This is a genomic window from Pseudomonas entomophila, from assembly GCF_023277925.1.
GTDB lineage: Bacteria > Pseudomonadota > Gammaproteobacteria > Pseudomonadales > Pseudomonadaceae > Aquipseudomonas > Aquipseudomonas entomophila_D.
Map to the genome: position 1 here is coordinate 2,021,903 of NZ_CP063832.1, position 57,671 is coordinate 2,079,573.

Below are 57,671 nucleotides of genomic sequence, written 5' to 3' on the forward strand. Positions count from 1 at the left end.
CAAGGCCTGGGTCATCGCCTACACCCCGGCTCGGAAAGCGCAAAGCAACGCCAATGGCGCCCGCTTCCTTTACTGGAACGGCAGTGACTGGCGCTACGGGGATGGCTCGCGCTTCGAGCATCGCGTGACGCACTGGCAGCCACACCTCACCCCACCCACCGAGTAAGCCACCACCTGGAGGCGACCATGGGCGCACTTCGAGCAGCACAGTTTGAGTACGACAACCGGATGCCGCCGGCGGTGATCGACGATGACGCCGACCAGGTGGAGTGGATTGAGAAGCACGCGGCTCATCTGGTCCTGGGCTATCGGGTCAGCTGGGGCTACCGCGGCGAACGCGGGGAGATCACCCAGGCCGACCTGGCCCGGGCGGTCCAGGATCATGCGAACCAGCGCCAGATCGATGGCCTGGACAAGCAGGACGCCTTCGGCAAGTTGGTAATGGCCGGCCTTGGCACAGGTAGCGCGGGCTTCATAAAAGAGCTTTCAACCTACCTCTTGGGCGGCCCTGGCGCGCTCAAGGAAATCGCCGCCGACCTGCTGCGTCCGGTTGCGGCAAAGGCCGTTGCTGCTGAACGCGACAAGGAGCGAGACATCCAGGAGTGCGGATTTTGAGAACTGCAGAGCAGATGCATGCCCTGGCGATCGGCGAGGTCATGTCTCAGCTGGACCAGCTCGCCAAGTCCCCCACCCCGGTACCGGACCAAACCTTCGTGTTCGGGATGCTCGAGGGCTTCGAGAAGATCGGCCTGTTCGACCTGCCGACGCTCAATCGCATACGCGAGAAGGTCGTCGTCAACACCACTCAGCGAGTTGAGCAACTGAGGGAATCAGCATGACCACGCCAATCGTTCAAACGCTCATCGACGAGCAGGTTGCTGAACTGCAAGAGGCCCAGGCCATGCCGGCCGATCGCGTCCTGATGCTTTTCAAGGGGCCGACGTTCGCCGCCGCGGTGCACGAGGCCGCCCTTGCCAGTATCGAGAACCCGCAGGCTTGGAAGTGCCGGGCCTGTATCTGCGGAGAATGGACGGTCGGCTACGAGGTTCGGGCGTGACCTCCTACCAGCGGGCCCGCCGTATCGCAGCTTGGCGCGGCTCCTTCTCCATGCTCTTCGCCTGCACCTTCTTCATGCTCGCCAGCGCACTGGCCGGCAGCATCACTTCCCGAATACACACCCGAGCACGGCGGGCCGCCTCGCGGATAGCCGTACCCTGAGTGGAGCGTAAGCCGGCAAGAGCGCGCAACCATCACCGGCAGCCAGGGCGTCCAGTAGACACCCACGGGCGTGACCTGGCATTTCCCTTTTTCAACTGACGGCGCCGGCCTGGCGCAAGGTGTTCACCAATGTCCACTACCAACATGCGCATCTGGGAGCAGGTGCAGACGACCGATACCCGCTTCACCAAGAACGCCGAGGTCGGCGGTCAAAAGATCACCAGCTTGAACGGCACCGCCATGGTCATGAAGGCGACCGAAATGTTCGGCCCGGTTGGCATTGGCTGGGGCTGGAAAGTGCTAGAGGAACGCTTCGACGACGGCCATGAGGTGTTCGCCGGTGAAGGTGACAAGCGCATCTGCTTGGGCCGCGAGATCGGCCACACCGTGAAGATCCAGCTGTGGTTCATGCAGGACGACCGGCGCGGCGAGGTCGAGCAGTACGGATGCACCCGGTACCAGTACAAGACCAAGTACGGCATGACTACCGATGGCGAAGCGCCGAAGAAGTCCCTGACCGACGCCATCAAGAAGGCCCTCTCCATGCTTGGCTTCAGCGCCGACGTGTTCCTGGGCATGTTCGATGACGTGAATTACGTCCAACAGCTCCAGGCCGAGCAGGCGATCGAGCAGGCCGAAGACCGGGAGGCGGAGATCGAGAAGCAGAAGCAGGAGCGTCTGGATTTCCTCAAGAACACGATCGACACCATGCAGGGCGCGCAGAGCCTGCAGGAGCTCAAGAAGATCCACGATCACGCCGTTCGCCGCCTCACGGCGCGTCGGGACGACCCAGGCATAAAGCGGATCGCCAAGGAGCTGGCCGCCCTTTCCCCTAACTTCACCCAGGGAGATGCAGCATGACCCAGCTCTATGCACTCACCGGCCAGATGGCCGAACTGGCCGCCATGTGCGACACCGACGACGAAGGCCTCAAGCAGGCTATTCAGGACACCATGGCTGGCATCCAAGGCGAGTTCGAGGTGAAGGCCGAAAACATCGTGATGCTGCGCCGTAACATCGAGGGCGATATCGTGGCCATCGATGCCGAAATCGACCGTCTGAGCGAACTCAAGCGCATCAAGGCCAACAGCGTGACAGCAATCACCGAATACCTTCGCAAGAACATGGACGCGGCCAACATCAAGTCGATCAAGCGCCCGCTGTTCACCATCAGCCTGGTGATCGGCAAGGAAAAGGTGATCGTCGACAACGAGCAGGCACTGCCGGACGAGCTCACCACAGTTGTGGCCAAGGTTACGCCAGACAAGAACGCCATCGCCGTGAAACTCAAGGCCGATCGCGAGCACAACGAGGCTGTACGCAAGCGCATGGCGGCCGGCGAAGACTGCGAACACGAACTCATCCCTGAGCCTGGCTGGGCGCACCTCGAGCGCGGTGAAAGCTCTATCCGAATCAAGTAAGGAGGCCTCATGGCCCGCGGAGTAAACAAAGTCATCCTGGTCGGCACCTGCGGACAGGACCCCGAGGTCCGCTATCTGCCAAACGGCAACGCGGTCACCAGTTTGAGCCTGGCCACCAGCGAGGCCTGGACCGACAAGCAGACCGGCCAGAAGGTCGAGAAGACCGAATGGCACCGGGTAGTGCTGTTCGGCAAGGTCGCCGAGATCGCTGGCGAGTACCTGCGCAAGGGCTCCCAGGTTTACATCGAAGGCAAACTGAAAACCCGCGAGTGGGAGAAGGACGGGATCAAGCGCTACGTCACCGAGGTGCACGTCGACATCAACGGCACCATGCAGCTGCTTGGTGGCCGCCCGCAGAACCAGCAGCAGAGCGGCGACCCGTACAACCAGAGTGGCGGCAACTACAACCAGAGCGGCCAGCAGCAGTACAACCAGGCGCCGCGCCAGCAGGCACAACGCCCACAGCAGGCCCCTCAGCGTCCAGCACCGCAGCAGCCGGCCGCAGACTTCGACAGCTTCGACGACGACATCCCGTTCTAGAGCTCCATGAGCCGACGTATTCGACGATCGCTGCAGCTGCATAGGCGGCGCGATCAGTTCAACTTGCCGCCCAGCGGATTGAAGGAGGTGCCGTATGGCGATGTCTCAGCAGGCGCGCGACGAGAAGCGCAGAGCCAAAGCCGCCAGGCTGCAGGAAGAAGACCTGCGCTTGAAGGTTCGACCAGGGACTAAGCAGGCCCTGCTTGAACTGATGGAATGGGCCGGGATCGAGGAACAGGGCGAGGCGATTACGTTGATGATTCATCACATCGAAGCGCTTGGGCATCACGCACTGTTCAGGATCGCGCGCCACGAAATCGAAGGTCACCGATCTGTGGCGCGTACCGAGCCGATGCGATTATCAGCCAGGCAACGAACGGGCCAGCACCTGCGGGCGATATGCGGATGGGCAGATGCCACATAAAGCCAGATGATCGAGGCACTGATCCACGGCATCCACGCTCTGGGCGGCCTGCACGCGGCGAAGTTTCTCACCCCGCCGCGGCACGAGATCAGCATCTCGCCGCGCCTGGCACTGGCCTTCGACCGGAAGAGCATGCTGATGATTCAGCAGGATCCAGGTGATGAGGTTCTTGATCCAAGGTCGATTAGTTCACTGGCTTGAAGTCTTGCGAGATGATTTTCCTGGCGTGCGACTTGGCGTTAGCAATGACCTCAGCCGAATCTTCTCCGCCGGTATCGAATTCATGCTCGTAGTGAATCACGCCATCAGGACAAAGAATGACTAGCAACAGCTTCTGGTCGCCCTCGGAAAAGTTACGGTAACGGTAGGTCACAGTGGTGGCGGTGTCCGCATCGTGTTCCATTTTAAACACATCACCTTCTTGTTCCCCCCAGATGGCCGATTTAGAAAGCCCATTCGACATTTTTTTCTCCTAGCAACCGCCTCATTGCGGTCGACCATCAAACAACAACTGAAACCTAATTGCCACCATGCCGCCAGCCGGCCACGGAGAATCACCCATGCCCATTCGCCACGCAGTGATGCACTTCATCGACAAGAAGCCGGACGGCAGCCCGGCGATTCTGCACCTGGCCAGCTCGGACCTGCCGGGCAGCGGCGCCATCGAGAACCTGCTGCACGATGTGAACGACACCTACAACGCCAAGACCGGCAAGGGTTGGGGCTTCTTCCACCCAGAGTCCGGCGCCTACCCGTTCAGCGGCTGGCTGGCCAAGGCCATGGCCGACGAGATGGCGTTCATCGACTTCACCCGCACCGCGGCTGAGCACCTGACCAAGCTGATGGAAGAGTCGAACCTGTCCGTGGGCGGGCACGTCCTGTTCGCCCTCTACACCCAGGGCATGACCGACTACCTGACGATCGCCATCCTGCAGCAGGTCGAGACGGTTGCCGTTGCCCATGACCTCACTGTCGCGCCATCTCGCCAGCTCGACGCACGCACGCTGCACTTCGCTGCCCGCATCAACCTCAGCGAGTGGAAGAACAACCCGGCCTCGCGGCAGTACGTGTCGTTCATCAAGCCTAAGGGCGGCCGCAAGGCCACCGCCTACTTCCGCGACTTCATCGGCGCTCAAGAGGGCATCGACGCCCCGGGCGAGACCCGCACCCTGCTCAAGGCCTTCGCCGATTTCTTGAAGGATCAGGACCTGGCCGACGATACCGCCAGCGAGAAAAGCGGCGACCTGGTTGCATATGCCCAGGCGCAGGACAAGATCGGCGCACCGGTCAGCCTGACCGAACTATCCGCCCTGCTGGACGAAGAGAAGCCGACGACCTTCGCCGACTTCATCAAGGCCGGCGACTACGGGATCGCTGAGAGCTTCGCCCCCGACAAGCGCACCATCGCCCAGTACCGCCGCTTCACCGGGCGCGCCGAGGGCATGTCGATCAGTTTCGAAGCGCACCTGCTGGGTAAGCGCGTCGAGTTCGACCAGGACAGCGCGAGCCTGACCATCAAGAACCTGCCGACGCAGCTGATCAACCAGCTCAAGCGCGACGCGGCATAAGCCGGCACAAACAAAAAAGGCACCTGCTAAGCAGATGCCTTATGCCGGATTACGAGGGGAGAGTGCCCCTCTCCGGCTCGGTGATTTAACCAAACTTGAAATCATATTGCCACCATTCCGCATCCGGCCACGGAGGGTGACGCTTGAGGAACGACAGAAAGTAGATGCATGCCCTGTTGATCACTCGTGAGAACAGATCATCGTAAGGAATTGGTTCTCTACACTAAGACTGTGAGTTTCTGTCTGATCCCACAAAATCAGCTCGCCATTGTAAAAGGCGAAGTAAGCAATCTCTTGTGCGCTATGCCGTTGAGCTTTGCCGCATACGGCCAGGTCTTTTCCGCTCGAGTCAACAGCCGTTCCGTATAGCGGGTAAAACTCCCACCCTTCGCCTTCGAAGCCAGTTAGCGCCTTAGCCCTTGCTGCGTTTTTATCTGCCTCGGAAAGCTGAACCTTTACACGCATCGGAATTTTCAAATGAGGCTTGGCCTGGACGGGTGCAGCAGAGAGCTGCGAATTTTCGCTGGTACATCCGGATAGTAATAGACATACCAGGCACGCCGCTATTAGAGCTTTCATTGTTTGACTGCCTGCAACGAGTATGCGTAGACCATAGCAGGTGGCGGTACAGATCTATTGATGTTCAGCAACAAACTGTAAGACCAAAATCCCCAACGAAGTCTTTGCCGCATCCGGCCACGGAGGGCGGCGCATGCACGGAGCATTCACAATGCAGATTCAACGCGAAGGTAATCTCTCGTTCGGCGACGCCCGCCTGGCCATCTGGGAAGAAGGCATCTCCGCTGCTCGCGAAGCCGGCGGCGTCCGCGGCGCCGACGCTTGGGAGAAACAATTCAAGCGCGAGGTATTCAAGCGCATCATCCAGACCCTCAATCGCCTGGGGTGGACTGTTGGCCCCGACCTCGATGCCGAGAAGGAATACAAATGCATCGCCCACGGCATGCGGTGGTGCAGCAAAGGCGACTTGAAGGCAGACCTTCAGGTTAGCGGCCGGTCGATCACCTTCGAGATGTTCCAGAACGTGAACGCTCCAGATCGCCCGGACCATGGCGGACGGCATCAGTCGAACAAAGAGTTCCACATGCCATACGTCATGCGCCTGGAGATGGAGCGTACCCGCCGCAAGATTCGCGACTACCTGTGCGCCGTTTTCACCGACTACAAGTTCACCCCTGCCGAGCCGCGCGGTATGGGTCCTGGCATCTGCACCGCCATGGAAATGGTTGAGCGACACCATGCAAAGCACCGGAACAAAGGTCGACTTGTCGACTTTGTCACCCCGCAACACAGCTACAAGTCGAAAGACGGTGATCTTCTGCAGCACGGCCAGAAGGTCTGGATCTGCGATCACAAAGGCCGTGTGCTGCCTGGCACCGCCTACTACAACAGCGGCCAGATGTGGTGGGTGGTCACATCCCGCTACGACTACACCAACGCTGCCAATTGCGAGATCTGGACCGCGAACCCTGGCGACCTGCGCCGCAAACGCAATGAATGGGTGCGCCGAAAACGGCTGGAAGCACTGATGTCGGCAGCAGCTGCACGGATGGACTTCAAGCGCGCCGAGACCTTGAAGAACATCCTGTTCCCACCGCAAGAGTCGCTCTACATGATCTGGACGGATCGTCACGGCGGGGCCTACTTCGGCCCGAACTACAGCGGCTACACCAGCGACACGACCCAGGCTGGCAAGTACACCCGCGCCGAGCTGAAGCCTTACCTGGGCGATGCCGACGAGAAAGACCACCTTCGCGCCGTGCCGGTGCGACAGGCCGCCTGACCCTCCGGCGCTGCCCGCCAGCATCACCCAATCCAGCATCCTGCCAAGCGCTTCGCCTCAACGATGAAAGGCCAAAGCCACTGGCACAGCTCGATCAGGTTTAGCACCAGCTCAAGCAAGGTGTTGAACTTCTCCAGTTTGTTCATTTCGGTGGATCTCCAAGAGGTTGCGTCCCTGTTTGTCGCTTCATCCTGAGCGACCCGGAACGCCGTTTCCTCTTGGGGTTTTTCCAAGCGCTGCCCGCCAGCGCCTTCCCCTATTCAACGATAACGATCACGCCACACCGGCGAGGACGGCTCCTGGAAACAAAGAGCACGACATGACCTGACGACAGCACGGCAAAAAACAAGCTCGAAAGGATCACCCACAATATCAAGCGCTGCTTGGCACTATCAAAAGCTCGAATTAAATTGAAAGAATCTAGGCCCACCCGCCAATTACAAACGTCTTCGCTCGGAGCACACCCCAGATCAAGGCTCGACTCATAGTTTCGTTTGGTCTGGCACCGTAAGACTCCTCCACAATTCGATCACCGCTCTTGCCGTACACCCCAATAAAGAGCTGCGTTTCGCCTGTTCGCGAGAGGCGGGATTGGACGTCGATACTTCGCCCATCATCAAGAGCTTCATCGTGATGACGAAGGTGAAGCGCTGGATCTATCCAGGCCAAGAATTTCTCGCCGCGACGTCTCATATTTATCTCCTCTAATTACTACAGTAGGCGCGCTAACGAGAGAGATAGATATCCATTTCGCTTAAATTGCGACCGGTGGAAAATGATCGACCGTACTCCTTGCTGACAGAGATCAACGAGACAGCGCTAGTAGAGAACCGAGCCCAATCATTGAGCTCGCCCAGCAGACGGAGGTTGAAGTAGCAAGAAGCCCTGCGCGGAGCTGGGCTTCTGGTCAGTAGTGCTCGCCTAGACTCAATAAGCCTTTAGACCTGGCAGTTATTCCAGTGGGAGCTTGTGATGGCTATAGCGCTCGGCGTTGGATGCCCGCGATGGGTCCGGCGGGCCCTGTCTCTGCCCGCCTCGAAAGGGCCGGTTCTCGATGTAATCGTCGCGATCCTCTGGGCGGGCCCTCTTGGAATCATGATCTGGACCGGTTGGCCAACCACCATCACGATCTGACTTTCCACCTTGGCCGTTATCCCTGTCTCTGGTCATACGCACCTCTCAATGCTCAGAAGTCCTGAGCTAAATTGAGTGTGCGCCTTCAGGGACTAGAGGAGATTTATATCAGACCGATGGGTACAAACGAAAAAATCAATAACCGGCTCCCGTCACCTCATTTCAGAGACAACAGATCGCAGATATTCAGCACGTAACCTCTACCGCGTGGTTGCGAGCAGCTCCTCAACGGAAGAACCTTTGGTGGCGACGCTGCGTGCTGCATCAATCCCCCAAGCCAACGCTGTACTCATCGACTCACCCGGACGTGCGTAGTAAGCACCCTCAAACAGAGCATCGCCCGAGGGGGAATACACACCGATGAACAACTGCGTCAAGCCAGTGCAAGACAGCCTGACTTGTACGTCGATTATGGTTCCGTCGCTGCAGACCTCCTCATGACACCTGGAGTGCAGCATCGGGTCTGCCCACGCCCAGTATTTACTGCCTCTTGTTCTCATTTTTCTTACCCTCTTCGGTTCCCTCTAGTAACGCACACAAACCTTTAGCGCACGGTACCGCTGGGCAGTTGGTCTGAACTGTTTTGCTATCGGTTCATGCGCATTCCCCTCTATTAACTGCCGCGATATGGCGGCCAAGGAATCGTCATGCTCGAAAGGACGCCGATAAAGACGGAGGCCGAGCTGTGCGCGGCTTTCATCCAGTCGATGAACAAGCAGGCCGATTGGACTTGCTACCCCGAAGCCGCTGGCTTCGACATTCTGGTCGTGCACGTCAGCGGCCGGCAGATCGGCGTCGAGGCGAAGATGAGCCTGAATGCCAAGGTGGCCGACCAGATCCTGCCGAAGGACTACGAGAACTTTTATGGCAGGCCTGGGCCTGACCATCGCCTGGTGATCGTCAGCAAGGTGAGCGATGCAAGTCACGGAATCTGCCGAATGCTAGAGCTGCTTGGCGTTCCGGTACTGCTTCCACGGTGGATGCATCGCGGCGGCGACAAGTCGGGATGGGAGTTCGAGTTGCGATGCGAACAAAGTCGCAGCGGCTGGGCGTTCTTTGCCAATGAAGAGTACCTGCATCTGTTCGACTGGAACCCACCCGAACGGTGCCGGGTTCCAATGGTGGTTGGTGCGCACCAGGCCGGCATCCCATCCCCGGTGAGCCTCACCCCTTGGAAGGAGGCGGCACTGCGGGTGATCGCCTTGATGCGTGCGCAGGGCTACATCGCGGCAAAGCAGATCCAGGAACTCGGCATCAGCCCGACAGCCTGGACGCGGCCAAAGGGTACCGACCCTGGATGGCTCGATCGCGGCTCAGTGCGTGGCACCTGGATCGAGACCGACAACATGCCGCCATTCGACAAGCAGCACCCCGAGGCCTACGCCATCGTCGTCGCCGAACAGGCCGCCAAGGCCGACCCACAACTGGAGCTCACCGCATGACCCGTCTCGCCCTCCTCCTCGCGCTGCTGGCCACCGGCGCCAGCGCAACAGAGAACGTCATCGACGTGCAGCACGACAGCCAGCGCGGCGTGACCTGCTACCTGCTGAATGGGGTCGGCATCAGCTGCATCCCCGACAGCCAGCTGCAGGCCGGCAACGAGCGCCAGCTCTCCCCGCACGAAACACAACCCGAACCTACACCTGCTGCCGCGCCGGCGGCCTGGAATGATGAGAGGTATCAGCTGTGACAAAAATTGTGCATCTGGTCTCGCACGCTGGCTGCTTCGACGATCACGACTGCCAGATCGCTTGCGGACAAGCTGGCGAAGACATGAACGGATCGAGCCGGCCGGCGGAAGTGACTTGCAAGAAGTGCCTCAGGGTCCACGCCGCCCGCGAGCGTAAGGCCGATGAGTACATCGCCCAGCGCCGGGAAGTGAAGCAGGTGGCGCCATGACCGACCTGATCGAAGTGAAGACGGCCGACCTGGCAGGCCATGCGCTGGACTGGGCTGTCGCGCAAGCCGAGGGGCTTGAGGCGTTTCTGGTAGGCCCGCAGTACAACGTGCCGTGGCGCGTGTTCTGGAAGAAGCGCGGCCAGGCGCTGGTGTGGGATGTGCTCTACAACCCGCATGAGGACTGGTCTTTGGCAGGGCCATTGATCGACAAGCACAAGGTGTCGCTGTCGCCTCCGACAAGTTCCGTGCACCGCAACTTCGGCTACATGGACAAGCGCAACGGCTTCTACGAGGCCGGCGTCTGGAGCAGCACGATCTTCGGAAAGGAGCGCAAGCACCGCCGCACCGCATTCCACCATCCCGACAACCCTCTGACCGTGGCCATGCAGGCGATCGTCCAGCTTGAGCTCGGCGATACCGTCCAGGTGCCGAAGGAGCTGATGCCGTGACCGAACAAGGCACCAAGGAATTCTACTCTGTCGATCAAGCCTCTCAGCATGCTGCTGAATGGTGCAAGCGCAATCCCGCATGGCGCAGGATCTGCGATATCCCGGATATCTCCGTGTTCGAAAAAACCTACGATGAGATCCCAAAACGCGAACGCGCTTACTGGGACGAGAACGGCGGCGAAGAATGCTGGAGAGAATTCGGAATCGCAGGAAGCAAGGTGCCTACTGGATTCATCTCTGGAAAGGGCGAGTTTTTCGATGACGTCCTCAAAGTGCCACTCCATCACAACATGATGATGGTGTTCCGCGTGGGCAAGAGGTGGAAGCCATGATCGCCCTCACCTTCGTCGCCTTCCACCTGTACCGGTGGCCGCGATGATCCCGCATGCAGGCTGGCTACGGCGCCAGCTCGAGTCGGCGCTGATCCTGCTGGCCGCCTGGATCCTTGGCGGCCGCAACGTCACCAGGTCCGGGGTCGTCTCGCGTCGTGACAACAACGAGATGTTCGAGATGGACGGCGACCTCCGCGCCATAGCCCGCCGCATCCGCAATCAATACAGCGAGTAACCCCTGCCCCAACAACTTAACTCAAGCCCGCCGACATGCGCGGGCATGGAGAGCTATTGCCATGACGAAAGAAGAACTGGTCGGCCTGCCGGAAAAAGTGCGGGTCGCTATCGAGGCGGGGAAGTCAGCTGCAGCCGCATGCGACAACGACGGAGGCAGCGCCAACCTAGACCGCGTCGTCATTCCCGTTCCGGGCATGCGCGCCAGACAGCTGCCCTCCCTACCTGGCTACGTGCAAAAGAAAAGCGGCTACCACCAGCAGGGCATCCATCTCGATACGCCTTGGCCAGGCATCGGCAACCGGCACAGTGCCGGCGTGCAAGCCATGCACAAGTCGCTGAAGGACCAGGGCGTCAACTGCTACGTCTACTACCAGGTCGACTGACCACCAACCTGCCGCCACTGGTGGGTCGATGTCGAATACAACAGCTGGGGCAGCGTCACCACCACCCAACTCATGTTCCGCACCGAGGAAGCCGCCCGGGCGGCGCAGGTCGGGCACCACTTCTTGGCCTGAACGGCACGGAGACCATCCATGAAAGACGAAGAAAGTCAGCCGTTAACTTGGGCATCCGACAAAGTGTCCGAGAAGAAGATGGCAGAACTACTCGAGATCACCCAGCGCGCTCTGGAGGGGAAGCGAGCTCGCAACGTCATCCCAGAGGGCGTCTGGAAAAAGATCGACGGCAGGATCTACTACAGCATCAGGAGATACGAAGCGTGGCTGGAAGGAAGCTGGGGCTACCCACTGGAGTCGAGTTCATCGGCAAGTCAATCCGGATCCGTTTTACTTGGAACGGTGAGCGTCGAAACGAAACTCTCGCATATCCACAAACCGCCAAGGGGGTCAAGGCGGCAGCCGATCTTCGCGCTCAAGTAATCAGCCTTGCTAAGCACGGCGTGCTCGACGAGAAGCGCTATTCCGAACTGTTCCCGTCCTCAAGCTATGCAGCGCCCGTCAACGAGCTGATGTTCGGCGAGTACGCCCAGAGCTGGCTGGACAGCCTGGAGGTCGTGCATGACACCCGGGTCAACTACAAAGGTTTGATGAACAACTACTGGATGCCCCATCTGGCGACGCTGCCTATGAAGGCGGTAACGCCGATGGTGCTTAGGGAGGTGGTCGCGAAGACCGAGTGGAAGAGCTCGACAGTCAAGCGCGCTGCCGTCGCCCGGGTGAAGGCGATGTTCCGCGCAGCGGTGTATGACGAGGTAGTGGACAGGAACCCAGCGGCGTCGATTCAGTTGCCGCAGAAGAACAAGAAGCAGGTCGACCCTTTCACAGTGGAAGAGGCGGATGATCTGATTAAGTGGATGTACAAGAACTTCTCTCGCTGCAACCAGGTGTTCGCGGCGTTCTATGAATTCGCCTTCTACACCGGCATGCGCACCGGTGAGATCATGGCGCTACGCTGGGACGAAATCGATTTCGAGAAGAAGACGGCCCACGTGTGTAGGATTGTCGTAGAGAACCAGGTTGCAGAGCGGACAAAGACCAAGTACACCCGGACGATCATGCTCAACAGCCGAGCGCTGGGCGCACTTGGGCGGGCCAGGGAGATCGCAGACGCGCGAAAGCGCAATGGAAGAAGGGTGTCTGCTGAGTCGCCTTTCATCTTTCAGCCTGCCGGGAAGTCTCCCCACATGAAGGGCCCTAGCACGCCTGGAGGGCATTTCAACGAGGCGATCGAGGCAACCTCGATTCGAGCCAGGCCGCAATACAACTGCAGGCACACCTATGCCACGATGTGCCTCATGTCGGGGATGAATCCGGCGTTCATCGCTGGCCAGTTGGGGCACTCTGTTCAGGTGTTGCTCACCACCTACGCGAAATGGCTGAATTCGGCGAACGATTGGTCCGAGCTTGCCAAGCTTGAAATGACGGTAATTGGTACAGAATTGGTACAGGATTAAATTTCGTTCACGTTGCGCCCTTTAGATATAAGGCATTCGACAGCCGTTCGGCCATACTCCAAAATGCAGCGGTTTCTGGGGGAAACCCTTGCACAGCCAACGACATACCAACATTTAGTGAGCCTCAACGTGAAAACTTCCCTGTCCATCCTCAGCCTGCTGCTGTTGCTCACAGGAACCGCGACCCTCCCGTCGACCGCTGCTGCACAACCCCCGGCCCAGATGCAACGAGATCCAAGCAAGCTGCACCTGGCCTCTGGCAGCGCCCTGTTGATCGACCTCAACACCAACCAGGAGCTGTATTCCAGCCACGCCGATCGCGTGCGCCCCATCGCCTCGGTCACCAAGCTGATGACCGCGATGGTCGTGCTCGACGCCAAGCTGCCCATGGACGAGATGCTCAGCATGACCACCGCCAACAACCCCGAGATGAAAGGCGTGTATTCGCGGGTGCGGGTAGGCAGTGAGCTGAACCGCCGCGAGACCCTGCTGATCACCCTGATGTCGTCGGAGAACCGCGCGGCGAACTCGCTGGCCAACCACTACCCCGGTGGCTATGGCGCATTCATCAAGGCGATGAACACAAAGGCGCGCAGCCTTGGCATGAGCCACACCCGCTATGTCGAACCCACCGGCCTGTCCACGCTCAACGTCTCCACCGCCCAGGACCTGGCCAAGCTGCTGATGGCCTCGCGCAAGTACCCGATGCTGAGCGAGCTGTCGACCACCCGCGAGAAGACCGTGGCGTTCCGCAAGCCCAACTACACGCTGGGCTTCCGTAACACCGACCACCTGGTGAACAAGAGCAACTGGGACATCAAGCTGACCAAGACCGGCTTCACCAACGAGGCCGGCCACTGCCTGGTGCTGCTGACCAGGATGGACAACCGCCCGGTGGCCATGGTCATCCTCGACGCCTATGGCAAGTACACCCACTTCGCCGACGCCAGCCGCATGCGCCAGTGGCTGGAGACCGGCAGCACCAAGCCGGCACCGGCGGTGGCCATGCAGTACAAGAGCGAGCGCCAGGGCCGCGCGCGCGTGGCCCAGGACTGAAAACGACGACGCCCCGCACGAAGCGGGGCGTCTTGTTTGCCTGGGCGATCCCTGTAGGAGCGGCTTCAGCCGCGATCACCCGCGAAGCGGGGGCCAGGCACAGCGTTGCCTGCATCGCGGCTGAAGCCGCTCCTACAGAGAATTCCAGCCCTGTCAGGCCTGGGTGCTGACCATCCCGCCGGCACTGCTGCCACCGGACTCGGTCAAGGCCTTGAGCAGTTGCGCGGTGGCCGCCTGGATCTGCCCACTGATCGTGGCGATGCTGGCCTGCTTGGCCATGACCATCGACAGCTTGGTGGTCTCGTCCATTTTTTGCGCCATGAGCATGGCCAGCTGTTTCTGCTCTTCGGCCATTTGCTTTTGCAACTGCTTGATCATCTCGCGCAATTGCGAGATATGCCCAGGCTCGCTCGGCTCTTGTCCCGCGGCCTCGGCCTGGCCAGGCGCGCCCTCGGCTTTCACGCCATCGCCCGCCTTGCCGCTTTCCTCGGTCTTGTCAGTGTTGTCTGCTTCAGCCGCGCGGACCTGCTCGGCCACTTGCAGGCCCGTGGTCAGCGGCGTCGCGCTGTTGATGCTCATACCGGTGATACCTACCATGTCCCTGATCCTCTTCGGTGGGTCCTTTCGATGACCACGCTATCGGCCGCAGCGCGCCAAACTTGATGATCGCCCCCGCGATAAATTTGCCTCACCGCCATTCGTCCACCTGATACCCGAGCCCTGCCCCGGCGCGCACGCCCGCCGGCAGGCCGATCCGATCAGCCCTGCAACGAGATGGCAATGACCAAGACCCGTTCCCGCAAAGCCCTGTACATCGGCCTGCCCCTGGCCCTGGCGGTCGCCCTGGGCAGCGCCGCCGGCTATTTCTACTGGCAACGCCAGAACGCCGGCTACCCGCTGAAGATCGTCGAGCAGGCCAAGGACATGCACGAGCACATGCTCTCGTTCGATGGCCATATCACCGTGCCGCTGACCTTCGGCGCCCACGGCCAGGAAGTGGACAAGGACGGCCCGCACCAGTTCGACCTGGCCAAGGCCGGCAAGGGGCGCCTGTCGGGCGCGGCACTGACGATTCTGGCCTGGCCGGAGATGTGGAACGGCCCCAACGCCCCGCACAAGCCCACCCCAGGCTTCGTCGACGAGGCTCGCCACCAGCAGGAAACACGCTACCAGATCATCGCCAACATGGTGCGCGATTTCCCCAACCAGGTGGGTATCGCCTACACCCCCGACGACTTCCGTCGCCTCAACGGCGAAGGCAAGTTCGCCGTGTTCATCAGCCTGCTCAACGCCTACCCGCTGGGCGACGACCTGTCGCAGCTCGACCTGTGGGCCAAGCGCGGCATGCGCATGTTCGGCTTCAGCTACATCGGCAACAACGACTGGGCCGACTCCTCGCGGCCGATGCCGTTCTTCAACGACACCGCCGACGCCCTCGGCGGGCTCTCGCCGACCGGTGAGAAAGCCGTGGCCCGGCTCAACGACCTGGGGGTGATCATCGACGTCTCGCAGATGTCGACCCTGGCCCTGGAAGACGTGGCACGCCTGAGCCGCGCGCCAATCGTCGCCTCGCACTCGGCGCCGCGTGGACTGGTGGATATCCGCCGCAACCTCGGCGACAAGGAGATGAAGCTGATCAAGGACAGCGGCGGCCTGATCCAGGTGGTCGGCTTCAGCGGCTACCTCAAGCCCCTGGGCAAGCCGACCCTGGACAAGCTCGACGCCCTGCGCGCGCGCTTCGACCTGGGGCCGCTGCAAGACCTGAACTACGCCCTGATGCCAGGCGACCCGGCGATCACCATCTGGCCCGAGAAACGTTTCGGCGAATACGCCAGCGGCCTGTACGGGATCCTCGACGAAGAACCCAAGGCAACGCTGAAGGCCTACGTCGACGCCATCGACTACACGGTGAAGAAGGTCGGCATCGACCATGTCGGCATCAGCTCCGACTTCAACGAAGGCGGTGGCCTGGACGGCTGGAAGGATGTCAGCGAGATCCGCAACGTCACCGCCGAACTGCTCACCCACGGCTACAGCGAGACGGACATCGCCAAGCTCTGGGCCGGCAACTTCCTGCGCATCTGGGACCAGGTGCAGAAAGCCGGCCACCCCGTCGCCACCGCTCGCTGAACAAGGCCTGCCCCGCATGAACAACCGTCGCACCTTCCTCAAGCAGGCCGGCCTGGTCGCCGCCGCCCTGCCCCTGCTGCCCGATGCCCTGGCGGCCGCGCCCGCCACCGCGGCACTGAGTGGCCCGGAAAAATGGCGCAACCTGCGCGCCCTGTTCCCGCTCGACCCGGAGGTGGCGCACTTCGCCAACTTCCTGGTCACCGCCCACCCGCGCCCGGTGCAGGACGCCATCGACCGCCACCGCGCCGACCTCGACCGCAACCCCGCCGCGCTGATGGACTGGGAAAGCCAGTACGAATGGCAGCGCGAAGGCGAGGTGCGGGACTGGGCGGCGCGCTACCTGGAAGTCGGCCCCCGGCAGATCGCCCTGACCGGCAGCACCACCGAGGGGCTGGCGCTGATCTATGGCGGCCTGCAAGTCAGGCCCGACCAGGAGATCCTCACCACCGTCCACGAGCACTACTCCGCCCACAAGACCCTCGAATTCCGCAACCGTCGCCAGGGCACCCAGGTGCGCAAGATCCGCCTGTTCGACAAACCCTGGGAAATCTCCGCCGACCAGATCCTCAGCACCATCGACCAGAACATCCGCCCCGAAACCCGCGTGCTGGGCATGACCTGGGTGCACTCGAGCAGCGGCGCCAAGCTACCGGTGGGCGAGATCGGCGAACTGGTGCGCAAGCACAACCACGAGCGCAGCGAAGCCGACCGCATTATCTACGTGGTCGACGGCGTGCACGGCTTCGGCGTGGAGAACGCACGCTTCGCCGACTTCAATTGCGACTACTTCATCGCCGGCGGCCACAAGTGGATGTTCGGGCCACGCGGCACCGGCATCATCTGCGCGGCGTCCACCACCATGGACAACCTCACCCCCAGCATCGCCACCTTCTCCCAGGAAGAGGACTTCGCCACCATCATGACCCCGGGTGGCTACCACGCCTTCGAGTACCGCTGGTCGCTGGGCGAGGCCTTCAAGCTGCACCTGCAACTGGGCAAGGCCGACGTCCAGGGGCGCATTCACCAGCTCAACAGCCTGCTCAAGGAGCGCCTGGCCGAACATCGCCAGATCGAAGTGGTGACGCCCCGCAGCCCCGAGTTCTCGGCGGGCTTCACCTTCTTCCGGATTCCCGGCAAGAACCCGGATGAGGTCGCGGCCCACCTGGTGCAGAACAAGGTGATGAGCGACGCCGTGTACCGCGACGTCGGCCCGGTGATCCGCCTGGCCCCCAGCCTGCTCAACGATGAACAGCAAATCGATCGGGTCATGCGCCTGGTCACCCAGAAACTCTGAACAAGGCAACCCCATGATCCCTTCCCTGCACCGCCTGACCCTGGCCGCGCTGCTGGCCGCCTGCAGCCTGCCGAGCCTCGCCGCGAGCACCGGCGACAAGCCCGGCAGCGTGTTCCGCGATTGCGACAAAGCCTGCCCGGAAATGGTCGTGCTGCCAGCCGGCAGCTTCATGATGGGCACCCCCGAGGACGAACAGGGCCGCCAGGACGACGAAGGCCCGCTACACCAGGTGACCTTCGCCAAGCCGTTCGCCATCAGCCGCTTCCAGGTCACCGCCGAGGAGTGGGATGCCTACCTGAAGGCCTCCGGCGCGAAAATCGCCGACGGCGACGACCGCCCCGGACGCCGCTGCACCGCCAGCAAGCCCAGCTACAAGCAGGGCCCGCGCCAGCCTGCGGTATGCATGACCTACTTCGATGTGCAGGACTATGTGGCCTGGTTGTCGAAGAAAACCGGCAAAACCTACCGCATGGTCAGCGAGGCCGAGCGCGAGTACGCCGCGCGCGGCGGCAGCACCGGCATGTTCCCCTTCCCCCAGGACCCGGACGCCGCGCTGGAGATCAGCCGCCACGCCAACGTCTACGGCCCCAAGGACGGCTACAGCTACAGTGCCCCGGTGGGCAGCTACCCGCCGAACGCCTTCGGTGTCTACGACATGCACGGCAATGTCTACGAGTGGGTGGCCGACTGCCTGCACGAGAACTACGTCGGCGCCCCCGCCGACGGCAGCGCCTGGGGCCAGGCCAGCCGCGCCGCGGACAGCTGCAAGGTGGTGCAGATCCGTGGCAACGACTGGGGCGAGGCGCCGATCTTCTCGCGCTCCGGCAACCGCAACGCGATGGTCCCCGGCCGCCCCGGCGACTGGCTCGGCGTGCGCATCGTGCGCGAACTCTGAAGGCCCCGCGCCACGCTAAATTGTCCCACCCGCTCCTCGTCCTATCGATGTACTCCCGCAGCTCGGGGTGGCCGCCGTCGGCGCCCCCCGCCACTTCAAGGAACCGATAGCATGAGCCAGCCCCATACCTCCCAGCAGGTCCACGACCTCATCGGCGTGGGCTTCGGCCCTTCCAACCTGGCCCTGGCCATCGCCCTGGAAGAACTCGCCGAAACCCACGGCCACGCCCTCGACGCGCTGTTCATCGACAAGCAGAACGACTACCGCTGGCACGGCAACACCCTGGCCACCCAGAGCGAGCTGCAGATCTCCTTCCTCAAGGACCTGGTCTCGCTGCGCAACCCCACCAGCCCGTACAGCTTCGTCAACTACCTGCACCAGAAGCAACGCCTGGCCGACTTCATCAACCTGGGCACCTTCTACCCCTGCCGCCTGGAGTACAACGACTACCTGCGCTGGGCCGCCGAGCACTTCGCCACCCAGGCCCGCTACGGTGAAGAAGTGACCCGCATCGAGCCGGTGCTGGACAACGGCCAGGTGCGCCACCTGCGCGTGATCTCGCGCAACGCCCAAGGCCACGAGCACGCGCGCCTGAGCCGCGCGGTGGTGGTCGGCAGCGGTGGCACGCCCAAGGTGCCGGCCAGCTTCGCCGCGTTCAAGGATGATCCGCGGGTGTTCCACCACTCCCGCTACCTGAGCAGCCTGGCCACCCTGCCCTGCACCGAAGGCAAGCCCATGCGCATCGCCATCGTCGGCTCCGGGCAGAGCGCCGCCGAGGCATTCATCGACCTCAACGACAGCTACCCGTCGGTCAAGGTCGACATGATCGTGCGCGCCAGCGCCCTCAAGCCGGCCGACGACAGCCCGTTCGTCAACGAAATCTTCGCCCCCGACTACACCGACCTGGTGTTCAACCAGGAACAGAACGAGCGGCAGAAACTGATCGCCGAGTACCACAACACCAACTACTCGGTGGTCGACATCGACCTGCTGGAGCGTATCTACGGCATCCTCTACCGCCAGAAAGTCGCCCATCAGTACCGCCACGCCGTGCTCTGCCGCCGCCAGGTGCAGGCCGCCGTCGCCACCGCCGACGGCATCGAGCTGACCCTGCAGGACCTGGCCACCCACCAGTCGCAGACCCACCGCTACGACGCGGTGATCCTCGCCACCGGCTACGAGCGCCGCTCCCACCGTGACCTGCTGGCGCCGCTGCAGGGCTACCTCCAGGACTTCAACGTCGCCCGCGACTATCGTGCCCTGGCCAGCCCGGACCTGCAGGCGGCGGTGTACCTGCAAGGTTTCTGCGAGAACAGCCACGGCCTGAGCGACACCCTGCTGTCGGTGCTGCCCAACCGCGCGGCGGAAATCGGCGAGTCGCTGTACCAGGCGCTGGGCCACCACGCGCAGGCGATGTCCCAGCAAGCCGACGCGCTCGTCTTCACTCGCGCCTGACCGGGAGCCGTCATGAGTCATCAACCCCCCGGGGCGTTCCGCCAGCTGTTCAGCCTGCTGCGCCCCTACTGGCCGACGGTGACCGTCGCCACCCTGCTGGGCATGCTCGGTGGTATCAGCATCACCGCGCTGCTGGCGACCATCAACACCGGCCTGCACAGCGAAGGCGGCCTGCAGCAGGGCGTGGTGCTGGCGTTCGTCGGGCTGTGCGTGGTGGCCTTGCTCAGCAGCATCTGCTCGGACATCGGCACCAACTATGTCGGCCAGCATGTGATCGCCGGGTTGCGCAAGCGCCTGGGCGAGCAAGTGCTGGGCGCGCCCATCGAGCAGATCGAGCAGTACCGCACCCATCGCCTGATTCCGGTGCTGACCCACGATGTCGACACCGTCAGCGACTTCGCCTATGCGTTCGCACCGCTGGCGATTTCCCTGACGGTCACCTTGGGCTGCCTCGGCTACCTGGCCTACCTGTCGCTGCCGATGTTCGCCCTGGTGCTGCTGGCCATCGGCCTGGGCACGGTGATCCAGTACGCGGCGCGGGCCCGTGGCATCCGCGGTTTCATGGCCGCCCGCGACGCCGAGGACCAGCTGCAGAAGCACTACCAGGCGATCGCCGAAGGTGCCAAGGAACTGCGTATCCATCGTGCCCGCCGCCAGCGCATGCTCAACCGGGGCATTCGCGACACCGCCGATGGCATCCGCGACACCCAGGTGCGCTCGATCAACACCTTCGTGGTGGCCAAGAGCCTGGGCTCGATGCTGTTCTTCATGGTCATCGGCCTGGCCCTCACCCTGCAGTCGCTGTGGCCGCAAGGCGACAAGACCGCCATCAGCGGCTTCGTCCTGGTGCTGCTGTACATGAAGGGGCCGCTGGAGCACCTGATCGTCACCCTGCCGATCATCAGCAAGGCACAGATCGCGTTGCGCCGGATCGCCGAGCTGTCGGAACGCTTCTCCTCGCCCGAACCGCACCTGCTGCTGGAACATGCCCCGCCGACCACCGAGCAGGCACTGCATAGCCTGGAACTGGTCGACGTCAGCTACACCTACCCACCAAGCCCGGGGGTCGAGCCGTTCAGCGTCGGCCCGGTCAGCTTCAAGGTCACGCCGGGGCAGATCCTGTTCATCGTCGGTGGCAACGGCTGCGGCAAGACCACCCTGATCAAGCTGCTGCTGGGCCTCTACGAACCCCATCGCGGGCATATCGCGGTCAATGGCGAGCCGATCGTGGCCAGCACCCGCGACGACTACCGCCAGCTGTTCACCACGGTGTTCGCCGACTACTACCTGTTCGACGAGGTGATCAGCGGCGAGCGCAGCGCACCGCAGGATGCCGAGCGCTACCTGGCGCGCCTGGAGCTCGACCACAAGGTGCAGCTGCGCGACGGTGCCTTCAGCACCACCGACCTGTCCACCGGCCAACGCAAGCGCCTGGCCCTGCTCAACGCCTGGCTGGAGGGGCGCCCGGTGCTGGTCTTCGACGAATGGGCCGCCGACCAGGACCCAACCTTCCGCGGCATTTTCTATACCGAGCTGCTGCCCGACCTCAAGCGCCTGGGCAAGACCATCATCGTCATCTCCCACGACGACCGTTACTTCCCGTATGCCGACCAGTTGCTGCGCCTGGAGCGCGGTCGCGTGGTCGGCGAACCCCAACCCGCCTGAGGGCCGCAGGGCCTTCAGCGGCCCTGCAGAAAAAATCCGAGAAAGTTCGTCCGGTTTTTCGCGGCTCATCCGTTTCATTGAAAGCTAATAAAAACTATTCCCACTTAACACCTCGGAGCAACCCCACGTGCAGTCCCGTCCCTCCCTTCAACCGCTCGCACGCGCCCTGGTCCTGAAACGTTCGCTGTCCCTTGGCCTGCCCGCCGCCTTCATGGTGTCGGCACTGGCCACCTCGCTGACGGCCCACGCCCAGAGCCAGACCTTCGACTTCAACATCGCGGCGCAACCACTGGCCGGCGCCATCAACCGCCTGGCCGAGCAGACCAACCTGCAGGTGCTGTACAGCCCCGACACCCTCGACAACCTGCGCAGCGCGGGTGTCCAGGGCCGCATGACGGTGCAGGAAGCGGTACAGAAACTGTTCGGTGGCACGCCGCTGCGCTACACCCTCGACGGCAACACCCTGACCGTGCTCGGCCAGGACGTGGGCAGCGCCATGACCCTGGACCCGAGCGTGGTGTCCTCCACCCTCAGCGATTCGCCCTGGGGCGAAACCCAGGGCTACGTGGCCCGCCGCACCGCCACCGGCACCAAGACCGACACCGCGATGCTGGAGAACCCGCAAGCGATTTCGGTGGTGACCCGCGAGCGCATGGACGACATGGGCGTGCAGCGCCTGGACCAGGCCCTGCGCTACACCTCGGGCGTGCGCTCCGACTCCGGCGGTGCCAACAATGCCGCCGACAACATCTTCCTGCGCGGCTACGCGATCTCCTTCACCTACCGCGATGGCCTGCGCCTGCGCCCGCTGGGCTTCTTCGGCATGTTCAGCGAAGAGCCCTATGGCATGGAGCGCGTCGAAGTGCTCAAGGGCCCGACCTCGATCCTCTACGGCCAGGCCGACCCGGGTGGCATGGTCAACTCCATCTCCAAGCGCCCGACCGACTATGACCGCGGCGAGTTCGGCATCTCGGCCGGCACCGGCCATCGCCGCCAGGCCAAGTTCGACGTCAGCGGCGCGCTCAACGACGAGAAGACCTTCATGTACCGCCTGGTCGGCCTGGGTCGCGAAGCGGACGGCCTGTACGACCATACCGACGACGACCGCGCCTACATCGCACCCAGTTTCACCTGGCGCCCCAACGAGCAAACCAGCCTGACCGTGCTGGCCTCGTACCAGAAGAACAAGGCCCTGGCCCCCACCACCATCCCGTGGGCCGCGGTCAACGGCTCCAGCCCCTATGGCAAGGTGCCAATGGACCGCTTCGTCGGCGAGCCGAACTTCGACTTCGAGGAAGTGGAAAGCACCTCGCTCGGCTACGAGTTCAGCCATGAGTTCAACGACACCTGGACCGTGCGCCAGAACGTGCGCTGGAGCGACTACGACAACCAGGAGAACTACCTGGCGCGCTCCTTCGGTGCCAGCTCCACCGGCCTGATCACCGGCCCCGACGGCGTGCCTAACGCCTCGATCAACCGTGACTGGCAGATCCGCCATGCCTACGGCAGCCACCTGGCGCTGGACAACCAGCTGCAGGCGCGCTTCGACACCGGCCCGATCTCCCACACCGCACTGTTCGGTGTCGACTACAGCTGGAGCAAGTCGATCCGCAACGAGCGCTGGGGCCGCGCCACGCCGATCAACGTGTTCGACCCGACCTACGGCGCCCCGGTGGACACCTCGGTGAGCACCAGTTGGGTCAACACCCAACAGCGCGTGAACCAGCTCGGTTACTACTTCCAGGACCAGCTCAAGTACGACCGCTGGGTGCTCACCGTCGGCGGCCGCGAGGACCGCGCGCGGACCCGCACCGAAGACCGCTTCACCGACGTCGAGACCACCGACCAGGACTGGCGCCACTTCACCGGCCGCGCCGGCCTGGTGTACCTGTTCGACAACGGCTTCGCGCCCTATGTCAGCTACAGCGAGTCGTTCAACCCGGTGGTCGGCACCACTTCGCCACAAAGCGGCAGCAAGCCATTCGAGCCGGAAACCGCCAAGCAGTACGAAGTGGGCGTGCGCTACCAGCCGCCGGGCACCGACACCCAGGTCACCCTGTCGCTGTACGACCTGTACAAGCAGAACGCGGTCACCACCGACCCGGTGAACAACCGCTACAGCGTGCAGACCGGCGAAATCCGTTCCAAGGGCGTGGAGCTGGAAGCCATCACCACGGTGATGAACGACCTCAAGCTGACCGGCTCGCTGTCCTACAGCGACGTCGAAGTGACCAAGAGCAACAGCGGCAACGAAGGCAAGCGCCCGTTCAAGGTGCCGGCCAAGCTGGCATCGGTGTGGGCCGACTACAGCTTTCCCTTCGACCCGCTGCAGGGCCTGAGCGTGGGCCTGGGCGTACGCTACACCGGCTCCACCTACGGCGACGCCCTGAACACCTTCGAGGTACCGTCGTACACCCTGTACGACGCCGCCATCCGCTACGACCTGGGCAAGCTCGACCACAGCCTGCAGGGGGCCCAGGCCAGCCTCAACGTCAACAACCTGACCGACAAGTACTACGTCGCGTCCTGCTTCTTCTACCAGGCGTGCAACCTGGGCGAAGGCCGCAGCGTGATCGCCGAGCTCAGCTACAAGTGGTAAGCCGCTGAGTTCACAGGTCCCCTGCCCCAGGCAGGGGACCTGCCCCTTCAGGCCACCCTGGCCAACGCCCAGTCGCGCAGACCGGCATAGATTTCCCCCACCTCGCCGACCATCCCGGACATCCGCAGGAAGTCATGGGTCAGGCCCTGCGCCACGACCTGCGTCACCGCCACACCCTGCGCCTGCAAGGCCTGCCCGTAGGCCAGCCCTTCGTCATGCAACGGATCGTACTCGGCCACCGCCAGGTAGGCCGGTGCCAGGCCGCCCAGGTCCGTCTGGCGCAGCGGCGATACCCGCCAGTCGTCCGCGGTACCGTGCTCACCCAGGTACAGGCGGTAGAACCAGCGCAGCGTCTCGGTTTCCAGCAGGTAGCCTTGCCCATGGCGCTGGTGCGAATCGCGTTCGCGGCTGATGTCGGTCACCGGGTACAGCAGCATCTGCGCCCGGGGTTGCAGCTTCAGGCGCTGCGGCTCCCGCGCCGCGATGATCGCCAGCACCGTGGCCAGGCTCCCGCCTACGCTGTCACCGATGAAAATCGCCCGGTCGGTATCCAGCCCCAGCGAGGCGCCCTGTTCGGCCAGCCAGTTGGCGGCCGCCAGCACATCCTCCAGCGGGCCGGGGAACGGATGCTCCGGCGCCCGCCGATAGGCCGGCGCGAACACCGCGAACTCACCGCTGGCAGCCAGCCGGCGGCAGATCGAATCATGGGAATCGAGGCTGCCGACCACATAGCCGCCACCGTGCAGGTAGAGCATCACCGGCAGGTTCGCCGGCGCGTTCGCGGCGCGGTACAGGCGGGCCGCGAGCGCCTCGCCGTCGGCCATGGGCAGCTGCAGGCTCATTATCTGCAGGTCCCCTGGCGGGGTCGGGTCGAGCACGCCGGAGGCCTGCTCGAAAATCGCCCGCGCCTGCGCCACGGGCAGCTCATGCAGGGCTTGGGTGGCACCACTCAGGCGGCCCAGTTCGGCCAGTTCGAGAAAGGCGTCCAGATCGGGATGCACAGGCATCATTCATTCCTTCAACGATGAAAAAGAACCGGGCCCTGTCACCAGGGCCCGGGGTTGGATCAGCCTGCGAGGGTCTCGAGGCTGCCGAGATGCTCATGCACGGCCCGCAACAGGGCCGGATGGCGTGGGATTTCGAAGTGCGTGGTGTTCAGCCAGTGGCGTTGCACCACTTCAGCGAAGCCGGCTTCGAAGCGGGTGACCGTCGCCTGGCCGTTGGCCTCGCCGGCCCACCAGCAATGCGCCGCCACATCGATCCGCGGCAGGCCGGCCAGGCCCTCGCTCAGTGCTTTCAGGCGCATGGCCACGACAAAGCCCTGGGCCAGGTCCTGGGCATCGAAGCCGATACCGCCCGGCACGCTCGCCTGCAGCTCGCCGATGCGTTCGGCCAGCGCCGCGACCTGCAACGGCTGCGGGCATTCAAGCAACGGCAGCTGCGCCACATCACGCTGCAGGGTTACCGCGAGGAAACCGCGCAGCTCTTCGGCATCGCTGACCTGGCTGATGCCCTGGCCGGGGATGAAGCTGTCGACCAGGCCCAGGAAGTCCACCACCTGCCCCTGGCGCCGCAGTTCCTCGGCGACCAGCACCGCCAACGTGCCACCCAGCGACCAGCCCAGCAGCAGGTACGGCCCCTGGGGCTGTTTCTGGCGAATGTACTGGGCATAGTCGATGGCCATGCCTTGCAGCGAGTCGTCCTGCCAGTCGCGGTCCAGCAGCATGCGGCACTGCAACCCGTACACCCGGCGACGCCCCTCCAACTGGCGGGCCAGCGGCTCGTAGTCGAACACCGTGCCGAAGCCGGCGTGCAGGCAGAACAGCGCCGGCCGCTCGGGGCATGGCCCGTTGAGCGCGAGCAACGGATCGAGCAGCGCCTCGGCGCGTTCGTCATGGCCGCTGAGCTGGGCGATGGTCGGACGCGTCATCAGGTCGCGCAGTTTCAGTTCCAGCCCCAGCTCCGGTCGACCGCGCAGCTTGCCCAGCACCTTGAGGATGCGCAGGGAATCGCCGCCCAACTCGAAGAAGTTGTCGGTCACCCCGACCTGCTCGACCTCGAGCACTTCCTGCCAGATCGCCGCCAGGGCCTGTTCCACCGGCGTGCGCGGCGCCACATGGCGTCGCTCGCTGGCCCCAGGCTCGGGCAGCGCCTTGCGGTCGACCTTGCCGTTGGGGTTCAGCGGCAGCGCATCGAGGCGCACGATGCGGCTCGGCACCATGTAGTCGGGCAACTGCGCCGCCAAGGCTTCACGCAGCTCGCGCTCACCGGCCACTTCGGACACCACGTAGCCCAGCAACTGGTCGCCACGCTCATCGCGCCGCGCCACCACCACCGCGTCACGCACACCCGGCTGTTCACGCAGGCGCGCTTCGATCTCGCCCAGCTCGATGCGGAAGCCGCGCACCTTGACCTGATGGTCGAGACGGCCGAGGTAGTCGAACACGCCATCGGCGCGCTGCCGGACCAGGTCGCCGGTGCGGTACAGGCGTCCGCCTTCGCTGAACGGGTCGGCGACGAAGCGTTCGGCGGTCAGCCCCGGCCGCGCATGGTAACCACGGGCCACGCCCGCGCCACCGATGTACAGCTCGCCGGCCACGCCGACGGGCAGCGGGTTGAGGTGGGCATCCAGCACATACAGCGTGCGCTGCCCTACCCGGGTGCCGATCGGCGCATAGGCGGCCTCGCAACGGCCCTGGGCGTCGACCTTCCACAGCAGGGGCGTGACCACCGTCTCGGTTGGCCCGTAGCCGTTGGTCAGGTAGCGTGGCCGCAGGTTGCGCCGCACCTTGTCGAAGTTGGCCTGGGCCACCGCGTCGCCGCCGAAGCAGTAGATGTCCACCGCCGGCGGCACGCGCCCCTCGGCGTACTCGGCCAGCTGCTGCAGGTAGGCCGGCGGGAAGCAGGCGATGCTGATCGCTTGCTCGTGCAGGACCTGCCAGGTCTGCTCGGCAGTCCACAGTTGGTTGTCGCGCAGCACCAGGCAACCGCCGCGGAGCAGGGTCGACAACCAACGCTCCTGGGCACCGTCGAAGGCGAACGACATGAACAGCAGCTCACGGGTGTGCGGCCCCATTTCGTAGCGCTCGGCGATGGCCTGGCAGTGCATGGCGATGCCGCCCTGGGACACCGCCACGCCCTTGGGCTTGCCGGTGGAGCCGGAGGTGTAGATCAGGTAGGCCAGGTTGCCGGCCAAGGCCGGGGATGGGGGCACCTGCGCCGGTGGCGCCGACGGCGCATCGATATCGATGCACAACCCCACCGCCGTGCCATCCAGGCGCGCGGCGACACTGGCTTGGGTGATCAGCGCCGCCATGGCCGAATCCTCGATGATCCAGTCCAGCCGCTCACGTGGGTAGTCGATATCCAGCGGCACATAGGCCGCGCCGGCCTTCATCACCGCATAGAACGCCACGATCATCTGTACCGAACGTTCCAGGGCCACCCCCACGCGGGTTTCCGGGCCGACGCCGGCGGCCAGCAGCCGCGCCGCCAGCGCCGAGGCGCGTTGTTCCAGCTCGGCATAGCTCAGGCTCTGCCCGGCGCAGACCACGGCCTGGGCCTGGCCGCGGGCAGCGGCCTGGCGGGCGATGGCGTGCACCAGCAGCGGCGCCGCCTCGCTGTCGGCCAGCGCGTTGCCTGCCTGCAGCGCCTGTTGCTCGGCGGCGTCCAGCACGCCCAGGCTGCCGATCGTGACCCGAGGGTCTTCCAGCATCGCCTGCAACAGCACGTCGAAGCTGCGCATCAACTGGGCGCAGGCCGCTTCGGTGAAGCGCTCGCGCAGGTACAGGAACTCGATCGACAAGGTTGCGTTGAGGCTTACCGCCAGGTCCATGGCGTAGTTGGTCACGTCACGGCCCTGCACCTCGCCGAAGCGCAGGCGATCGTCGCCGCTCTGCTTCAGGCGCTCGTCCACCGGGTAGTTCTCGAACACCACGATGCTGTCGAACAGCGCCTGCCCACCTTGGCCGGACCAGCGCTGGATATCGGCCAGTGCGGTCTGCTCGTGGTCACGCGCCTCCAGGTTGTAGGCCTGCAGTTGCTGCAGCCACTGCTCCAGCGACTGCCGTGGGTCGGGGGTCTGCACGATCGGCAAGGTGTTGATGAACAGGCCGAGCATCTCGTCGGCGCCGGCCAGGCTGGCCGGTCGCCCTGCCACCACCGCGCCGAAGCACGGCGTGCGTTGGCCGGTGTAGCGCTGCAACAGCAACAGCCAGGCCGCCTGCACCAAGGTGTTGGCGGTGACCCGCAGGCGCTGGGCCTGGGCTTTGAGGCGCGCCGTGGCGGCCTCGTCCCACTTCAGGTACAGCGCGCCATGGCCCGACAACCCCGGCGCCGGTTGCGGCGCAAGGCTGCCGGCCAGCAGGGTCGGCCCCTCCAGGTCGGCCAGGCGGGCACGCCAGAAGGCTTCGTTGGCCTCGGCCGACTGTGCCTGCAGCCACTGGATGTAGTCGCGATACTGCCCCTGGCGGGCCGGCAGCGCATGCCCGGCATAGGCCTGGAACACTTCGCCCAGCAGGCGCGAGTTGCTCCAGCCGTCCATCAGGATGTGGTGGCTGGTCCAGATCAGTTGGTGGGCGTCCTCGGCGGTGCGCACCAGGGTGATCCGGGTCAGCGGGGGGTGCAGCAGGTCGAAGCCGGCAGCGCACTCGGCCGCGGCCACGGCCGCGAGCGCATCGGCGGTGATGTCGCGGTCGCGCCAGTCCAGTTCCCGCAGCGGCAAGCTCGCCTGGCGCTGCACGAACTGCAGCGGCTGGGCCAGGCTGGCACTGGCATGGAAACCGGTGCGCAGGATCTCGTGGCGAGCGATGACCTGGTTCCAGGCCGCCTCGAAGCGCGCCACGTCCAGGCCCTGCACCGCGACGCTGATCTGGTTGATGTACAGGTCGGCGTCGTTGCCGTCCTGGGTGTGGAACAGCATGCCCTGCTGCATCGGCGACAGCGGGTAGATGTCCTCCACCTGCTCCAGCGCCAGCGGCAGGCTGTCCAGCTGCGCCAGGTCCAGCCCTGCCAGCGGGAAGTCCGACGGCGTCGCCGAACGCGACTCCAGTGCGCAGCAGTGCGCCACCAAGGCTTCCAGCTCACGCCCGTAGTCGTCCGCCAGGCGCTGTACCGTGGCCTCGTCGAACATCTGCGTGCTGAACCGCCAGCCGAGGCTGAACTCGCCGCCATACACCCGGCCGTTCAGCGTCAGCCAGTTGCCCAGGTTCGCCTGCGGGCTCTGGTCCGGGCCCACCGACTCGCCCGCCGGCACGAACAGCGCACCGTCCTCGGCGGCGAAGCTGCCGTCGAACTGGCCCAAGTAGTTGAAGGTGATCCGTGGCACCGGCAGCGCCGCCAGGCGCGCCTGCACCGCCTCGTCGGCCAGGTAGCGCAGCGCGCCCCAGCCCAGGCCCTTGTCCGGGATCGCCCGCAGTTGCTCCTTGACCAGGCGCAGGTTCGCCCCCGGCGCCTCGCACTGGCTCAGGCGCACCGGGAACAGGCTGGTGAACCAGCCCACCGTGCGGGTCAGGTCGACCTCGTCGAACAGCGCCTCGCGGCCGTGGCCTTCCAGCAGGATCGCCGTGTCGGCCTGCCCGCTCCAGCGCCCGATCACCCGCGCCAGGGCGCACAGCAGCAGGTCGTTGACCTGGGTGCGGTACGCCGCCGGGGCCTCTTGCAGCAGCCGGCGCGTGGTCTCGCGCGACAGCCGGGTCACCACCGAGTGGCCGTGCTGGTTCGCCAGGCTGCCGGCTGGCCGTTCGCACGGCAGGTCGCCCGCGACGCCGTCGAGCTGCCCCTGCCAGTAGTCCAGTTGCCCGTGCAGCGCTTCGCCACGGGCGTAGTCCTGCAACTGCGCGGCCCAGTCGCGCACGCTGCTGGTGCGTGCCGGCAGTTGCACCGCCGCGCCCTGCTCGTAGGCCTGCTGCAAGTCCTCGAACAGGATCCGCCACGACACCCCGTCCACCGCCAGGTGATGGATCACCAGCAGCAGGCGTTGCTCGCCATTGTCCAGTTGCGCCAGCACTGCCCGCAGCAGCGGGCCGCGGGCCAGGTCCAGGCTGGCCTGGGCTTCGCGGCCCAGGGCTTCCAGGGCGGCGGCGTCGGCCACCGCGCGCTGCCACAGCACACTGTGCGCCGGCACCCCGTGGTAGTGCGCCTGCCACTGCCCGGCCTGCTCGACGAAACCCAGGCGCAAGGCGTCGTGGTGCTCCAGCACCGCGGCCAGGGCCTGGTCCAGGCGCGCGCCGTCCAGCGCCTGCTGCGGCTTGAGCAGCACCGACTGGTTCCAGTGATGGCGCTCGACCTGCACCTCGTCGAAGAACACCCGGTGGATCGGCAGCAACGGCGTCGCCCCCTCGACCCGGCCCTGCGCCACCCGCAGGCCGGCGCCGTCCAGGCTGGCCACCGCCGCCAGGCCCTGCACCGTCTGGTGCTGGAACAGCTGCTTGGGCGTGAAGTGGATGCCCGCCTGGCGGGCCCGGCTGACCACCTGGATCGAGATGATCGAATCACCGCCCAGCTCGAAGAAGTTGTCCCGCACGCCGATCCGCTCGCGCTTGAGCACATCGCGCCAGATCGCCGCGATGCGTTGCTCCAGGTCGCCGGCCGGCGCCACGTAGTCGGCCTGCGCCGCTTCCAGGTCCGGCAGCGGCAGGGCCTTGCGGTCCAGCTTGCCATTGGGCGTCAGCGGCAGGCTCGGCAGTTGCAGCAGGTGCGCCGGCACCATGTACTCCGGCAGTTGCTCGCGCAGCGCCGCCTTGAGCAGGTCGCTGTCCAGCGCCGTGGCGGCCACCAGGTAGCCCACCAGTTGCTGGCCGCTGGCACCTTCCACCGCCAGCACCACCGCCTCGCGCACGCCCGGCTGGCGTTGCAGGCGCGCCTCGATCTCGCCCAGTTCGATGCGGAAACCGCGCACCTTGACCTGGTGGTCGATGCGGCCGATGTACTCCAGCTCGCCGTCCTCGCGGTAGCGGGTCAGGTCGCCGGTGCGGTACAGGCGCTCGCCGGGCGCGCCGTAAGGGTTGGGCACGAACTTCTCGGCGGTCAGCCCCGGGCGCAGCAGGTAGCCGCGGGTCAGGCCGGCGCCGGCCAGGTACAGCTCCGCCGCCACCCCCACCGGCACCGCTTGCAGCTGGTCGTCCAGCAGGTGGCCACGGCTGTTGCACAGCGGCCGGCCGATGGTGGCCTGGCCACCGGCCTGGCGCCGGCTGAAGGTCGAATAGGTGGTGTCTTCCGACGGCCCGTACAGGTCGTAGACATGCGCCAGGCTGCCCAGCCCGTACAGGCTGTCGACCAGCGTCTGCTTGAGCGGCTCGCCGGCCAGGTTGACGATGCGCACCCCGGCCGGGATGTCCCCGGCGCGCAGCAGCGCGGCAATCGCCGACGGCACCGTGTTGACCAGCCGCACTTCGTCGCGCGCCGGCAGGCTGCCCAGCTCCAGGGCGTTGCGCGCCAGGATCACGTGGCCGCCGTTGGCCAGGGTGACGAACAGCTCCCACACCGACAGGTCGAAGCACACCGAGGTCGAGGCCAGCACGCCGCGGATCGCCTCACGCTCGTACACCCCCGCCGACCAGTGCGCCAGCGCCGCCACGTTGCGGTGGGCGATGGCCACGCCCTTGGGCTGGCCGGTGGAACCGGAGGTGTAGATCACATAGGCCAGGTTGTCCGGCAGCACCCGCACCGCCGGGGCCGTGGCCGGGTAGCCGGCCAGGGCGCGGTCGTCCTCTGCCACCAGTACCGTGGCCAGCCCGTCCAGGGCCAGGCCCTCGAGCACCCCGGCCTGGGTCAGCAGCACCCGTGCCTGGCTGTCTGCGAGCATGTAGGCCAGCCGCTCCTGCGGGTAGTCCGGGTCCAGCGGCACGTAGGTACCACCGGCCTTGAGCACCGCCAGCAGGGCCACCAGCAGTTCGGCGCTGCGCGGCATGGCCACGCCGACCCGCACTTCCGGGCCGACACCCAGGGTCACCAGGTGCTGGGCCAGGCGGTTGGCCCGGCCTTGCAGCCAGGCGTGGTCCAGCCGTCGTTCGCCGTCGATCAGGGCCAGGGCCGTCGGTTCGCGCTCGGCCTGGCGCTCGATCAGCTGGTGCACGCAGAGGCTGTCGTCGAAGGCTTCGGCCGGCGGGTTGAAGCTGGCCAGGCGGACCTGCTCGCGTTCATCCAGGCTCGCCAGCTCGGCCAACGGCAGGTCGACCTGCCCCGGCAAGCGCGCCAACAAGGCGGCGAGCTGTTCGCCCAGGCGCTGCAGGGTGGCGGTCGGGAAGCTGCGGCTGTCGAAGCTCAGGTGCAGCACCAGGCGCTCGCCATGGATCACCGCCAGGGTCAGCGGGAAGCTGGTCTGCTCGCGGTTGCGCACCTCGCTGAAGCGCAGGCCATCCGGCGCGCCCTGCTGCAAGGCTTCGGAAATCGGGAAGTTCTCGAACACCAGCAGCGTGTCGAACAGGTTGTCACCCAACCCGGCCCAGCGCTGCACATCGAACAACGCCGTGTGCTCGTGCTCGCGCAGGGCCAGGTTGCGTTGCTGCAGGTGCTCGAGCCACTGGCCCAGGGGTTGGCTGGCCTCGACATCGACGACCACCGGCAAGGTGTTGATGAACAGCCCCAGTTGCTGCTCGATCCCCACCAGTTGCGCCGGCCGCCCCGCCACGGTGGCCCCGAAGGCCACTTGCTGCTGGCCGGTATGGCGCGCCAGCAGCAAGGCCCAGGCGCCTTGCACCAGGGTGTTCATGGTCAGTTTGTGCTGACGGGCGAACTCGCCCAGCGCGCGGGTCTGCTGCGCGTCCAGGCCGGCATACAGCTCGACCTGGCCGCCCGGCGCATCGGCCTGCGACAGGCCACCGAAGATGCCCGCCAGGCGCGTCGGCACCTGCAAGGGCGCCACCTGCTCGCGCCAGAAGCGCTCGGTGGCCTGCGCGTCCTGCGCGCCCAGCCAGCCGATATAGTCGCGGTAGCGCCCGGCCTGCGCCGGCACGGCCTGGCCACGGTAGCGCTGCAGCACCTCGCCCATCAGGCGCGAGTTGCTCCAGCCGTCCATCAGGATGTGGTGGCTGGTGTAGATCAGGTGATGACGGTCCTCGCCCAGGCGCACCAGCACCAGGCGCAGCAACGGCGGCTGGACCAGGTCGAAGCCCTGCTCCCGCTGCGCCTGGGCCAGCGCGTCGAGGTCGCTGGCGGTGTGCTCGCGGTCGCGCCAGTCGTGCACCTGCAAGGTCAGCGCCAGCGACTTGCGGATCACTTGCAGCGGCCGCTCCAGGCCCTGCCAGAGGAAACTGCTGCGCAGGATGTCATGGGCATCCACACAGCCCTGCCAGGCGGCCTCGAAGCGCGCCACATCCAGGCCTTCGACGTCCAGGCGCATCTGGTTGATGTAGTCGCCGGCGTGATCGTAAAGGGTGTGGAACAGCATGCCTTGTTGCATCGGCGACAGCGGGTAGATGTCCTCCACCTGCTCCAGCGCCAGTGGCAGGCTGTCCAGTTGCGCCAGGTCCAGCCCTGCCAGCGGGAAGTCCGACGGCGTCGCCGAACGCGACTCCAGTGCGCAGCAGTGCGCCACCAAGGCTTCCAGCTCACGCCCGTAGTCGTCCGCCAGGCGCTGTACCGTGGCCGCGTCGAACATCTGCGTGCTGAACCGCCAGCCGAGGCTGAACTCGCCGCCATACACCCGGCCGTTCAGCGTCAACCAGTTGCCCAGGTTCGCCTGCGGGCTCTGGTCCGGGCCCACCGACTCGCCAGCAGGCACGAACAGCGCACCGTCCTCGGCGGCGAAGCTGCCGTCGAACTGGCCCAAGTAGTTGAAGGTGATCCGTGGCACCGGCAGCGCCGCCAGGCGCGCCTGCACCGCCTCGTCGGCCAGGTAGCGCAGCGCGCCCCAGCCCAGGCCCTTGTCCGGGATCGCCCGCAGTTGCTCCTTGACCAGGCGCAGGTTCGCCCCCGGCGCCTCGCACTGGCTCAGGCGCACCGGGAACAGGCTGGTGAACCAGCCCACCGTGCGGGTCAGGTCGACCTCGTCGAACAGCGCCTCGCGGCCGTGGCCTTCCAGCAGGATCGCCGTGTCGGCCTGCCCGCTCCAGCGCCCGATCACCCGCGCCAGGGCGCACAGCAGCAGGTCGTTGACCTGGGTGCGGTACGCCGCCGGGGCCTCTTGCAGCAGCCGGCGCGTGGTCTCGCGCGACAGCCGGGTCACCACCGAGTGGCCGTGCTGGTTCGCCAGGCTGCCGGCTGGCCGTTCGCACGGCAGGTCGCCCGCGACGCCGTCGAGCTGCCCCTGCCAGTAGTCCAGTTGCCCGTGCAGCGCTTCGCCACGGGCGTAGTCCTGCAACTGCGCAGCCCAGTCGCGCACGCTGCTGGTGCGTGCCGGCAGTTGCACCGCCGCGCCCTGCTCGTAGGCCTGCTGCAGGTCCTCGAACAGGATCCGCCACGACACCCCATCCACCGCCAGGTGATGGATCACCAGCAGCAGGCGTTGCTCGCCATTGTCCAGTTGCGCCAGCACTGCCCGCAGCAGCGGGCCGCGGGCCAGGTCCAGGCTGGCCTGGGCTTCGCGGCCCAGGGCTTCCAGGGCGGCGGCGTCGGCCACCGCGCGCTGCCACAGCACACTGTGCGCCGGCACCCCGTGGTAGTGCGCCTGCCACTGCCCGGCCTGCTCGACGAAACCCAGGCGCAAGGCGTCGTGGTGCTCCAGCACCGCGGCCAGGGCCTGGTCCAGGCGCGCGCCGTCCAGCGCCTGCTGCGGCTTGAGCAGCACCGACTGGTTCCAGTGATGGCGCTCGACCTGCACCTCGTCGAAGAACACCCGGTGGATCGGCAGCAACGGCGTCGCCCCTCGACCCGGCCCTGCGCCACCCGCAGGCCGGCGCCGTCCAGGCTGGCCACCGCCGCCAGGCCCTGCACCGTCTGGTGCTGGAACAGCTGCTTGGGCGTGAAGTGGATGCCCGCCTGGCGGGCCCGGCTGACCACCTGGATCGAGATGATCGAATCACCGCCCAGCTCGAAGAAGTTGTCCCGCACGCCGATCCGCTCGCGCTTGAGCACATCGCGCCAGATCGCCGCGATGCGTTGCTCCAGGTCGCCGGCCGGCGCCACGTAGTCGGCCTGCGCCGCTTCCAGGTCCGGCAGCGGCAGGGCCTTGCGGTCCAGCTTGCCATTGGGCGTCAGCGGCAGGCTCGGCAGTTGCAGCAGGTGCGCCGGCACCATGTACTCCGGCAGTTGCTCGCGCAGCGCCGCCTTGAGCAGGTCGCTGTCCAGCGCCGTGGCGGCCACCAGGTAGCCCACCAGTTGCTGGCCGCTGGCACCTTCCACCGCCAGCACCACCGCCTCGCGCACGCCCGGCTGGCGTTGCAGGCGCGCCTCGATCTCGCCCAGTTCGATGCGGAAACCGCGCACCTTGACCTGGTGGTCGATGCGGCCGATGTACTCCAGCTCGCCGTCCTCGCGGTAGCGGGTCAGGTCGCCGGTGCGGTACAGGCGCTCGCCGGGCGCGCCGTAAGGGTTGGGCACGAACTTCTCGGCGGTCAGCCCCGGGCGCAGCAGGTAGCCGCGGGTCAGGCCGGCGCCGGCCAGGTACAGCTCCGCCGCCACCCCCACCGGCACCGCTTGCAGCTGGTCGTCCAGCAGGTGGCCACGGCTGTTGCACAGCGGCCGGCCGATGGTGGCCTGGCCACCGGCCTGGCGCCGGCTGAAGGTCGAATAGGTGGTGTCTTCCGACGGCCCGTACAGGTCGTAGACATGCGCCAGGCTGCCCAGCCCGTACAGGCTGTCGACCAGCGTCTGCTTGAGCGGCTCGCCGGCCAGGTTGACGATGCGCACCCCGGCCGGGATGTCCCCGGCGCGCAGCAGCGCGGCAATCGCCGACGGCACCGTGTTGACCAGCCGCACTTCGTCGCGCGCCGGCAGGCTGCCCAGCTCCAGGGCGTTGCGCGCCAGGATCACGTGGCCGCCGTTGGCCAGGGTGACGAACAGCTCCCACACCGACAGGTCGAAGCACACCGAGGTCGAGGCCAGCACGCCGCGGATCGCCTCACGCTCGTACACCCCCGCCGACCAGTGCGCCAGCGCCGCCACGTTGCGGTGGGCGATGGCCACGCCCTTGGGCTGGCCGGTGGAACCGGAGGTGTAGATCACATAGGCCAGGTTGTCCGGCAGCACCCGCACCGCCGGGGCCGTGGCCGGGTAGCCGGCCAGGGCGCGGTCGTCCTCCGCCACCAGCACCGTGGCCAGCCCGTCCAGGGCCAGGCCCTCGAGCACCCCGGCCTGGGTCAGCAGCACCCGTGCCTGGCTGTCCGCGAGCATGTAGGCCAGCCGCTCCTGCGGGTAGTCCGGGTCCAGCGGCACGTAGGTGCCACCGGCCTTGAGCACCGCCAGCAGGGCCACCAGCAGTTCGGCGCTGCGCGGCATGGCCACGCCGACCCGCACTTCCGGGCCCACGCCCAGGGTCACCAGGTGCTGGGCCAGGCGGTTGGCCCGGCCTTGCAGCCAGGCGTGGTCCAGCCGTCGTTCGCCGTCGATCAGGGCCAGGGCCGTCGGCTCGCGCTCGGCCTGGCGCTCGATCAGCTGGTGCACGCAGAGGCTGTCGTCGAAGGCTTCGGCCGGTGGGTTGAAGCTGGCCAGGCGCGCCTGCTCGGCACGCTGCAGCAGGTTCAGCTCGCCGAGGGCGGTCTGCGGACGTTCGACGATCGCTTCCAGCAAGCCCAGCCAGTGGGCAGCCATGCGCTCGACCGTGGCGGCCTCGAACAGGTCGGTGGCATAGGTGAACGAGGCCGAGAGCTGGCCCGGGCTCTCATGGGTGCTCAGGGTCAGGTCGAACTGGGCGTTCTCTCCCGACCAGCCCAGGCTGCGGACCTCCAGCCCGGCCAGGCTACGCGCCGAAGGCGCGGCACCGGCATGTTCGGCCTGATGGTTGAACATCACCTGGAACAGCGGGCTGTAGCTCAGGCTGCGCTCAGGCTGCAAGGCGTCGACCAGTTGCTCGAACGGCAGGTCCTGGTGCTCCTGCGCCGCCAAGGTCGCCTGGCGCACCTGGGCCAGCAGCGCGGTGAAGCTGTCCTCGCCCTGCAGATCGGCCTGCAGCACCTGGGTGTTGACGAAGAAACCGATCAGGCGCTCGGTCTCCAGGCGGTTGCGGTTGGCGATCGGCACGCCGACCCGGATGCGCGGCTGGCCGCTGTAGCGGAACAACAGCGCCTGGTAGGCCGCCAGCAGGACCATGAACAGCGTGCTGCCCTGCTGCTCGGCCAGGGCCTTGAGGCGCTGGTGCAGCTCGGCCGCCACCGGCACCTGCAGGCGGGCGCCACGCAGGCTCTGCTGCACCGGGCGCACATGGTCGGTCGGCAGTTCCAGCACCACCGGCGCACTGCCGAGGTGGTCCTGCCAGTAGCCCAGTTGCCGCTCGCGCTCCCCGGCGTCCATCCACTGCCGCTGCCAGGCGGCGAAGTCGGCGTACTGGATCGCCAGGGCCGGCAGCTGCGCCACTTCGCCGGCGCGCGCGGCGGCGTAGCAGTGCAGCAGTTCATCGATCATCACCTGCATCGACCAGCCATCGGAAACGATATGGTGCTGGGTCACCACCAGCACATGGCGCTGCGCGTCCAGGCGCAGCAACTCGGCGCGCAGCAGCAGGTCGGCCTGCAAGTCGAACGGGCGGCCAATCACGCCACTGACGAAGGCATCGATGGCGGCCTGCTCGTCCAGGCCGGTGTCACGCTCGCGCGCCACAAGGCGCAGCCGCGCGTCCTGATGGAACACCTGAACGCAACGTCCGTCCTGCTCGGCAAACACGGTACGCAGACTTTCGTGACGGTCCAGCAGGTGCTGGAACGCTTGCTCCAGCGCGGGAATGCCCAGTTCGCCGCGCAACTGCAGGACCATCGGGATCACATAAGCCGTGCTGCGCGGTTCCAGTTGCCAGAGGAACCACTGGCGCTCCTGGGCATACGACAGCGGCAGGCCGCCGTCACGCGGCAGCACCACGATGGCGCCCTGCTCGCGGCGCTCGCCCTGCTGCAGCGCGGCCACGAAGCCTTGCAGCCGGCTGTGCTCGAACAGCACGCGCAGCGGCACCTCGATCTCCAGCGCCTGGCGCACCCGCGACACCAGCTGGGTGGCCAGCAGCGAGTGGCCACCGAGGCTGAAGAAATCATCGTCAAGACCGACCTGCTCGCAGCCGAGCAACTGCTGCCAGATCGCCGCCACGGCGCGCTGCCGGTCGTTCTCCGGCGCGCGGTAGACAGCCTGGGCCTGACGCTGGTCGAAAGCCGGCAGCGCCTTGCGGTCCAGCTTGCCGTTGGGCGACAACGGCATGCTGGCGAGGAAGATCAGGTGAGCCGGCACCATGTACTCCGGCATGCCCTGGCCCAACGCCGCCTTCAGCCCATCGGCCACGGCCCGCTGTCGCTCGGCGTCGGCGCCGGCCACCGTCGGATCGCTGGCCACCACATAGGCCAGCAGTTGCACGCCCGCGGCGCCCTGGCCGGCGATGACCACGCACTCGGACACCGCCGCCTGCTCCTGCAAGCGCGCCTCGATCTCGCCCAGTTCGATGCGCAGGCCACGGATCTTGACCTGGTGGTCGATCCGGCCGGCGTACTCGATCACGCCATCGGCGCGGTAGCGCGCCAGGTCACCGGTGCGATACAACCGGCCGTGGCCGAACGGGCTGGCGACGAAACGCTCGGCGGTCAGCCCGGGACGCTGGTGATAGCCCCGCGCCAGACCTTCGCCGCCCAGGTACAGCTCGCCCACCACGCCGACCGCCACCGGGTTGAGCCCGGCATCGAGGATATGGGTGGCCAGGTTGGCGATCGGCTGGCCGATCGGCACGCTGTGCTGGTGCTGCGCGCGGCAGGTCCAGTGGGTGACGTCGATGGCGGCTTCGGTCGGGCCGTACAGGTTGTATAGCCCCGCCTGCCCCAACCGCTCCAGCACCTGCTGCTGGGTATCCAGGGGCAGCGCCTCGCCACTGCAGATGATGCGTTTGAGGCCACGGCAGCTGTCGGCGCCCGGGTCGAGCATGAAGGCCTGGAGCATCGACGGCACGAAGTGCAAGGTGGTGATCCGCTGCTGCTGGATCAGTTCGACCAGCCGCGCCGGATCGCGGTGCTCGCCGGGACCTGCCAGCACCAGCCGGGCGCCGGTCATCAAGGGCCAGAAAAACTCCCAGACCGAGACGTCGAAGCTGAAGGGGGTCTTCTGCAGCACCGCGTCGCTGGCATCCAGGCCGTAGGCTTCCTGCATCCAGCACAGACGGTTGGTCAGCGCGCGATGGCGATTGGCCGCGCCCTTGGGCCGCCCGGTGGAGCCGGAGGTGTAGATCATGTAGGCCAGGTGTTCGCCGTCGACCGGCAAGGCCAGGTCAGTGTCATCGAGCTGGCCGACCTCCAGTGTGTCCAAAGCCAGGCAGGCCAGGCCCGCCGGTACGGGCAGGCGCGCGAGCAGGGCTTGGCTGGTCAACAGCAGGCTGACGCCGCTGTCCTCGATCATGTAGGCCAGGCGCTCCTGGGGGTATTCCGGGTCCAGCGGCACATAGGCGCCACCGGCCTTGAGCACGGCGAGCAGGCCGACGACCATCTCCACGCTGCGCTCCAGGGCGATCCCCACCAACTGGTCAGGGCCGATGCCCTGCGCCCGCAGGTGCCGCGCCAGCTGGTTGGCGCGGGCGTTGAGCTGGGCGTAGGACAGCGCGCTGTCGCCCAGGCGCAACGCCGGCGCGTCGGGCGTGCGACGCACCTGGGCCTCGATCAGGTGGTGCACCGGCTGCTCGAGCGGGTAGCCGGTGTGTGCGGTGGCGTTCCAGGTGTCCAGCATCAGCGCACGCTCGGCGTCATCGAGCATCGCCAGTTCACCGACGGCGCGCTGCGGAGCCGCGACGATGGCCCGCAGCAGGTTGCACCAGTGCCGAGCCATACGCTGCGCCGTGGCGACGTCGAACAGGTCGGTGGCATAGGTGAGGCTGGCGTTCAGGCCCTGGGCATGCTCCTCGGTGGCCAGGGCCAGGTCGACCTGGGCGGTGCTGCCTTCACGCTCGATCACTTCGGCAACCAACCCCAGGCTACCGGACGGCGCGGCTGCGGCACTGCCGCCCTGATGGTTGAACATGGCCTGGAACAGTGGGTTGTGGCTCAGCGAACGCTCCGGCGCCAAGGCCTCGACCAGTTGTTCGAACGGCAGGTCCTGGTGCGACTGGGCGCCCAGCACCCGCTCCTTGACCTGCCCGAGCAACTCGGCGAAGCCGGTGCAGGCATCGAAATGCGTACCCAGTACCTGGGTGTTGGCGAAGAAACCGACCAGCCCTTCGGTCTCGACCCGCGTGCGGTTGGCCACCGGCACGCCGACGCGAATGTCGGCCTGGCCGCTGTAGCGGTGCAGCAAGGTCTGGAACGAAGCCAGCAACAGCATGAACAGTGTCACGTTGCTGCGCTGGGCCAATTGCTTGAGCCCCGCAGCCAGTGCGCTGTCGATCTGGATGTCCAGGCGCGCCCCACGGAAACTCTGGCGCAACGGCCGTGGCCGGTCGGTGGGCAGCTCCAGCACCAGCGGCGCGCGCCCCAGTTGCGCGACCCAGTAGTCGAGTTGCCGGTCGCGCTCGCCCGCCTCCATCCACTCGCGCTGCCACAGGGCGTAGTCGGCATAGTCGATGGCCAGGGGTGCCAACGTCGGCTGCTCACCGCGACTGAAACCGGCATACAGCTGCATCAGCTCGCGCACGATGATCTGCATCGACCAGCCGTCCGAGACGATATGGTGCATGGCCAGGGCCAGCACATGCTCGTGCTCGCCGGTGCGCAGCAATGCCGCGCGCAGCAGCAGGTCGTGACGCAGGTCGAACGGCTGGCCCAGGCAGCGCTCCAGCAGCTGGCGCTCCTGGACGCCGGCGTCGACGCCCGGTTGCAGGGCCTGTACCGGCAGCGCGAAGGCTTGCGGCGGGCGAATGAACTGCAGCACCTGCTCGCCGTCTTCGACAAAGCCGGTGCGCAGCGCGGCATGCCGCGCCAGCAAGGCCTCGAAGGCGGCGCGCAGGGCGTCAGGATCGAGCACGCCCCGCAGACGCAGGGCGGTGGGAATGTTGTAGGCAGCGCTGTGTGGCTCCAGTTGCCAGAGGAACCACTGGCGCTGCTGTGCGTAGGACAATCGTAAAGGCGCCTGTGGATCGCGCTTGAAGACCGGTGCGACTCCGAAGAGGTTGATCCCCTTGTCCTTGAGCATGATGGCCAGGGCCTTCCGCTCCTTGGCCGACAACGCTCCAACCGCACCGATCAACTCTTGCACGTCCAACACTCCTCTTAGGAAATCAGCTTTTCAAGCTCTGCGCTTGATAAACGTTTGAGTGCCTCCAAAGATTTAGCCAATTCGTCTTCGACGGGCCGGGCCGCGCCGCGCAGGTCGCGCACGTGGTCACAGAACGCCTCCAGGGTGCCTGACAGGAACAGCGTCTCCAGGGTGACCTCCACCCCCAGCTGCCCACGCAGGCGCACGATGACCTGGGTCGCCAGCAACGAGTGGCCGCCCAGTTCGAAGAAGTTGTCGTCCAGCCCGACCTGCTCGGCCTGCAGCACCTGTTGCCAGATCGCCGCCACCTGCTGCTGCAGGTCGTCCTGGGGTGCCCGGTGCGTGCGTGCCGCCTGCGCCTCGGGTGCCGGCAGGGCACGGCGGTCGAGCTTGCCGTTGGGGCTGGTGGGCAAACGCTCGAGCACCATCAACCGCGCCGGCACCATGTAGCCGGGCAGCCTGGCCGCGACCCAGGCCTTGAGCACGCCCTCCTCGACCGCGCCGTCGAGCACCAGGTAGCCAACCAGCTGCGGGCCACCGGCAGCGCCGTGCACCTGCACCACCGCCTCGCGCACCTGGGCGTGCTGCAGCAGGCGCTCCTCGATCTCCGCGGGCTCGACGCGGAAACCACGGATCTTCACCTGCTGGTCGCCACGCCCGAGGTAGCACAGCGCCTGGTCGCCGTCGCGCCAGGCCAGGTCGCCGGTGCGGTAGCGGCGGCTGCCGGGCGTGCCGGCCGGGTCCGGCACGAAGCGTTCGGCGGTGAGCCCCGGCTTGCCGTAGTAACCGCGGGCCAGCAGCTCGCCGCCGATGCACACCTCGCCACGGCCATGGTCGGCCACCGGCAGGTCCTGGTCATCGACCAGGTACAGCGCACGCCCACCCAGCGCCTGGCCGATCGGCAGCACCGCCGGTGCGCTGCCAGCGGCCGCCAGCCACGGCGTGCAGTCGTGCACCGTGGCGGTGACCGCGGCCTCGGTCGGGCCGTAGGCGTTGAGCAGGGTGATCGGTCGTTGCAGTGCGCGTGCCCAGTCCTGCACGGCACTGGCCGCCATCGCCTCGCCGCCGCAGATCACCAGGCGCAGGCTGGACAACGCCTGGGCCGGCCCCTCGGCGAGATCGCGGGCGATGGTCGCCCAGTAGGCGGTGCTGAGGTTGGCCACGCTCAGGCCATGCTGGGTGACCGCCTCGACGAACGCCGTGCTGCTCCATACCGCCTGGCCACGCATGACCAGGGTGGCGCCCACCGCCAGGGTGGAGAACAGCTGCTCGACGAACGGGTCGAAGTTGAAGGTGGCGAACTGCAGCACCCGATCGCTGGCCGTCAGCCCAAGCATGTCGATGGCCGCGTCGGTGTGCCGGGCCAACACGCGGTGGCTGATCGCCACGCCCTTGGGCCGCCCGGTGGAGCCCGAGGTGAAGATCACGTAGGCAAGGCTGTCGACCAGCCCGGTCCAGGGCAGGTCGGTCTCGTCGGTGTGTTCCAATGGCGCGTCGAGGTCCAGCGCCGGCACCGGGCACGCCGCGAAGCGCCGCACCTGGTCCTGGCCGCCGAGCAACAGGCCGATGGCGCTGTCCTCGACCATCGCCAGCAAGCGCTCCTGCGGGTAGTCCGGGTCCAGCGGCACGTACCCGGCGCCGGCCTTGAGCACCGCAAGCACCGCCACCACCAGCTCGGCGCCACGTGCCAGGGAGATCCCCACCAGCGTCTCCGTGCCCACGCCACGGGCGCGCAGGGCATGTGCCAGGCGATTGGCCCGGCGGTTCAGCTCGCCGTAGCTCAGGCGCTCTTCGCCACAGATCAACGCACAGGCCTGTGGCGTACGCGCCGCCTGCGCCTGCAGGCGCAGGTGCACCGGCATCAGGTCGTTGCCCTCGTCCACGCGCAGCCGTTCCTGGGCGAGGCGTCGCGCCGCTTGTGGCGCGTCCAGCAATGCCAGCTCGCCCAGCGCCTGGGCGGGCGAGTTCGCCATGGCCAGCAGCAGGGTGCACAGCTGGTCGGCCAGTGCCTGGGCGGCGGTCCCGGACAACGCGGCCAGGTCGTGGCTGAACTGCAATTGCAGGGTCTGGCCCAGCCCGGCGGCGACGGTCAGCGGGTAGTTGGTGCGCTCATGCTGATGCACCTCGCCGAAGCGCAGCTCGCCACCGGCCTGCTCGAGGGCTTCGGCCATGGGGAAGTTCTCGAACACCAGGATATGGTCGAACAAGGCTTCGCCGCCCTGCCCGGCCCAGCGCTGGATATCGTACAGCGGCGTGTGCTCGTGCTCGCGCATGGCCAGGTTGGCCGCCTGCAACGCGCGCAGCCAGTCGCCCAAAGCCTGCGCAGGCGACGGGCTGGCGACCATGGGCAGGGTGTTGATGAACAGGCCGATCTGTTGCTCGATGCCCGGCAGTTGCGCTGGGCGGCCGGCGACGGTGACCCCGAAGCACACCGTGTCCTGCCCGGTCAGGCGTTGCAGCAGCAAGGTCCAGGCGCCCTGCACCAGGGTGTTGAGCGTCACCCGCTGCTCGCGGGCAAAGGCTTCCAGGCGCCGTGTCTGCGCCACATCCAGGGCCTTGTCGAGATGGGCCATGCCTTCGTGCAACCCACCCTGCCCGACCAGGCTGTCGAGCAGCCGGGTCGGCGCCTGCAACGGCGCCAGTTGTCCGAGCCAGTAGGCCTCGGCCGCAGCCGGGTCCTGGGCCTGGAGCCAGCGGATGTATTCACGGTACGGCTGCGTCGCCTGCAGCGGTGCCTGGCCGTGGTAGCGCTGCATCACCTCGCCCATCACCTGGGCGCTGCTCCAGCCGTCCATGAGGATGTGGTGATGGGTGTAGACCAGCACATGCCTTGCCTCGTCGGTGCGTACCAGGCGCAGGCGCAGCAGCGGCGCGCGACGCAGGTCGAACGCCGTGGCCCGTTGCTCGGCGCACAAGGCCTGGAGCGCGGCGTCCAGGTCCGCGCGCCCGCGCCAGTCGAGCACCAGCAGGTCGAGCGCCGCCTCGCGCTGGACCACCTGCAACGGCTGCACTTGCTGATCGCCCCAGAGGAAGCCGCTGCGCAGGATATCGTGGGCCTGCACGGTGCGTTCCCAGGCCTGGCGCAAGCGTTCGACATCCAGCCCCTCGACCGCCACGTGCAACTGGTTGATGTAGGCACCGCTCTGGGCCTGGTACAGCGAATGGAACAGCATGCCTTGCTGCATCGGCGACAACGGATACAGGTCGACGACCTCGCGCGGGTTCAGCGGCAAGGCATCCAGGGCCGCCTGGTCGAGCCCGGCCAGCGGCACATCGGATGGCGTCAGCGCGCCTTCGCGGGTGTCCAGGCAGTGGCTGACCAGGCGCGCCAGCGCCTCGGCGTAGGCATCGGCCAGGCCCTGGATCTCGCTTGGGTCGAACATGCGCGTGCTGAAGGTCCACTCCAGTGCCAGCACCCCTTGGTAGACCTGGCCACTGACAGTCAACCAATTGCCCAGGGCCGCCGCCGGGTCACGCTCGGCGCCCTTGTCCTCGGGTGCCGGGCGCAACAAGGCGTCCTCGGCGAACGTGCCGTCGACCTGGCCGAGGTAGTTGAAGGTGATGCGCGGCGTCTGCCGCGCTTGTAGGCGTTCGCGGTCGGCACTGTCGCCCAGGTACTTGAGGGCGGCAAAGCCCAGGCCGCGCCCCGGTACCGCGCGCAGTTGCTCCTTGACCTGCTTGATCGCGACGGCCGGGTCCGCCGCCGCCGACAGGCGCACCGGGAACAGGCTGGTGAACCAACCCAGGGTGCGCGACAGGTCCAGCCCGTCGCCCAGGTCCTCGCGGCCGTGGCCTTCGAGCTGAAGGCTCACCGACGCCTGCCCGGTCCAGCGGCAGAGTACGCAGGCCAGGGCCGTGAGCAGCAGGTCGTTGACCTGGGTGCGGTAAGCGGCCGCGGCGCGTTGCAACAGGTCGGCGGTCACGTCGGCGGCGAGGCGCGTGGTGGCTACGCCACGATCACGGCTGAACGCCGGCCCTTCATTCAACATGCCGGGCAAGCGTTCGCCTGGCGCCGGCAGTTGCGCCAGCCAGTAGTCCAATGTGGCCCGCTGCGGCTCGGCCCTGGCCCATTCGGCCAGCGCGGCGCCCCATTGCTGCACCGAGGCACCCCGCGCCGGCAACGTCGCGACGCGCCCTTCGCCCAAGGCCTCGTAGCAGGCCTGCAGGTCTTCCAGCAGGACGCGCCAGGACACGCCGTCGACCACCAGGTGGTGGGCGCAGAGCAGCAGGCGCTGGCTGCCATCGGCCAGGGTCGCCAACACGCCGCGCACCACATCACCCCGGGCCAGGTCAAAGCTGCGTTGGGCCTGTTCGAGTAGCGCCTGCAGCTCATCGGCAGCGGCACACTCGCGCGGCCACAACAACGCCGCCACGGGCTGGTCGGCCGGACCAAGGTCGGCCTGCCAGCCTTCGGCGCCCTGGCTGAAACGGCTGCGCAAGGCATCGTGGTGGCGCCACAGCTGCTCCAGCGCCCTGCCCAGCCGCTCACCATCCAAGGGCTGGCGGGGCTGCAGCAGCAGCGACTGGTTCCAGTGCTCGGGCGCCACCGGGGCGGCCGCGAAGAAGGCCTGCTGGATCGGCAAGAGGACACAGGGGCCTTCGACGGGGCCCTGCTCGACCACCTGCCGCGCCTGGTCGAACCGGGCATGGGCGGCAAGGCTGCGCACCGTCTGGTGCTCGAACACATCGCGGGCGCTGAAGTCGATGCCCGCCGCGCGGGCGCGGCTGACCAGCTGGATGGCCACGATCGAATCGCCGCCCAGCTCGAAGAAGTTGTCCTCCAGGCCGATCTGGCCACGGCGCAGGATGCCCTCCCACAGTTGGACGATGCGCTGTTCGCGGGCGTTGCCCTGGTCAGCTTCACCGGCCACGGCCCTCGCCTGCGGCAACGGCAAGGCGCGGCGGTCGAGCTTGCCGTTGGCGGTCAGCGGCAGCGCCGCCAGTGCCAGCACATGGGCCGGCACCTGGTGCGCCGAGACGCGCTCGCGCAGGAACGCCTTGAGCGCATCGGCAGCCACCACTTCGGCGCCCTTGGCCACCACATAGGCAACCAGTTGCAGGCCGTTGGCGCCGGGCTGGCCGAGCACCACGCACTCACCCACCGCAGGATGGGCGAGCAGTTGGCGTTCGATTTCGCCGGGCTCGACCCGGTAGCCGCGAATCTTCAGTTGCTGGTCGGCGCGGCCCTGGTAGCGCAAGGCGCCGTCGGCATACTGGCGCACGCGGTCGCCGGTGCGGTACAGGCGCTGCCCGGCCGCGCCGAACGGGTCGGGCACGAAACGCTCGGCGGTCAGCCCCGGCTGGCCCAGGTAGCCCCGGGCCAGGCCGGCACCACCGATGTACAGCTCGCCCTGGCCACCGACCGGCGCCGCATTCAAGGCGGCATCGAGCACATGGGCACGCAGGTTGGGCAACGGCGCGCCCAGGGGCGGCGCGACCCGCACATCGTCGAGCTGGCAGGTGAAGGCCCCGACCGTGGTTTCGGTCGGGCCGTAATGGTTGGCCAGGCGGCACTGCGGCGCCAGGGCCCGGATGCGTTGCAGCAAGGCGGGCGGGCTAGCCTCGCCGCCGAGTACCAGGCAGCGGCGCGGCAGCACGGCGGCATTGTCGCCGGCCAGCAGCGCGCCCAGGTGCGAAGGTACGATCTTCAGCGCGTCGACGGCATGTTCGCGCATGTACGCGGCGAATGCTTGCCCGTCGACCGCCGTGTCGGCGTCCACCAGGTGCAGGGTACGGCCCGTCGCCAGGGCGCCGAACAACACGGTGTGGCCGAGGTCGGCCGCCAGGGTCGAAACCAGCGCCATGCTGCGCACGTCGGCCAGCGGCAGGCGTTGTTCGATGCCGTCGAGGTAGTTGGCCAGGGCACCGTGGCCCACACCCACCGCCTTAGGCCGCCCGGTGGAGCCTGAGGTGAAGATCACATAGGCCAGGTCGTCGCCGAACACGTCGATGGCCGGAGCTGCCTCGGTGCGCTCCGAGGCTTGCAGGGCATCGTCCAGCAGGCAGGTGGCGACACCGTCGAAACCGCTGAAGCGTGCGAGCTGGTCAGCGGGTGCCAAGACCAGTTGCGCGCCGCTGTCTTCGAGCATCTGGCCCAGGCGTTCACGCGGGAACTGTGGGTCGAGGGCCACGTAGCAGGCGCCGGCCTTGAGCACGGCGAGCAGGCCGACCAGGGTTTCCAGGCGGCGCTCGGCGCTCAACGCCACCCGCGAACGGGGCGTTACACCGCGCTCGATCAAGCGCGCGGCCAAGTGATTGGCACGGGCGTCGAGGGCGGCATAGCTCAGCGAGCGCGGGCCGTCGACCAGTGCCAGGCGCTCGGGGTGCGCCGCGGCCTGGGCCGCGAAACGCTGGTGCAGCCAGGTGCTGGCTGCGGTTGCCGGCTCGGCCTGGGCGGGCACGATCGGCACTTCGAGGCGCAGCGCCTCGATGGCCTGGCCGGGCTCGGCCAGGGCCTGTTCCAGCAACCGCGCCCAGTGCTGGCCAAGGCGCTCGATGGTGGCGGCCTCGAACAGGTCGCAGGCGTACAGCCACGATGCCTTGAGTTGTTCGCCCTGCTCCTCGGTGCTCAGGGTCAGGTCGAAACGGGCGAACTCGGTGGTCAGCTCCAGCGGCGCCAGTTCGACGCCGGGCAGTTGCCAGCTCACCGCTTCGCCACGGCTTGCCTGGTGATTGAACAGCACCTGGAACAGCGGCGTGCGGTCGAGGCTGCGCTGCGGTTGCAGGGCATCGACCAGGTGTTCGAACGGCAGGTCCTGGTTGGCCTGGGCCTCCATCACCCGCTGGCGCACCTGGGCCAGTACCGCGCTGAAGGGCTGGCGGCCATCCAGCTCGACCTGCAGCACCTGGGTGTTGACGAAGAAGCCGATCAGCGCCTCGACTTCGGCGCGGGTGCGGTTGGCCACCGGCGTGCCGACCCGCACCACCTCGCTGCCGCTGTAGCGCAACAGCAGTACCTGCAAGCTGGCCAGCAGCACCATGAACGGCGTGCAGCCATGCTCGGCGGCGACCCGGCGCAGCGACGCGCCCAGGCCATCGGGCAAGGCCACGGCCAGCCGCGCGCCCTGCTGGCCACGGCGCGCCGGGCGTGGGTGATCGAACGGCAGCTCCAGCGCGTCGTCCGCCGCGCCCAGGCGCTCACGCCAGTAGCCCAGCTGGCGCTCGGCCTCGCCGGCCTCCAGCCACAGGCGCTGCCAACGGGCGTGGTCGGCGTACTGGATAGCCAGCGGTGCGACGTCGGCCTGGCTCTGGTAGTGCCCCAGCACCTCATTGACCAGGATTGGCATCGACCAGGCGTCGGTGACGATGTGGTGGGTGCAGAACACCAGCACCCACTCCGCCTCGCCGGTGCGCAGCAGGCTGGCGCGCAGCAACAGGTCGCGCTCCAGGTCGAACGGCCGTGCCGAGCGCTCGGCGATGGCCTCCTGCAAGTGCTGGGCGCCGGCCTGGCGCAGGTCCTGCTCGTCCACCTCGACATCGCGCAGGCCATGGATCACCTGCAGCACGCGCTGCTCGTCCTGGCGGAAGTTGGTGCGCAACGCTTCGTGGCGCGCCACCAGCGCCCGCAGGCTGCGTGCCAGGCGCTGGCGGTCGAAGTCACCGCGCACGCGCAGCAACGCCGGCTGGTTGTAGGCGCTGGACTGCGGGTCGAGCTGCCACAGCAGCCACAGGCGCTGCTGGGCGAACGACGCCTGCACCGGCTGGTCGTCCTCGCGTGCCGGGATCGGCAGCAAGTCGAACGACAACCCCTGTTCACGCATGCGCCCTTGCAGCGCCTTCTGCTCCTGCGGGGCCAGGGCGGCGAAGCGCCTGGCCAGGGCCTGCATGCGGTCGGACAGCTGGGTCATACGTCCTCCACCGCATCGAACAGCGCTTCCAGGGCATCGGCCTTGGCGTCGCTGGCGCCGGAGCCGCGGTGTCGCTCGACCTGCTCGGCCAGCAAGGCCACGGTCTCGCCCTCGAAGAACACCCGCAGCGGCAGGTCCAGGTTCAACTGCGCCTGCACGTGCGAACGGATGCGCGTGGCCAGCAGCGAGTGGCCGCCCAGGGCGAAGAAGTTGTCGTGCACACCGACCCGCTCCAGTTGCAGGGCCTCCTGCCAGATCTGCGCCAGGGTCGCTTCCAGTTCGTTACGCGGTGCCTGGTACTCGCGGCTCTCGGCCTGCACGGCAGCCAGCGCGTTGCGGTCGAGCTTGCCGTTGGGGGTCAGCGGCAAGCGCTCGAGCGCCCGCAGGTAGGCCGGCACCATGTACTCCGGCAGCTGTTCGCGCAGGCGCTCCAACAGCTGGATCTCCACGCCACCCGCGGCAGTTTCGGCCAGCACCACGAACGCCGCCAGTTGGGCGCCGCCACCGGTCTGGCGCACGACGACCGCCGCCTCGCGCACATCCGGCAACTGCGCCAGGCGCGCCTCGATCTCGCCCAATTCAACGCGGAAACCGCGCAGCTTGAGCTGGTAATCCAGGCGCCCGAGGTAGTCCAGGGTCGCGTCGGTGCCCGGGCTGACCCGGTCGCCAGTGCGGTACAGGCGCTCGCCCGGGGTGCGGGCGAACGGGTCGGGCACGAAGCGGCTGGCGGTCAGGCTGGGCCGCTGCAGGTAGCCCCGGGCCAGGCCCGGGCCGCCGACGAACAGCTCGCCTTCACGGCCGAAGCCGGCCAGTTCGCCGTCGCGGTCCAGCACCCGCAGGCGCGCGCCGGCAATGGCGCCGCCGATCGAGATACGCGCGTGGGGCGGTTGCGGCTCCACGGCATGGGCCGAGCACCATACCGCGCTCTCCGACGGCCCGTATTCGTTGACCAGCAAGGTCTGCGGCAGACGCTGGCAATGGGCGGCCGGCAGGTCCACCGGGCAGGCTTCGCCGGCCACGATCACACAGGCCAGCTCGGGCTGGCGCAGGTGTTCGAGGATCTGCGCGTAGAACGACGGCAAGGCCAGGAAGTGGCTGATCGCCTCGCCTTCGACCAGTGCCGCCAGGCGCGCCGGGTCCTTGTGCGCCTCCTCTTCGGGCAGGTACAGCGTGCCGCCCTGCCCCAGGGTCCAGAAGATCCCGGCCACGGAACTGTCGAAGGAGAACGACGACAGCATCAGGAAGCGCCGCAGCGGCGCCTGGTAGAACGCCGCCCGGGCACGGGTCGAGGCGCAGGCGTTGGCATGGCTGATCATCACGCCCTTGGGCTTGCCGGTGGAGCCGGAGGTGTAGATCACGTAGGCCAGGTTAGCGGCGCTGATGGGCGCGTGCGGCGCCTCGGCCTGGGCGGGTGGCAGGCCGCCTTCCAGGGCCAGGCGCTCGACGCCGTCGGCCACTTCGATGCCTTCGGCCAGCGATCGCAAGGTGATCAGGCAGTGGGCCTTGGCGTCGTGAAGCATGAACGACAGGCGATCGGCCGGGTAGCTGGGGTCCAGCGGCAGGTAGGCGCCGCCGGCCTTGAGGATGGCCAGCAGGGTGACGACGATTTCCACCGAACGCTCGCCATACACCGCTACCACGCTGTCGGCACAGACGCCGCGCTGGCGCAGGACGGCGGCCAGGCCATTGGCGCGCTGGTCGAGGGTGGCGTAGTCGAGGGTCTGCTCGCCCACCTGCAGGGCGATGTGCTGCGGCAGCTTGGCCGCAGCCTGCTCGAACAGGCCGTGCAGGGTCTGGCCTGGCACGCTATCCAGCGCATCGGTGCGGTCGAAGCACGCGAGTAATTGCGCCTGCTGTGCAGCGTCGACCGTGGCCAGGCGCGCCAGGGGTTGGTCGAGGTCCTTGGCCAATGCGCCGGCGAAGGTGTCGAACTGCGCCAGCCAGGCCGCCAGTTGCTCGACGGCGTAGCGGCCGGCCGGGCTGGACAGGCGCAACAACTGACCATCGCACCGCAACAGCAGCTTCTGCGCGCGCGGGCTGTCCAGTTCCAGCTGTACACGGTTGTCCGGCGCGGGGTCACGCAGACCGCAGGCATAGGCCGGCACGGCGGCTTCGCCAAGGTCGGCCTCGTCGAGGCAATCCAGCCAGGCACGGGCCTGGCTCAGTTGCCCTGCCAGGCCGGGCAATTGCTCGCCCAGGCCACGGGTGCTGTCGAAATTCAGTACCAGCGGCAGTTGCCGGGCGAAATGCCCCAGCGTCTGTTCGAGCTGTTCATTACGGCCATCGACCTCCAGCCCCAGCACCAGCCCGGGTTGCTGCCCCAGTTCGGCGAGGAACGCGCCCCACAGCAGGGCCAGGGCGTCTTCGCGCTCGACCTGCGCGGCCGCGACCAGCGCGTCCAGGGCGGCTGCCACGCCGTGACCTGCCTGCTCGGCCACCGGCACTTGCGCACCCGCCTGGCGCCGCTCGAACGGCAGCGGCAACGGCTGCGCCAGGTTGCTCAGCAGGCCGCGCCAGAAGGCCCGGCCTTCCAGGCCGATGGCCTCCTGCGCCAGGTCACCTTGCCAGGCGGCATAGTCGGCATACTGCAAGGCATCGAAGGGTTCCAGCGACGCGCCGCGCAACAGCTGCCCGAGCTCGTCGGCCAGTTGCCGCAGGGCCTGTTCGTCGGCGCTGGCCAGGGCCACGCCGAGCAACAACTGACCGGGGCACAGCGCGGCGACCAGCGGGTACTGCGCCAAACCCTGGGCCAGCCGATCGCGGGCCTGCTCCAGGGTATCGACCGCCAGCACCTGCAGGCTGGCCTGCGGGTGAATCTCCTGGGCTGGCAGCTTCAGGCCAGGCACCTGCACATAGCGGGTACGCAGCACCTCGTGGCGCTCGCACAGGGTGCGCAGGGCCTGCTCCAAGGTCAGCAGGTTCAGCCCGGCGGGGGTTTCCATCAGCAGCCTGGCGGCCAGTGGCTGGCCCTGCTCGGCCTGGAGCACCAGCACTTGTTGCGCCGAGGCCTGGAAGATTTCTGCGGGGGTGCTGGCGGTCATGCTTGGACTCCTTGGCCCAGTGCCACTTCATGGCTCTTCAGCGGAATAGCCATGGCGGTGAGGATTTTTCGCGGCCCGGTGTAACCGTTGCGCGCGTGGATGGTGAGGATGTTGTCGAGGATCACCACGTCGCCCTTCTGCCAGGGGAACTCGACCATGACGTCGCGGTAGATCTGCTGCAGGTGGCGGATATGCGCCTCGGGGATCGGGCTGCCGTCGCCGTAGAAGGTGTTCTGCGGCAGGTCGTCGTCGGCGAATTCGGCGCGCAGGCTGTCGCGGATGCTTTCCGGCAGGGTCAGGGCGTTGAAGAAGGTGGCATGGTTGAACCACACCACTTCGCCGGTGCGCGGGTGGCGCACCATGGCCGGGCCTTTCTGCCGCGTGCGCAGGCGGTTGCCGGGCTTCCACTGCGGGGTGATGCCGATCTTCGCGCAGTAGGCCTCGACCTCGGCGCGGTCCTCGGTCTGGAACACGGTCTGCCACGGCAGGCCCATGCCGTCGCCATAGTTGCGCACGTAGAGCACCCCGCCCTTGCGTTCGAACGCCTCGCGCACCTCGGGGTCGATGCGCGGCAGGATCAGCCGGGTATCGCCGAACGGCGTCTCGCCGCCAGTGGGCGACGGCAGGTCACAGTAGAAGTACAGGTGCAGCGGGAACACCGGCGAGTAGGAGTGCTCGTTGTGCGGAAAGATCCGCTCGGCAGACGGGTAGTCGGTGGAGCTGTAGACGTTCAGCGAGCGGGTGATCTGGGTCCGTGGCGAGGCGCGGAACAGGTACTCCAGGGCGCCGCCGGAGATCGCGTCGACGCACTGGTTGAACTCGTTGATGTCCTGCACCGCGAAGCCCCGGAACAGGAGGGTGGCGTGCTGGTCGAGCTTGCGCTCGATCAGTTCGCGGTTCTGCCCGGCCCACTGCGCCAGGCCCACGCCCGGCACCTTCGGCGTGCACAGCAACGGCAGGCTGCTGCCTTCGAACATCGGCGAGAATTCCACCAGGCTGTCCTGGTCCACGCTCAGACTCTTGCGCCGCCCCTTGGCCAGCATCGGTATGGCTTGCGCCTCGCTCTTGGACATTTCCCTCTCCCGTTCGGTGAAGCCGACGGCCAGGCAGGCCGCCGGCGATGACTGTGGCTACTGCAGCTCGACCCCGCGTGCGCGCCGGCGCATCGGATGCTGGGCCTTGAGCTGCGCCTGGCGCGCCTCGATGCGCGCCTGCGTGGCCGTGGCCTGGACCTGCGCGGCGTGGGCCAGCAGCTCGGCCAGCGGCGCCTCGGGCTGGGCCAGCAAGCGCTCGAACACCCCTTGCAGCTGGGCGAACAGGTCGGCCATGTCGCTGGCGGCGAACAGGCTGGCGTCGCACTTGAAGGCCGCGGTGAGGCGGTCGGCGCCGTTGACGAACTCGGCGATCAGGTCCAGCTCCGTGGCGCCCTGCCCGGCTTCGCGGCTGGTCACCTGCAAACCTTGCGGCGCCTGCATCGGCAGGCTGCCCTCCTGGTAGATGAACTTGATCGCGAACAACGGCGAACGCCCGGCCTGGCGTGGCAGGCGCAAGGCCTCGACCAAACGGTCGAAGGGCAGGTCCTGGTGGTCGGACGCGCCGATCACCACGTCGCGGCAGCGTTCCAGCCACTGCGCGCCACTGGCCTGCTCGTCCAGCTCAAGCTGCAGTACCAGTTGGTTAACGAAGAAGCCGACCATTTCTTCAACCCCAGCGTGGTTACGGTTGGCCACGTCGGTGCCCAGGCGCAGGCGGCGGCTGTCGCAACGCTGCGCCAGCACCAGCGCGAAGCCCGCCAGCAACAGCATGTACAGGGTCAGGCCACGGGCCTTGGCACAGGCGCGCAGGGCCTCGGCCAGGGGCGCCGGGAAGTCGAAGGCATGCACCTGGCAGGTGCCGCCGGCGACGCCAGGCTGGGCCGTGCCCGGCAGGCGCGTGAGGCGATGGTCGTCGCCCAGGGTGCGCTGCCAGTAGTCCAGCTGGCGGCGCAGCTGCCCGGCCTGCAGCCATTGCCGCTGCCACACGGCGAAGTCGAGATACGCCAGGCCCGGCGCCGGCAGGCTCGCCGGCGTGGCGGCGACGGCGGCGTCGTAGAGGGCGACGAACTCGCGCAGCAGGATGCCGAACGACCAGTGGTCGGCGACGATATGGTGCAAGGTCACCAGCAGCAGGTGCTGGCGGTCGGCCTGGCGCAGCAGGGCCACGCGCAGCAGCGGCCCGTTGACCAGGTCGAACGGGGCGCGGGCCTCGCGGTCCAGCGCCTCGGCCACGGCGGCCTCGCGCTGCGCCTCGGGCAGTTCGCGCAGGTCGTGCAGGGCGAACGGCAGCGTCATGTCCGGCTGCACCTGCTGCCAGCTGTCGCCGCCGTCCTGGACGTAGGTGGTGCGCAGCACCGAATGGCGCGCCAGCAGGGCCTGGAACGCCTTGCGCACCGCGTCGACATTCAACTCGCCATCGAGCTGCAAGGCCCGTGGGATGTTGTACATCGAGCTGTGCGGCTCCAGCTGCCAGAGGAACCACAGGCGTTGCTGGGCGAACGACAACGGCTGGCGCTGGCGCGGATCGAGCGCTTGCAACACGGGGGCCGGCGCGCCTTGCCCCGGCGCCTCGGCGCGCTCGACGGCGGCGGCGAACTGCGCCAGGTCGCGGGCTTCGAACAGCACCCGCAGCGGCAGGTCAAACCCCAGGGTGTGGCGCACCCGGCTGATCACCTGGGTGGCCAGCAACGAGTGGCCGCCCAGGTCGAAGAAGTTGTCCTGCAAGCCGACTGCCGGCAGTTCCAGCACCTCGCACCACAGGCGCGCGAGCAGGCATTCCAGCTCGCTGCGCGGGGCCACGTGGGCCTGTTGCAACAGGCCCGTGTCAGGCGGCGGCAGGGCCTTGCGGTCGAGCTTGCCATTGGGCGTCAGCGGCAACGCCGCCAGCACCTGCCAGTGGGCCGGCTGCATGTAGTCCGGCAGGTCGGTGGCCAGCGCCGCGCGCAGCCCTTCGCACAGCTGGGCCTGGGCCTCGCGCTCGGCCAGCGGGCCCTGGCGCGGCACCACGTAGGCCACCAGTTGCTGGCCGGACGGCCCCGGCACCGCGACCACCGCTGCCTCGGCGACCTCGCCCCGGGCCAGCAGGCGCGCTTCGATTTCTCCGGTCTCGACCCGGAAGCCACGGATCTTGACCTGGTGATCGACCCGGCCGATGTACTCCATCTGGCCGTCGGCCAGGCGCCGCACCAGGTCGCCACTGCGGTACAGGCGCGCGCCCGGCGTGCTGGCGAACGGATCCGGGACGAAGCGTTCGGCGGTCATTGAAGGTCTTGCGTGGTAGCCACGGGCCAGGGCACAACCGCCGATGTAGAGCTCGCCCACCAAACCATCCCCTTGCAACGCCAGGCCCTCGGTCAGCAGGTAGGCGCTGCGCCCGGCCACTGGCCGGCCGATCGGCGCGTAGGCCGAGGTGAAGCGGGTATCGCCTTCGGCCTCCCACAGGAACGGCGTGATCACCGTCTCGGTAGGGCCGTAGCCGTTGACGAGGTAGCGCGGCCGCAGCACTGCCTGGATCTGCTCGAAGCCTTCGCGGGGGAACGCCTCGCCGGCCACGTTGAACGAACGCACCGACGGCGCCCGCCCCTGGCCTGCGGCCAGCGCGGCCATCTGGCAGGCGTACTGGGTGGGGAAATAGACCAGGCTGGCCTGCTCGCGCTCGATCACTGCCAGCGCCTGCTCGGTGCTCCACAGCCCTTCGCCGCGCAGGATGCAACGGGCGCCGCTGATCAGCGGCAACAGCCACTGCTCGGTGCCCCAGTCGAAGTTCAACGAGGCGAAGTGCAGGAAGCGGTCGGCGCTGTCGATGCGGTAGAAACGCTGCATGGTCAGCAAGTGGCGCAGCAGCGCGCCGTGTTCGAGCGCCACGCCCTTGGGGCGCCCGGTCGAACCGGAGGTGTACAGCAGGCACAGCAGGTTGTGGCCGTCGAGCGCCACCTGCGGCGCGCCTGGGTCATCGCCCGCGCAGGCCAGTTGGTCAAGCCGCAGCAACCGCGCGTGACGCCCGGCGAGCAGGGCCTCGCCACGGGCGTCGCCCAGCACCAGGGCCACACCGCTGTCGTCGAGCATGTAGCCCAGCCGCTCGGCGGGGTATTCAGGGTCCAGCGGCACATAGGCGCCACCGGCCTTGAGGATCGCCAGCAGGCCGACGATCAGGTCGGCGCCCCGTGGCAGGGCGATACCGACCAGCACATCGGGGCCGACCCCTTCGGCCACCAGCCGGTGCGCCAGCTGGTTGGCCCGGCCGTTCAGCCAGGCGTAGCTCAGCGGCTGCCCATCGGCGACCAAGGCAATGGCATCCGGGGTACGCAGGGCCTGTACCTCGATCAGTTGGTGCAGCCAAGGCGACTGGTCATTGCCCAGCACTGCCGGCGGCATCGCCAGCAAGGCCTGGCGCGCATCGCTGGGCACCGTTTCCAGCGCCGCCAGCACCTGCGCGTCACCTTCGATGAACTGCGTCAGCAGGCATTCGAGCTGGGCCGCCAGGGCTTCCACGGACTGGCGGGTGAAGGCCGCACGCAGGTAGCTGTAGTGCACTTCCAGGCGCTCGCCCAAGGTCACCGCCAGGGTCAGCGGGTAGTGGGTGCGCTCGAGGTTGCCGACCTTGCCGAAACGCACGCCGGCCTGGGCGGACTCAGCCAGCGCGGCAGACAACGGGTAGTTCTCGAACACCAGCAGGGTGTCGAACAGCGCATCGCTGCCCTGCCCCGACCAGCGCTGAACCTCGTACAAGGGCACGTGCTCGTGCTCGCGCAAGGCCAGGTTGATGCCCTGCACCTGCTGCAGCCAGTCGCCCAGGCGCTGGGCCAGGCCGGGCCGGGCGATCACCGGCAGGGTGTTGATGAACAGGCCGATCTGCTGCTCGATGCCCGGCAACTGCGCCGGGCGCCCGGCCACGGTGGCACCGAACGCCACGCAATCCTGGCCGGTGCAGCGCTGCAACAGCAACAGCCAGGCCGCCTGCACCAGGGTGTTGACGGTGACCTTCTGCTGCCGGGCGAAGGCGCCCAGGCGCTCGCTGAAAGCTGGGGTGAAGCGCTGGTAGTGGTCGCCATGGCCGGCCTCGGCCTGTGGCGCGGGCAAGGCATCGGCGAGCCGCGTCGGGGTTTCCAGGGGCGCCAGCTGGCCGCGCCAGAACGCCTCGCTAAGCGCCAGGTCCTGGCCTTGCAGCCATTGGATGTAGTCGCGGTAGCGCCCTTGGGCCGGCGCTGGCGTTTGCCCGGCGTAGCGCTGCAGCACCTCGCCCAGCAGGCGCGAATTGCTCCAGCCGTCGAGCAGCAGGTGGTGGCAGGTCTGGATCAGGTGGTGCCGCTCCGGGCCGCTGCGCACCAGGGTCAGCCTCAACAGCGGTGGGCAATGCAGGTCGAAGCCCGCGGCACGGTCGTCCTGGGCCAACTGCACCAGGGCCTGGTCAAGGTCGTCGCGGCCGCTCCAGTCCAGCTCGCGCCAGGGCAGTTCAGCCTGGCGCACCACCATCTGCAA

The 57,671-nt window shown here is 67.0% G+C and carries 36 protein-coding genes and 2 pseudogenes (2 of these 38 running past the window's edge); 26 read left to right on the forward strand and 12 right to left on the reverse strand.

The features are described from left to right. From IM733_RS08730 to IM733_RS08765, 8 genes and pseudogenes are all read left to right on the forward strand, one after another. Positions 1–166 carry the 3' portion of a DUF551 domain-containing protein gene (locus IM733_RS08730; RefSeq protein ID WP_248920491.1) on the forward strand. The gene continues 56 nt to the left of window position 1, outside the view, so the window shows 166 of its 222 coding nt (coding positions 57–222); its start codon lies off the left edge, out of view; the stop codon is at positions 164–166. 20 nt (positions 167–186) lie between these two features. Then, a complete protein-coding gene (locus tag IM733_RS08735) occupies positions 187–615 on the forward strand; it encodes a hypothetical protein (protein ID WP_248920492.1) in 429 nt (142 codons plus the stop codon). Further along, a complete protein-coding gene (locus tag IM733_RS08740) occupies positions 612–839 on the forward strand; it encodes a hypothetical protein (RefSeq protein ID WP_248920493.1) in 228 nt (75 codons plus the stop codon). The genes IM733_RS08735 and IM733_RS08740 overlap by 4 nt, the downstream gene beginning before the upstream one ends. Continuing rightward, the gene (locus tag IM733_RS08745) at positions 836–1,057 is read left to right on the forward strand and encodes a hypothetical protein (RefSeq protein ID WP_248920494.1); all 222 of its coding nucleotides are present in this window, start codon (positions 836–838) and stop codon (positions 1,055–1,057) included. The genes IM733_RS08740 and IM733_RS08745 overlap by 4 nt, the downstream gene beginning before the upstream one ends. A 290-nt stretch (positions 1,058–1,347) precedes the next feature. Then, the gene (locus tag IM733_RS08750; RefSeq protein WP_248920495.1) at positions 1,348–2,079 is read left to right on the forward strand and encodes a hypothetical protein; all 732 of its coding nucleotides are present in this window, start codon (positions 1,348–1,350) and stop codon (positions 2,077–2,079) included. Then, a complete protein-coding gene (locus IM733_RS08755) occupies positions 2,076–2,639 on the forward strand; it encodes a siphovirus Gp157 family protein (protein WP_248920496.1) in 564 nt (187 codons plus the stop codon). Before IM733_RS08750 ends, IM733_RS08755 begins: the two co-directional genes overlap by 4 nt. A gap of 9 nt (positions 2,640–2,648) precedes the next feature. Beyond that, positions 2,649–3,179, forward strand: coding sequence for a single-stranded DNA-binding protein (locus tag IM733_RS08760; RefSeq protein ID WP_248920497.1), 531 nt, complete (start codon positions 2,649–2,651; stop codon positions 3,177–3,179). A gap of 94 nt (positions 3,180–3,273) precedes the next feature. After that, a pseudogene (locus tag IM733_RS08765) lies at positions 3,274–3,804 on the forward strand (hypothetical protein). Here the strand turns inward: IM733_RS08765 and IM733_RS08770 are convergent. Then, positions 3,788–4,066: a hypothetical protein gene (locus tag IM733_RS08770; RefSeq protein ID WP_248920498.1), complete on the reverse strand. Its 279-nt coding sequence runs from the start codon at positions 4,064–4,066 to the stop codon at positions 3,788–3,790. The pseudogene IM733_RS08765 and the gene IM733_RS08770 overlap by 17 nt on opposite strands. Before the next feature lie 97 nt (positions 4,067–4,163). Between IM733_RS08770 and yejK the strand changes: the two genes are divergently transcribed. After that, a complete protein-coding gene (gene yejK / locus IM733_RS08775; RefSeq protein ID WP_248920499.1) occupies positions 4,164–5,171 on the forward strand; it encodes a nucleoid-associated protein YejK in 1,008 nt (335 codons plus the stop codon). A gap of 730 nt (positions 5,172–5,901) precedes the next feature. After that, positions 5,902–6,972, forward strand: a complete 1,071-nt coding sequence (locus IM733_RS08780) for a hypothetical protein (RefSeq protein WP_248920500.1) — start codon at positions 5,902–5,904, stop codon at positions 6,970–6,972. A 23-nt stretch (positions 6,973–6,995) separates the two neighbouring features. Here IM733_RS08780 and IM733_RS25535 read toward each other — a convergent pair whose 3' ends face one another. The 3 genes from IM733_RS25535 to IM733_RS08790 all read right to left on the reverse strand — a co-directional run bounded on the left by IM733_RS25535 (position 6,996) and on the right by IM733_RS08790 (position 8,606). Continuing rightward, positions 6,996–7,118, reverse strand: a complete 123-nt coding sequence (locus tag IM733_RS25535; RefSeq protein ID WP_283107523.1) for a hypothetical protein — start codon at positions 7,116–7,118, stop codon at positions 6,996–6,998. Between the two features lie 274 nt (positions 7,119–7,392). Then, on the reverse strand, positions 7,393–7,665 hold the full coding sequence (locus IM733_RS08785) for a hypothetical protein (protein ID WP_248920501.1): 273 nt from the start codon (positions 7,663–7,665) through the stop codon (positions 7,393–7,395). Positions 7,666–8,306: 641 nt separating this feature from the next. After that, positions 8,307–8,606, reverse strand: a complete 300-nt coding sequence (locus IM733_RS08790) for a hypothetical protein (RefSeq protein WP_248920502.1) — start codon at positions 8,604–8,606, stop codon at positions 8,307–8,309. A gap of 147 nt (positions 8,607–8,753) precedes the next feature. Here IM733_RS08790 and IM733_RS08795 point away from each other — a divergent pair, with 147 nt between their 5' ends. The 10 genes from IM733_RS08795 to pbpG all read left to right on the forward strand — a co-directional run bounded on the left by IM733_RS08795 (position 8,754) and on the right by pbpG (position 13,991). Further along, positions 8,754–9,548: a hypothetical protein gene (locus IM733_RS08795; RefSeq protein ID WP_248920503.1), complete on the forward strand. Its 795-nt coding sequence runs from the start codon at positions 8,754–8,756 to the stop codon at positions 9,546–9,548. Then, positions 9,545–9,796 carry a hypothetical protein gene (locus tag IM733_RS08800; RefSeq protein WP_248920504.1) on the forward strand — a complete coding sequence of 84 codons (252 nt, stop codon included), beginning with the start codon at positions 9,545–9,547 and terminating at the stop codon, positions 9,794–9,796. Before IM733_RS08795 ends, IM733_RS08800 begins: the two co-directional genes overlap by 4 nt. A gap of 83 nt (positions 9,797–9,879) precedes the next feature. Continuing rightward, the gene (locus tag IM733_RS25540) at positions 9,880–10,005 is read left to right on the forward strand and encodes a hypothetical protein (RefSeq protein WP_283107524.1); all 126 of its coding nucleotides are present in this window, start codon (positions 9,880–9,882) and stop codon (positions 10,003–10,005) included. Continuing rightward, positions 10,002–10,454 carry a phage protein NinX family protein gene (locus IM733_RS08805; protein ID WP_248920505.1) on the forward strand — a complete coding sequence of 151 codons (453 nt, stop codon included), beginning with the start codon at positions 10,002–10,004 and terminating at the stop codon, positions 10,452–10,454. Before IM733_RS25540 ends, IM733_RS08805 begins: the two co-directional genes overlap by 4 nt. Then, on the forward strand, positions 10,451–10,786 hold the full coding sequence (locus IM733_RS08810) for a hypothetical protein (protein WP_248920506.1): 336 nt from the start codon (positions 10,451–10,453) through the stop codon (positions 10,784–10,786). The genes IM733_RS08805 and IM733_RS08810 overlap by 4 nt, the downstream gene beginning before the upstream one ends. A 43-nt stretch (positions 10,787–10,829) precedes the next feature. Next, positions 10,830–11,021, forward strand: coding sequence for a hypothetical protein (locus tag IM733_RS08815; protein WP_248920507.1), 192 nt, complete (start codon positions 10,830–10,832; stop codon positions 11,019–11,021). 61 nt (positions 11,022–11,082) lie between these two features. Beyond that, a complete protein-coding gene (locus IM733_RS08820) occupies positions 11,083–11,406 on the forward strand; it encodes a hypothetical protein (RefSeq protein ID WP_248920508.1) in 324 nt (107 codons plus the stop codon). 150 nt (positions 11,407–11,556) lie between these two features. Then, positions 11,557–11,901 (forward strand): hypothetical protein, encoded by a 345-nt coding sequence (locus IM733_RS08825; protein WP_248920509.1) that lies wholly within the window; start codon positions 11,557–11,559, stop codon positions 11,899–11,901. Beyond that, positions 11,802–12,935, forward strand: a complete 1,134-nt coding sequence (locus tag IM733_RS08830; RefSeq protein WP_349292558.1) for a tyrosine-type recombinase/integrase — start codon at positions 11,802–11,804, stop codon at positions 12,933–12,935. Before IM733_RS08825 ends, IM733_RS08830 begins: the two co-directional genes overlap by 100 nt. A gap of 129 nt (positions 12,936–13,064) precedes the next feature. Next, positions 13,065–13,991 carry a D-alanyl-D-alanine endopeptidase gene (pbpG, locus tag IM733_RS08835; protein WP_248920510.1) on the forward strand — a complete coding sequence of 309 codons (927 nt, stop codon included), beginning with the start codon at positions 13,065–13,067 and terminating at the stop codon, positions 13,989–13,991. A gap of 153 nt (positions 13,992–14,144) precedes the next feature. On the opposite strand, the gene IM733_RS08840 is transcribed toward pbpG, so the two are convergent. Further along, a complete protein-coding gene (locus IM733_RS08840; RefSeq protein WP_248920511.1) occupies positions 14,145–14,588 on the reverse strand; it encodes a hypothetical protein in 444 nt (147 codons plus the stop codon). A gap of 183 nt (positions 14,589–14,771) precedes the next feature. Between IM733_RS08840 and pvdM the strand changes: the two genes are divergently transcribed. The 6 genes from pvdM (at position 14,772) to IM733_RS08870 (ending at position 24,029) form a co-directional block, all read left to right on the forward strand. Beyond that, positions 14,772–16,121: a pyoverdine-tailoring dipeptidase-like protein PvdM gene (gene pvdM, locus IM733_RS08845; protein ID WP_248920512.1), complete on the forward strand. Its 1,350-nt coding sequence runs from the start codon at positions 14,772–14,774 to the stop codon at positions 16,119–16,121. Between the two features lie 16 nt (positions 16,122–16,137). Continuing rightward, a complete protein-coding gene (locus IM733_RS08850) occupies positions 16,138–17,415 on the forward strand; it encodes an aminotransferase class V-fold PLP-dependent enzyme (RefSeq protein ID WP_248920513.1) in 1,278 nt (425 codons plus the stop codon). A 13-nt stretch (positions 17,416–17,428) separates the two neighbouring features. Further along, a complete protein-coding gene (locus IM733_RS08855; RefSeq protein WP_248920514.1) occupies positions 17,429–18,310 on the forward strand; it encodes a formylglycine-generating enzyme family protein in 882 nt (293 codons plus the stop codon). A gap of 111 nt (positions 18,311–18,421) precedes the next feature. Further along, the gene (locus IM733_RS08860; protein ID WP_248920515.1) at positions 18,422–19,765 is read left to right on the forward strand and encodes a lysine N(6)-hydroxylase/L-ornithine N(5)-oxygenase family protein; all 1,344 of its coding nucleotides are present in this window, start codon (positions 18,422–18,424) and stop codon (positions 19,763–19,765) included. A gap of 12 nt (positions 19,766–19,777) precedes the next feature. Continuing rightward, on the forward strand, positions 19,778–21,430 hold the full coding sequence (locus IM733_RS08865) for a cyclic peptide export ABC transporter (RefSeq protein WP_248920516.1): 1,653 nt from the start codon (positions 19,778–19,780) through the stop codon (positions 21,428–21,430). Between the two features lie 127 nt (positions 21,431–21,557). After that, positions 21,558–24,029 (forward strand): TonB-dependent siderophore receptor, encoded by a 2,472-nt coding sequence (locus IM733_RS08870; protein ID WP_248920517.1) that lies wholly within the window; start codon positions 21,558–21,560, stop codon positions 24,027–24,029. Between the two features lie 47 nt (positions 24,030–24,076). Here the strand turns inward: IM733_RS08870 and IM733_RS08875 are convergent, their stop codons facing one another. The 7 genes and pseudogenes from IM733_RS08875 to IM733_RS08905 form a co-directional block, all read right to left on the reverse strand. Further along, positions 24,077–25,036 (reverse strand): alpha/beta hydrolase, encoded by a 960-nt coding sequence (locus IM733_RS08875; protein WP_248920518.1) that lies wholly within the window; start codon positions 25,034–25,036, stop codon positions 24,077–24,079. Positions 25,037–25,095: 59 nt separating this feature from the next. After that, positions 25,096–34,803 (reverse strand): amino acid adenylation domain-containing protein, encoded by a 9,708-nt coding sequence (locus tag IM733_RS08880; protein ID WP_432760418.1) that lies wholly within the window; start codon positions 34,801–34,803, stop codon positions 25,096–25,098. 110 nt (positions 34,804–34,913) lie between these two features. Then, positions 34,914–41,270 (reverse strand): annotated as a pseudogene (locus IM733_RS08885) (amino acid adenylation domain-containing protein); the annotation flags it as partial. Positions 41,271–41,284: 14 nt separating this feature from the next. Then, positions 41,285–49,117, reverse strand: coding sequence for a non-ribosomal peptide synthetase (locus IM733_RS08890; RefSeq protein WP_248920520.1), 7,833 nt, complete (start codon positions 49,115–49,117; stop codon positions 41,285–41,287). After that, the gene (locus IM733_RS08895; RefSeq protein WP_248920521.1) at positions 49,114–52,158 is read right to left on the reverse strand and encodes a non-ribosomal peptide synthetase; all 3,045 of its coding nucleotides are present in this window, start codon (positions 52,156–52,158) and stop codon (positions 49,114–49,116) included. The genes IM733_RS08890 and IM733_RS08895 overlap by 4 nt, the downstream gene beginning before the upstream one ends. Beyond that, positions 52,155–53,231 (reverse strand): TauD/TfdA family dioxygenase, encoded by a 1,077-nt coding sequence (locus IM733_RS08900; RefSeq protein ID WP_248920522.1) that lies wholly within the window; start codon positions 53,229–53,231, stop codon positions 52,155–52,157. The genes IM733_RS08895 and IM733_RS08900 overlap by 4 nt, the downstream gene beginning before the upstream one ends. Positions 53,232–53,288: 57 nt before the next feature. Beyond that, positions 53,289–57,671: the 3' portion of a non-ribosomal peptide synthetase gene (locus IM733_RS08905; RefSeq protein ID WP_248920523.1), read on the reverse strand. Its footprint extends 4,884 nt past the window's final position; 4,383 of the gene's 9,267 nt are visible here — the last part of the coding sequence; the start codon falls outside the window, past its right edge — the gene reads right to left on this strand; the stop codon is at positions 53,289–53,291.

Excerpts from the sequence above, each read along its gene's own strand:
- IM733_RS08860 (WP_248920515.1), top strand. The coding sequence starts at position 18,422 with ATGAGCCAGCCCCATACCTCCCAGCAGGTCCACGACCTCATCGGCGTG.
- IM733_RS08840 (WP_248920511.1), bottom strand. The coding sequence starts at position 14,588 with ATGGTAGGTATCACCGGTATGAGCATCAACAGCGCGACGCCGCTGACC.
- IM733_RS08815 (WP_248920507.1), top strand. The coding sequence starts at position 10,830 with ATGATCCCGCATGCAGGCTGGCTACGGCGCCAGCTCGAGTCGGCGCTG.
- pvdM (WP_248920512.1), top strand. The coding sequence starts at position 14,772 with ATGACCAAGACCCGTTCCCGCAAAGCCCTGTACATCGGCCTGCCCCTG.
- IM733_RS25540 (WP_283107524.1), top strand. The coding sequence starts at position 9,880 with ATGAACGGATCGAGCCGGCCGGCGGAAGTGACTTGCAAGAAGTGCCTC.
- IM733_RS08785 (WP_248920501.1), bottom strand. The coding sequence starts at position 7,665 with ATGAGACGTCGCGGCGAGAAATTCTTGGCCTGGATAGATCCAGCGCTT.
- IM733_RS08900 (WP_248920522.1), bottom strand. The coding sequence starts at position 53,231 with ATGTCCAAGAGCGAGGCGCAAGCCATACCGATGCTGGCCAAGGGGCGG.
- IM733_RS08890 (WP_248920520.1), bottom strand. The coding sequence starts at position 49,117 with ATGACCCAGCTGTCCGACCGCATGCAGGCCCTGGCCAGGCGCTTCGCC.
- IM733_RS08760 (WP_248920497.1), top strand. The coding sequence starts at position 2,649 with ATGGCCCGCGGAGTAAACAAAGTCATCCTGGTCGGCACCTGCGGACAG.
- IM733_RS08820 (WP_248920508.1), top strand. The coding sequence starts at position 11,083 with ATGACGAAAGAAGAACTGGTCGGCCTGCCGGAAAAAGTGCGGGTCGCT.
- IM733_RS08825 (WP_248920509.1), top strand. The coding sequence starts at position 11,557 with ATGAAAGACGAAGAAAGTCAGCCGTTAACTTGGGCATCCGACAAAGTG.
- IM733_RS08855 (WP_248920514.1), top strand. The coding sequence starts at position 17,429 with ATGATCCCTTCCCTGCACCGCCTGACCCTGGCCGCGCTGCTGGCCGCC.
- IM733_RS25535 (WP_283107523.1), bottom strand. The coding sequence starts at position 7,118 with ATGAACAAACTGGAGAAGTTCAACACCTTGCTTGAGCTGGTGCTAAAC.
- IM733_RS08770 (WP_248920498.1), bottom strand. The coding sequence starts at position 4,066 with ATGTCGAATGGGCTTTCTAAATCGGCCATCTGGGGGGAACAAGAAGGT.
- IM733_RS08750 (WP_248920495.1), top strand. The coding sequence starts at position 1,348 with ATGTCCACTACCAACATGCGCATCTGGGAGCAGGTGCAGACGACCGAT.
- IM733_RS08795 (WP_248920503.1), top strand. The coding sequence starts at position 8,754 with ATGCTCGAAAGGACGCCGATAAAGACGGAGGCCGAGCTGTGCGCGGCT.
- IM733_RS08850 (WP_248920513.1), top strand. The coding sequence starts at position 16,138 with ATGAACAACCGTCGCACCTTCCTCAAGCAGGCCGGCCTGGTCGCCGCC.
- yejK (WP_248920499.1), top strand. The coding sequence starts at position 4,164 with ATGCCCATTCGCCACGCAGTGATGCACTTCATCGACAAGAAGCCGGAC.
- IM733_RS08745 (WP_248920494.1), top strand. The coding sequence starts at position 836 with ATGACCACGCCAATCGTTCAAACGCTCATCGACGAGCAGGTTGCTGAA.
- IM733_RS08790 (WP_248920502.1), bottom strand. The coding sequence starts at position 8,606 with ATGAGAACAAGAGGCAGTAAATACTGGGCGTGGGCAGACCCGATGCTG.
- IM733_RS08800 (WP_248920504.1), top strand. The coding sequence starts at position 9,545 with ATGACCCGTCTCGCCCTCCTCCTCGCGCTGCTGGCCACCGGCGCCAGC.
- IM733_RS08805 (WP_248920505.1), top strand. The coding sequence starts at position 10,002 with ATGACCGACCTGATCGAAGTGAAGACGGCCGACCTGGCAGGCCATGCG.
- IM733_RS08780 (WP_248920500.1), top strand. The coding sequence starts at position 5,902 with ATGCAGATTCAACGCGAAGGTAATCTCTCGTTCGGCGACGCCCGCCTG.
- IM733_RS08755 (WP_248920496.1), top strand. The coding sequence starts at position 2,076 with ATGACCCAGCTCTATGCACTCACCGGCCAGATGGCCGAACTGGCCGCC.
- IM733_RS08865 (WP_248920516.1), top strand. The coding sequence starts at position 19,778 with ATGAGTCATCAACCCCCCGGGGCGTTCCGCCAGCTGTTCAGCCTGCTG.
- IM733_RS08735 (WP_248920492.1), top strand. The coding sequence starts at position 187 with ATGGGCGCACTTCGAGCAGCACAGTTTGAGTACGACAACCGGATGCCG.
- IM733_RS08875 (WP_248920518.1), bottom strand. The coding sequence starts at position 25,036 with ATGCCTGTGCATCCCGATCTGGACGCCTTTCTCGAACTGGCCGAACTG.
- IM733_RS08895 (WP_248920521.1), bottom strand. The coding sequence starts at position 52,158 with ATGACCGCCAGCACCCCCGCAGAAATCTTCCAGGCCTCGGCGCAACAA.